Raw genomic sequence first — 56,321 nt, forward strand, 5'->3', positions numbered from 1 at the left:
CTTGAGGCTCGTCGGGTCCGAGCGGAGCGTCTCGAGGGCCTCGGGGTAGCCGGCGAGCGGGAACCGGTGCGTCACGAGCCCCTCGGTCCGCACCCGGCCCGAGCGCAGCAGGGCCAGCGCGCGGTCGAGGCAGTCGACCTGCGCGAACGACCCCTTGACCGTCAGCTGCCGCCGGAAGACGTCGTACGGGCGCAGCGGCACCCGGGCGTCCTCGTCGCACATCCCGTAGACGAACACGGTGCCGTTCGCGGCGGTGAGCGAGGGCAGCATCCCGACGACCGACGCCGCCCCGGTGACGTCGACCGTCACGTCGAACCCGTCGGGCTGCAGCCGGGCCAGCGTCCGCGAGGTCTCGTCGGCGTCCCGGGTCACCCGCACGACCCGGTCGACGCCGTACGCGTCGGCGAGCTCGAGCTTGAACGGCGTCGGCGCGGCGACCGTCACGCGTCCAGCCCCGCCGTGCAGGAGCAGCTGCGAGAGCAGCAGCCCGGTCGTGCCGGCCCCGACGACGAGCACGTCGGCCCCGGGCCGCAGCCCGAGGACGTCCATGCCGTGCACCGCGCAGGCCAGCGGCTCGGCGAGGACGGCGAGCTCGGGGTCGAGGTCGTCGGCCGGGTAGACCTTGTGCGCCGGGCTGAGCAGCGACTCGGCGAACCCGCCGGGCGCGTTGACGCCGAGCGAGTGGAAGTGCTCGCAGAACAGGTGGTTGCCGCGCGAGCACTCCCGGCACCGGCCGCAGGACGACGCGTTGTCGACCGCGACCCGCTGCCCGGGACGCACGTGCGTCACGCCGTCCCCGACCGAGCGCACCGTGCCGGTGGCCTCGTGCCCCGGCGTCAGCGGGAAGCCGGCGAAGAACCCGCCCTCGTGCAGGTGCAGGTCGGTGCCGCACAGCCCGGCGAGGTCGACGTCGACGACGACCTCGCCCGGGCCGGCCACCGGCCGGGGGACCGAGCGCACCTCGAGCTCGCGCGGGGCGTCGTAGACGACGGCCCGCATCATCGAGCCGTCGGAGGAGGGATCGGTGGAGGGGTCGGCGGAGGGGTCGGCGGAGGGGGCGGCGGAGGAGGCGTCGGGGCGCACGGCGTCGGGCACGCCCACCTTCCTACCGGTCCGGCGCGATCGGCGACAGGGCCCGACCACGGCTCGTAGACTCCGCGGGTGCCGACGACGCCGCCCCGACCGCGGGCCGACGGCCGGGCGGGGGGCGCGTGAACGTCGTCCTCACCGGCCTCGGCCGGGTGCTCGGCCTCCAGCTGGTCCTGCGCCTCACCGCCGGGATGCCGAGCGCCGCGGCCCGGGCGCTGCTCGCCGCGACGGTCGTCGTCGTCAACGGCGCACCGATGCTCGCCGTGGCGACCGGCGCCATCGGCTACGGCGACGTCTGGCTCTGGCTGGCGCTCGAGGTCGTGACGATCTACGTCTGGACGCTCGCCCGCGCGCTGCTCTCGCGCGACGCGGACGGCCGCAGCCGCGCCCGCTCCTTCGGCACCCTGTTCCTCGCGGTGCACTATGGCGGCTTCGCCCTCGTGCCCTTCCTCGTCGGGCTCGCCACCGTGCTGCCCGTCGCGCCGCTGCGCAGCGCGTGGCTGACGGTTCTCGTCCTCGGCGGGCTCGGGTTCGTCGCGGCCGGCTGGGCCGGCGCCGGGCGGCTGCGCGAGCGCCGCCCCCTCGGCATCGGGGACTTCGTGCGGGCCTACGCCCGGATGGCCCTCGCCTACGCTGCGCTCTTCGTGCCGCTCGTCGCTCAGGGGGTCGGCAGCAACGACGACGTCACCCGGCTGACCGCCGGCCAGGAGCGCGGCCTCGCCCTGGTCGTCCTCGTTGTCAAGCTCGTCCTCGAGCTCCTCCTCGTCCTCGCCGTCGAGCGCCGCGACGGGCGCCTGTTCCTCCTCGGCCGCCCGGTCGTCGTCACGGTGCGGAGGGCCTCGTGAGCGCCGCCGCCCCGGTGGTGCCGCTGCACCGCGAGCCCGACTTCCGCCGGTTCTGGCTGGCCCGGCAGGTCTCGACCGCGGGCACGCTCGTCACGGCGGTCGCCCTGCCGGTGCTCGTCTACCGGCTGAGCGGCAGCCCCGCGCTCACCGCGCTCGTCACCCTCGTCGAGGGCCTGCCCTACCTCCTCCTCGGCCTCGTCTCCGGGGCCATCTCCGACCGCCTCGACCGCCGCCGCGTCATGGTCGCGGCCGACGTCGCGAGCGCGCTGGCCATCGGGTCGGTGCCGCTCGCCCACGAGCTCGGTCTCCTCACCGTCGGCCACGCGCTGGTCGCCGGGTTCCTCACCCAGGCCTGCTTCGTCTTCTTCGACGGCGCCGCGTTCGGGGCGCTGCCGGCCATCGTCGGCCGCGAGCGCCTCGGCCCGGCGAACGCCGCGATCTGGGGGTTCGGCTCGCTCCTCGACCTCGGGATGCCGATGCTCGCCGGCGTCCTCCTCGCCGCCCTGCACCCGGCGCTGCTCCTCGGTGTCGACGCGCTGAGCTTCCTCGCCTCGGCCGCGGCCGTCGTCGGCATCGCCGCCCGGCTCTCGGGTGCCCGCGACCTGCCGCCGATCAGCCCTCGCGCCGTCGCCGACGAGGTGCGGGTCGGGCTGCGCTTCCTCCTCGACCACCCCGGGGTCCGCTCGCAGACGGTCATCGGCTTCCTCCAGTCGCTGTCGGGGGCCGGCTTCATGGCGCTGTCGGTGCCCTACGCCGACCGGCTGCTCGGCGTGGGCACGAGCGGCTGGCGCTTCGGGGCCGTGTTCGCGGCGTGGGGCATCGGGGGCATCGTCGCCGCGACGCTCACCCCACGGCTGCACCGGCGGTTCTCGATGCCGCGCGCCACGCTGCTCGCCCTGCCGGTGTCGGCGGCGGCCGGGCTCGTCGTCGCGACGACGTCGTCGTTCGTCGTCGCGGTCGTCGCGATGGTCGGCTGGGGCATCGCCTACCAGGCGGTCGTCCTCACCTCGATCACCTACCGCCAGCAGGCGACCCCCGAGCACCTCCTCGGCCGGGTCAACACGACCGGCCGGATGCTCTCGTTCGGTGTCGGCTGGACGAGCGGTGCGCTGGGGGCGAGCGCGGTGGCCGGTGTCCTCGGCACGCGCGGGGCGATGGTCGCCATCGTCTCGGTCGGGGTCCTGGCCGCGGTCTACGGATGGTTGTCGCCGCTGCGCACCCTGCGTGAGACGCCGGTGCCCGCGTGAGCGGCGCTGCGGCGGAGGCCGCCCCGTCGGCCGGGTGGACCCGGTGGGGGCTGCTCGGCGCCTTCGCGCTGCTCGTCGCGACGACCCAGGTGCTGTGGCTGACCTTCGCGCCGGTCACCGTGGAGTCGGCCCGGGCGCTCGGCGTCTCGGAGGGACTGGTCGGCGACCTGGCCGTCGTCAACCCGTTGCTCTTCGTCGTGCTCGCCCTCCCCGCAGGGCGGTTCGTCGACCGCTCGCTCCACCCCACCCTCACCGCGGGGGCGCTCCTCACGGCGGCCGGTGCGCTGGTCCGGCTCGTCGACCCCGGGTCCTACGGGTGGCAGCTGGCCGGGCAGCTGCTCGCGTCGGTGGCCCAGCCGCTCGTCCTCACGGCCACGACGACGCTCGCGGCCCGGGCCTTCGGGGCGCACCAGCGCACGACGGCCATCTCCGTCGGGTCGGCGGCGCAGTTCGTCGGGGTGCTGGTCGGCGCGCTCGGCGGGGCGCCGCTCGTCGCGGCCGGCGGGCTGCCGCTGCTGCTGCGAGCGCACGCCGGCCTCGCCGTCGTCGCGGCGCTCGCCGTCCTCGGGATGCTGCGCGTCGCCACGCTCGCCCCGGTCGGCGCGCGCGACAGCCACGGCCTGGCCTGGCTGCGCCACGAGCCGCTGCTCTGGCGGCTCGCCGGCCTGCTGCTCGTCGGGGTCGGCGTCTTCAACGCGCTCGCGACCTGGCTCGACCCGGTGATGGCGGGTCTCGGGCACCCGGGCAGCGGCGGGCCGCTCATCGCCGTGACGACGGTGGCCGGCGTGCTCGGGGCGGCACTGCTCCCCGGCCCGGTGGCGGCCCGGCGACGTCGCCGGGCGTTCCTCGTCGGCGCGACCGCTTGCACGGCAACGGTGTTCGCGCTGCTCGTCGTGGCCAACGCCCCGGTGGTGGCCGGCGTCCTGCTCGCGGTGCTCGGGTTCGTCCTGCTCGCCGGGCTGCCCGTGGCGCTCGAGTGGTCCGAGGCGCACGTCGGCGTCGCCCGCTCGGGCACCGCCACCGCCGTCCTGCTGCTGGCCGGAAACCTGGGCGGGGTGCTGCTCGTGCTGCTGGTCCAGCCCTTCGTCGGGGTGCCCCGGGTCGCGCTCGCCGTCATCGCGCTGGCGGCGCTCCCCGGGGCGGCGCTGGCGCTCTCGTTGCCACGCCGCGAGGAGGCGGCCTGAGCGAGCGGCCCGGGACGGGCGTCAGAGGTACTGGCCGGTGCCCTCGGCGTGGCCCTCGCCCGGGGCGGACGGCATCCCGGGCATGCCGCCCGGGCCCTGGGGGCCGTGGCCGCGACCGGGCTGCATCCCCGGCGGCAGTGCCCGCATCTGCTGCAGCTGCGCCTGGGCGGCCATCTGCTGGGCGACGAGCGCGGTCTGGATACCGTGGAAGAGGCCCTCGAGCCAGCCGACGAGCTGGGCCTGGGCGATGCGCAGCTCGGCGTCGGAGGGCTGCTCGTCCTTGAACGGCAGGGCGATCCGCTCCAGCTCGGCGACGAGCTCGGGGGCGAGTCCGTCCTTGAGCTCGGCGATCGAGCGGTCGTGGATCTCGGCGAGGCGGGCGCGGCCGCGGTCGTCGAGAGGGCTGCTGCGCACCTCCTCGAGGAGCTGCTTGACCATCGAGCCGATGCGCATCACCTTGGCCGGCTGCTCGACGAGGTCGGCCGGGTTGCGCGGGCCGTCGTCGGGGGTGCGGGCGTCGTCGTCCTGCGGGGTGCGGTCGGCGACACCCATCCCGTCGGGCGTCACGACGACGACGCGGTCGGGGTCGCCGACGACGGTCGCGGGCACCTGGCGGCGGTCGTCGTCGGACTGGTCGCTGCGGGGCTGGTCGGTCATGACCCCATCCTGCCCCGGACGGCTCGCTCCCCGTCCGCGAAGGGTACGGTGACCCGACGGCCGTTGACATCGACTCTCGATATGCATATCGTCTGTCGATAACAGATCGACAGTCGATGTGAAGGAGCCCGCCATGGCCGGTCGTCCCAGCCTCTCCTCGAACCTCTGGCGGTTCGACCGGTCGGACCGGTGGGGCCTGACCGCCCTGCTCGTCCTCGTGACGGCCGCCGCTGCGCTCGCCGGCGTCGTCGGACCGGTGCTCGACTGGGTCGCGGGCGAGCCGCTGGCCGTCGGCACCGTCGGCCCGGTCGTCGTGCCGACCCTCGATGCCGTGGGGACGCGGTACGGCGACGGCGAGTACGACGTGCTGCTCACGGGTGCCGGGGTCGGGCAGCGCCTGCTCGACCTGCTGCCCGGGGTCGCGCTCACCGTGCTCGTCGCGGTCGGCTGCCTCCTCGTCCAACGGCTGATGCGGGGGGTGGCCGCCGGTGACGCCTTCGACCCGAGGAACGTCTCCCGGCTGCGGGGCCTCGCCCTCCTGCTCGCGCTCGGGGTGCCGGTCGTGTGGTTCGCCCGGGTGACCACCGACCTCGCGCTGCTCTCGGGTGCGGACCTCGGCACCGGCGGACCGGGGGCGCTCGTCGAGGTCCCCTGGCTGCCGATGCTCGGCGGCATGGTGCTCGCCCTCGTCGCAGAGGCGTTCCGGGCGGGCACGCAGCTGCGTGACGATGTCGAGGGCCTCGTCTGATGCCGGTCGAGGAACCGCACCGCGTCGTCTGCCACCTCGACCGGCTGCTCGAGGAACGGGGGATGACCCTCGCCGCGCTCGCCGAGGCCGTCGGCGTGACCGTCGTCAACCTCTCGGTCCTCAAGAACGACCGCGCCAAGGCCATCCGGTTCAGCACGCTGACCGCCGTCTGCGACGTCCTGGGCTGCCAGCCCGGTGACGTGCTCTCGGTCGAGCCGGCCTGACGGCGCGCCTCAGCCCACCGGGGCCGCCGTGACCACGACGTTGTCGCGGTGGGCCCGCAGCTCGGGGAGGTACTCGCCGCCGCAGGTGATGAGCACGAGCCGTGGGGCGCCGTCCCGGGCGAAGATCTCGTCGACGGGAAGGGCCTTCTTGCGCACCGACTCCCGGCCGGTGACCTCGTAGGTGTGCTCCACGCCGTCGGCGTCGGTGACCTCGACGCGCATCCCCTCCCGAGCCCCGGCGAGCGGGGCGAGCGCGCCCGGCCCGTCCTCGCGGGTAGCGACGTGGCCGGCGATGACGGTGTGGCCCTCGGGTGTCGCGGGCGCGGCGCCGTAGCGGTACCAGCCGACGCTCGTCGGGGCCGCGGGGATGACCATGGCGCCGTCGTCCTGGACCCCGACCGGCCGGACGTCCGCCGCGACCCCGAGGCCGGGGATGCGCAGCCGGACCGGCGGGGCGGCGCGGTCGCCGGAGCGCGCCGACTCCGGGTCGGCGGCGCGGGCGGTGGCCCGGAGCGACGGGGTGGGGGCGGGGCCGGTGGTGGGGGAGGTCGCGGGCGAGGCCGACGGGCTCGTCGCGGGTCGCAGCGCGGCGAGGCCGTCCCCCTCGACGTCGGCCGGCGCGGTGACGACACGGACGGCGAGGGTGACGACACAGGCGAGCGCGACCAGTGCGGCGAGCACGGCGCCGAGGCGCCAGCCGCGGCCGGAGGGCGAGCCGGACATCGACGACTCCTGGGTCGGGGGTTGTCACGGACGGGCGGGCGGCGCCGGGTGCGGCGCCGCCCGCCGTGGGGTCGACCGTGCGGTCAGACGCGGCTGCGACGGGCGCGCGGACCCATCCCGACCGCGGCGAGGGTGGCGAGACCAGCGGCGCCGAGCAGCAGCGCCGGGGTGCTGTCGGCCGGCAGCTCGGCGGTGCCCGACGGGACGCCGGACGGCGAGGAGTGCAGGCCGCCGATCGTCTGGACCGCGAGGGCGAGGTTGTCGTCCTCGGCCGAGCCCCAGGCGTAGACGATGGTCGAGGTGCCCTCGGCCACGTCGACGTCGGCCGGGCCGATGACCGGGTCGGTCGTGCCCGCGAGGGCGACGGCCGCCGAGACGGTGCCGGCCGGGAGGTCGGCGCTGTCCTCGTTCGGGTTGGTCAGGCCGCTGAACACGGCCTCGCCCCCGGCGAGCACGTCGACGGCCGGGGCGGCGGCGGTGTGCCGCACGACGAGACGGCCCTGGCCCGCGGCGACGGGGTCGACGTCGTTGACGAAGGGGGTCAGGGTCGGGTTGCCGTCGGCGTCGAGGTGGGCGACGACGCTGATGTTGGCGCCGGCGGGGACCTCGACGTCCGTGGCCTCGATGGCCGGGTCGCCGCTCGGGTCGTCGCCGGCGGGGAAGACCGCGAGGTTGTAGGTGCCGGCGGGGAGCTTCACCGGGTCGGTGACCGTGCCCGGCTCGAAGTCCTCGAGGAGGGCCTCGTCGGCGCTGTACGTCGTGTCGGCGCTGCCGTACACGTCGACCGTGAGGTCGGGGACCCCGTGCACGACGACGACGCTGGCGTCGTCCGCGGCGTGGGCCGGGGTCGTGAGGGCGAGGGGGAGCGCGGCGACCGCGACGACGGCGGTGGCGGCGAGGGCTCGACGCATGACGTTCCTTCCGGAGAGGGGTAGTGACACCCCCTCTTCCACCGACACCCCGTCGACGGATGCACCTCGTCGAGAGTTCGTCGAACCCGCCCGGTCACCGAGCCCCCCGGCCGCCACCCGAGTCACGTGCGTATCGGGTCGCCCGACACGACCGCGCTGTACCCGAGAACGGTTGTCGGGTGGAGCGCAGCGGTATCGGGTCACCCGATACGCGTGGGGTCAGGCGGCGGCGGGGGAGGGCGTCGCGGGCGGGGTGGCGGCCGGCGGGGGCGGGGTGGCACGGCGCAGGAGCGGCTGCCCGAACACCGCGAGCAGGGCTGCGAGGACGCCCGCGGTGACCGTGACGGCGAAGGCGCCGGTGTGGCCGTGGACGTCGGCGACCCGCCCCGCGACGGCGGACCCGATCGCGTAGCCGAGCCCGGTCGTCGAGGCGAGCAGGGTCATCGCCGCCCCGATGCGGGCGGGCGGCACGGCGCGCTCGCCGAGCATGAAGACGCTGATCATGTACGGCGCGATGACGAAGCCGAGGACGAGGACGACGAGGAAGAGCCGCGGCACCGAGTCGGTGAGGAGCAGCGGCGCGCTGAGCACCGCGAGGCCGGTCGCCGCGACGAGCACGCGCGAGGGGACGGTGAAGCGCGTCGGGAGGCCGGCGACCGCGAGCCCGGCGATGACCGACCCGACGCCGAGCGTCGCGTGGACCAGGCCGGCGAGCCCCGGCTGGCCGGCGAGCGTCGTCAGCACCGTCGTGCCCGTCTGCACCGACCCGAAGACGACCCCGATGAGCAGCTGCGCGAGCAGGAGCACGACGAACGTCGCGGTGACGAGGCGGCCTGCGAGGCCGGCCGCGGGCCGGTGCGCGTGGGTCAGGGCGGCGGTGGGGTGCACCGCGAACGCCGTGCCGAAGCCGAGGAGCAGCAGCGCCGCGACGACGAGCGCCACCGACGGGCTGGCGAGCACCGCGAGGACGCCGATGAGCGCCGGGCCCATGACGAAGGACGCCTCGCCGGCGGCCCCCTCGTACGAGAAGGCGGTCTCCATGAGCCGCGGCTGCTGCGCGCCCTGGTGCCGGGTGAGGGGGCGCCACCGGACACGGGCCAGCGGTCCGACCTGCGGCATGAGCAGCCCGGCGAGCGCGGCCGACGCGACGACGAGCCCGGGGACGGCGCCGCCGTGGGCGAGGGCCACGAGGAGCAGCAGCCCGGCGCCGCCGGCGAGGGACTGGACGAGCACGACGGGACGCTGGCCGATCCGGTCGGCGAGCGAGCCGGCGACCGGGGCGCCGACGGCGTTGGCCACGGCGAGCCCGCCGGCCGCGGCGCCGCCGAGGCCGTAGGAGCCGGTCGTCCCGGAGACGAGGAGGAGGGTGCCCATCTGGCTCATCGCGAGGGGCAGGCGCCCGACGAACGCGACGAGGACGTAGAGGGGGCCGGCGAGCGAGAACAGGCGCCGGTAGCTGGCGATGGGTGACACGGGGGTTCTGCCTTCGAGGGGTCCTGCGCCCGGACCCGTGCGTGGGTAGGGCGGAGCGGGTGTGCGCCGAACCCGCCTCCAACGGCGCACGAGGACCCTGTGCAACGCACGATTCTACCGCCTCGCGCACGATGCCCCCGCCCGCCGCCGGAGAGGCGCGGGCGGGGGCGTCCCCCTGCCAGGGGTGTGTGGCTCAGGTCGCCCGGCGGGTGACCTGGGGAGCCCGGCGGATGCCGGCCGCGGCGAGCAGGGCCGCGAGGACGGGGACGAGCAGCCCGACCGTCGCGAGGTCCGCCCACGGGATGACGAGGACGCTCTGGCCGTCGCGCGAGGCCTGGGTCAGCGGGTCCCAGCCGACCGCCGTCAGCGGTCGGGCGATGGCGATGCCCGGCACGAGCCCGACCGCGACCCCGAGGGCGCAGCCGACCGCGGCGAGGACGAAGGCCTCGGCCGCCGCCATGACCCGCCGGGTGCCGCGCGTCGCGCCGAGGGCGGCGAGCGTCGCCTGGTCGGTCTGCTGCTCGGCCAGCGTCAGCGCCGTCGACGTGAGGACGACGACGAGGATGAGCAGGCCGAAGACCGCGAGGAGGATGGCGACGACCATCCGGTCCTCGCGCTGGAAGCCGTCCTCGCGCTGGACGCCGACCTCGTCGCCGAGGCGCTCGGCCAGCCGGTCGACGGTCGCGTCGGGCACGGCGCTGCCGTCGGCCTCGCGCACGGTCCACGACGGCGTCGTCATGTCCCAGCCGCGCGTGAGCGGGGTGCCGGCGGCGACGGCCATCGACGCCCCGAGCAGCCGCCCCGCCGACTCCTTGGTCAGCGGCAGGCGCACGGCCGGGACCTGCGCGTCGGAGGTGACCGTGGCCCGCGGCGCCTGCACCGTCTCGGCCTGGGGGTCGACGCGGTAGGTGCCCTGCGCGACCCGGACCGTGCCACCGGACCCGCCGAGGAGGACGACGGCGCCGTCCCGGACCTGGGCGGCCGCGGCGCCGGTCACCCCCGTGCGGCGCACGAGCTCGTCGGCCGGGAGGGTGAGGACGGTGCCCGAGCCGTTGGCCAGCGAGCCGGCCACGGAGCACTGCGGGCCCTTCGCCGAGTCGGTGAGGTAGCCGAGGGTGTCGGTCACCTCGCACCCGGCCGGCACGACGCTGACGAAGCGGGCGTCGTAGGGCTCGGTCGGCGGGACCTCCTGCATCTGCTGGGTGTCGCCGACGTAGACGGGGTTGGCCGCGACCACGGCGCCGGGTGCGGCCGACCGGATCGCGTCTGCCGTCAGGGGGGTCTCGCTGTAGGCGCTGACGACGACCTCGCCGGGGATGGTCGTCGGCAGGTACTCCATCCGCCGCTGCTCGGTGTCGCTCTCGAGTCCGATGAGCCCGAACGTCAGGCCCGCGACGACCGCGAGGACGGCGGCGACGGACGGCGCGCTGCGGGCGCGGTGCCGGGCGAGGTCGCGCGCGGCCATCCGCAGCGACGTCGGCAGGTGCGTGCCGAGCCGGCCGACGCCCGCGAGGACGACGGGCACGAGCAGCAGCGAGCCGACGATGAGGACGAACGCGCCGACGACGACGAGCGTCTCGCCCGACCCGGCGAACAGGTTGCCCGTGATCCCGGAGAGGTCGACGACGCCGGTGCCGCCGAGGGTCAGCACCCCGCCGACGAGCGCGAGGACGACTCCGAGGCCGAGGACGACGAGGCTGGGGCGCGGCGAGACGCTCTGCCCGCGCATCACGCCGACGATGTCGAGCCGGCCGAGCCGGCGGGCCGGCACGAGCGCGGCCACGAAGGTCGAGGCGACCGCGCAGGCCGCGACGCCGGCGAGCATCCCCCAGCGGACGTCGAACGGGCCGCCGAACGGCGGGTAGGCCTGGTCCGCGGTCGCGGCCCGCACGAGCCAGGCCCCGCCGACGCCCAGACCGACCCCGGCCACGGCGCTGACCGCCCCGAGGACGAGGGCCTGCGCGAGGACCGTCCGGCGCAGCACCGGCGTGTGCGCGCCGTTGCTCGCGGCGAGGGCGAGGGTCCGGCGCTGGCGGGTCGCGCTCACCGCGAACGCCGGTCCGACGAGCAGGGTCGTCGAGACGAGCAGCATGACGGCGGCGAGACCGACCAGGAGACCCATCCGCTGGGTCTCGTCGCCGGCCTGCGCCTGCAGCTCGGCGGGGTAGGCGCTCTCGGCCGGCGGGTGGAGCAGCGCGTCGGCGGAGGTGACGCGGAAGCCGTACTCACCGAGGGTGCGCACCTCCGGCCAGGTGACGGGGTCCGTGCCGAGGACGATCCAACCGCCGTTGCCGACGGCGGCCGCCGGCACGAGCGGCGCGGCGGTGACGAGGGCGGGCTGCGAGTAGAGGTCCTGGGCCCGGGCGACGCCGACGACCGTGACCGTCCGCGTCGTGCCCTCGACCGTCACCTCGAACGAGCCCTGCTGCGGCACACCGCGGCTGATGGCCACCGGGGTGACGAGGACCTCGGCCGGGGTGGCCGGGTCGGACGACGGCGCGGCCGGCCAGCGGCCGGACACGAGCTCGAGCTTCTCGCCGAGCCCGACCGCGCCGTCGAGCGAGAGCCCGTCGAGGGAGAGGCGGCGCTCGCCGAGGGTGGTGCGGGCCGACCACCGCTCGAACGGGGTGACGGGGGCGTCGACCAGGCGCGACACGGCGTCGGCGTTCGCGAAGGTCGAGGCCTCCCGGTCGAAGCCGGGGACGGGCCGGGCGTCCTGGTCGACCGACGAGAAGCCGGCGCCGGGGTCGGGCAGCTGGACGGTGCGGCTGACGTCGGGCCACTCGAGGAGGGCCTGCCCGGTGCCGACCGTCTGCGGGATGCGCTCGGCGCCGTTGACGTCGGAGGTGTAGGCCAGCGTGACGACGGCCGAGAGGAGCAGCGTCGGCAGGAGCACCATGACGACGACGAGCGCGCTGCGACCGCGGTGCCGGCGGACGTCGCGGCGGGCCATCCGCAGGGCGACGGCCCACGACGAGCGCCACTGGGCGAGGCGGCCGGGGTCGCCGGGCTCCGGTGCGCCCGAGCCGGACCCGTCGGTGTCCGGGCGCGAGGGGGCGAGCGTGCTCATCGCGCGCTGCCGCCGGTCAGCAGGTCCTCGGCGACGTCGGCGCCGCCCGTGGAGTCGACGACACGGCCGTCCCGGAGGAAGACGACGCGGTCGGCCCAGGCGGCGTGCCGCGCCTCGTGGGTGACGAGCAGCCCGGCGACGCCGTCGTCGCAGCGCTCGCGCAGGACCCGCAGCACGTCCTCGCCGGTGTGGCTGTCGAGGGCGCCGGTCGGCTCGTCGGCGAGCACGAAGCGGCGGCTGCCGACGAGGGCACGGGCGATGGCGACGCGCTGCTGCTGGCCGCCGGACATCTGGTCCGGGTAGCGGTCCGAAAGGGCCATGAGGTCCATGAGGTCGAGGGTCCGGCGGGCCTGCCGGCGCGCCTGGCGGGCACGGACGCCGTCGAGCTCGAGCGGCAGCGCGACGTTCTCGGCGGCCGTGAGGCTCGGGATGAGGTTGTAGTCCTGGAAGACGAAGCCCATCCGGCGCCGGCGCAGCCGCGCGAGGTCGCGGGGGGCGAGGCCCCCGATCTCCTCGCCGCCGATGCTCACGGTGCCCGACGTCGGGCGGTCCAGGCCGCCGGCGACGTTGAGCAGCGTCGACTTGCCCGAGCCGCTCGGGCCCATGACGGCGACGAGCTCGCCGGCGTGGATGTCGAGCGAGACGTGGTCGAGTGCGACGACACGCGTCTCGGCCTCGCCGTGGACGCGGGTGACGTCGGAGATGACGACGTGCGGTGCGGTCATGCGTGGGTCCCCTCCCGGTGGGCCGGCACCTCGCCGGCGGAGTCGTGGCCGGCGCGGCGGGAGCCGGCCGGGGTCCTGCGGGCGTGCCGGGCGAGGGCGGACTCGACGTGGTCGAGCCAGCGCACCTCTGCCTCGGCCGCGAAGACGAGGTGCTCGAGGACGAGCAGCCAGGCGAGCCCGTGCTCGCCGCCGCCGCCGTCCGCGCCGTCCCGGACGCCCTCGCCCGACCCCTCCGCCCGGTCGAGGGCGTCCCGCTTGAGGCGGGTCAGGTCGCGCAGGTGCCGCAGGGTCGCGGTGCGCTGGCCCTGGACGACCGCCGCGACGTCGACCCCGGGGGCGGTGACGGCGAGGGCGAGCTTGATGGTCAGCTCGTCCCGCGGGGTGCTCGTGCGGTCGACCGGGGTGGTCCACCAGGCGTCGAGCTCGGCGCGGCCGGCGGCCGTCAGCCGGTAGCTGATCCGGCCCTCGGCGTCGGCCTCGCCGGCCTGCTCGACGAGGCCGTCGCGCACGAGCCGCTCGATCGTCGTGTAGACCTGCCCGACGTTGAGCGGCCAGGTGCCGCCGGTGCGCTCCTCGAAGTCGCTGCGCAGCCGGGCGCCGTAGGAGTCGCCCTCGGCGAGCAGGGCCATGAGTCCGAGCCGGACCGACATCCGACGCCTCCTTCGTCCTGGTGATACCGGGTATTCCCGGATGATGCGGATAGATATACCGGGTATCACCGGGGGCGTCAAGCGGATGCGGAGAGCCCGCGGTGACCGTCCGGCGCCGGGCCCGACCTCTGGGCGACCACCACCCGACCCGGCAGTGGCGCGCGCGCCGCGCGTCCCCGAGGATGGCCGGGCCGTCCGACCCCCGGGCGGCGGGGGCAACCCGCCGATGACGTCAGGAGACCCGATGCTCGTCCCGATGACCGTGACCGACTTCATCGACCGCGCGAGGACGGTCTACGCCGACCGGGTCGGTGTCGTCGACGAGCCGAGCCAGGTCGCGGACCCGCTGCCGGACCTCACGTACGGGGAGGTCGCGGCGCTCGCCCGCCGCCAGGCGGCGCGGCTCGACCAGCTGGGCATCGCGGTCGGCGAGCGCGTGGCGATCGTGTCGCACAACGCCGCCCGGATGCTCGTCTCGTTCTTCGGGGTGTGCGGCTCGGGGCGCGTCCTCGTGCCCGTCAACTTCCGGCTGCGCCCCGACGAGGTGCGGTACATCGTCGAGCACTCCGGGGCCCGGGTGCTCCTCGTCGACCCCGAGGTCGACGCCTCGCTCGCGTCGGTCACGGCCGAGCACCGCATCGTCCTCGGCGACGACGACGCGCTCTTCGCGCCGGAGGGCGTCGAGCCGCGGCCGTGGGAGCCGGACGAGAACGCGACGGCGACCATCAACTACACCTCGGGGACGACCGCCCGGCCCAAGGGCGTGCAGATCACCCACCGCAACATCTGGACCAACGCGCTGACCTTCGGCCTGCACGCCGGCGTGTCGGACCGCGACGTCTACCTTCACACGCTGCCGATGTTCCACGCCAACGGCTGGGGGATGCCGTTCGTCGCGACCGGCCTCGGGGTGAAGCAGGTCGTCCTGCGCAAGGTCGACGGCGCCGAGATCCTCCGCCGGGTGCGCGACCACGGCGTCACCTACCTGTGCGCAGCCCCGGCCGTCGTCAACGCGGTGCTCGAGGCGGCCCAGTCGTGGGAGGGCGAGGTGCCGGGGCGCGACCGCGTGCGCATCATCGTCGCCGGCGCGCCGCCGCCCACGAAGACCGTCGCGCGGGTCGAGCGCGAGCTCGGGTGGGAGTTCATCCAGATCTATGGGCTGACCGAGACCTCGCCGCTGCTGACCATCAACCGGCGCCGGGCCGAGTGGGACGACCTGTCGGTCGAGGAGCGCGCCGAGCGGCTCGTCCGGGCCGGCGCGCCGGCGCTCGGGGTGACCCTCACGCTCTCGCCGGACCACGAGGTGCTCGCCCGCTCCAACGTCGTCCTCGAGGGCTACTGGGAGCAGCCGGAGGAGTCCGCGCGGGCGCTCGAGGACGGCTGGTTCCACACCGGTGACGGCGGCACCATCGGCGAGGACGGCTACCTGACGATCTCGGACCGCAAGAAGGACGTCATCATCACCGGCGGCGAGAACGTCAGCTCGATCGAGGTCGAGGACGTCATCTTCAGCCACCCCGCCGTCACCGAGGTCGCCGTCATCGGGGTGCCCGACGAGAAGTGGGGCGAGACCATCAAGGCGCTCGTCGTGCTCGCGCCGGGGGAGTCGGTGACCGAGGGCGAGCTCATCGCCTGGTGCAAGGAGAAAGCCGCGGGGTACAAGGCGCCGACGTCGGTCGAGTTCCGCGACGAGCTCGCCCGCACGGCCACCGGCAAGCTGCAGAAGTTCAAGCTGCGCGCGCCCTACTGGGAGGGCCGCGACCGCCAGGTCAACTGACCCCGGGCCCCTCCGCCTCCTCCACGCGACCTGCGCGGATCCGCGTGCGACCGCACCCGGACCCGCGCAGGTCGCCGGGAGAAGAGCGTCGCGGGGGCCGGAGACTGCCCGCCGGGTCAGCCGGCGAGGAGCGTGGCGCCGAGGGCGAGCGCGCCGGGCAGCGCCTGGACGAGCAGGATGCGCCGGCTCGCCGTCGCCGCGCCGTAGAGCCCGGCGACGACGACGCAGGCCAGCCCGAAGACCGCGAACGCGAACCGGTGGTCGGCCGGACCGACGAGCCCGAGCACGAGCGCGGCGACGAGGAAGCCGTTGTAGAGGCCCTGGTTGGCCCCGAGCGTCTTGGTCTGCTCGGCGAACTCGGGGCTCAGGCCGAACGCCGCGCGGCCGCGGGGGTGGGTCCACAGGGCCATCTCGAGGACGACGATGTAGACGTGGATCGCGGCGACGAGCACCGTGAGGAGCGTGGCGGTCAGCTGCATCCGCGATGTCTACCGCACCAGGCCCGCGCCGCGCTCCTCCCGGCGCGCGGGCTCAGCCGACGGTGAGGAGGATCTTGCCGATGTGACCGCTCTCCTCGAGCTCGCGGTGCGCGTCGGCCGCCGACTCCAGCGGGTGGCGGGAGTGGACGATCGGGCGGACCGTGCCGTCCTCGACGAGCGGCCAGACGTGCTCGCGGACCGCGGCGACGATGGCCGCCTTCTCGGCGTGGGGGCGGGCGCGCAGCGACGTCGCGATGACGGCGCCGCGCTTGGCGAGGAGCTGGCCGAGGTCGAGCTCGCCGACCCGGCCGCCCTGGAGGCCGATGACGACGAGCCGGCCGTTGGGGGCGAGGACGTCGACGTTGCGGCCGAGGTACTTCGCGCCCATGTTGTCGAGGACGACGTCCGCCCCGTGCCCGTCCGTGGCCTCGCGGACGCGCTCGACGAAGTCCTCGTCGCGGTAGCTGACGAGCACGTCGGCGCCGAGCTCTCGGCAGGCGTCGAGCTTGGCCACCGAGCCGGCGGTGACGGCGACGCGCGCCCCGACCGCCCTGGCCAGCTGGATGGCCATCGTGCCGATGCCCGAGGAGCCGCCGTGGACGAGGAAGACCTCGCCGGGCTGGAGGTTCGCGGTGAGGAAGACGTTCGACCAGACGGTGCACGCGACCTCGGGCAGCGCCGCGGCGTCCTCGAGGGAGACACCGGCCGGGACGGGCAGCAGCTGACCCGCCGGCACCCGGACGTGCTCGGCGTACCCGCCGCCGGCGAGCAGCGCGCAGACCTCGTCGCCGACCGACCAGCCGTCGACGCCCTCGCCGAGCGCCTCGACGACGCCGCTCACCTCGAGGCCGGGGACCTCGGACTCGCCGGGCGGCGGCGGGTAGTGGCCCTGGCGCTGCATCGAGTCGGCCCGGTTGACACCGGCCGCGACGACGCGGACGAGCACCTCACCCTCGCGCGGCTCGGGGGTCGGCACGTCGGAGACGACGAGGGCCTCGGGCCCTCCGGGGGTGGGGACGGTGATGGCACGCATCCCCCGAGGCTATGCCCGCGGACCGGGCCGGGGGCGTCCCACCCGCGCCGCGAGCGAGGCCGCGGTGCGGCGCACGGCGTCGGCGAGGCGGTCGCGCTCGGCGTCGTCGACGTCGCCCTGCGGGTAGGTGACGGCGACGGCGGCCACCGGGTAGTCGTTGGCGTCGAGGACGGCGACGGCCACCGACCCCAGTCCCGGTGTCACGAGGCCGTCCTCGAGCGCGTAGCCGCGCTGGCGCACCTGCTGCAGCCACGACCGCAGCTGGGTGGTCGACGCCGGTCCGCGGCCGTCGCGCTGCACGAGCGCGGTGCGGTCGGGGTAGAGGGCGCGCACCTGGGCGGCCGGCAGTGCCGCGAGCATGGCGAGGCCGGTGGCGGTCAGCGGGGCCGGCAGCCGGACGCCGACGTCGGTGACGAGCAGCGGCCGGCCGGGGGCGCGCTGCTCGACGACGTAGAGGACGTCGCCGCCGTGGAGCACCGCGAGGTGCGCGTTGTGCCCGCAGGCGTCGACGAGCCGGTCCATCGGCCCGCGGGCCATCCGCTCGAGCGGCGCCTGCCGCTGGTAGGCCGACCCGAGCTCGTAGGCGGCCAGGCCCAGGCCGTAGCGGCGCTCCTCGGGCAGGTGGCGGACGTAGCCGCGCTCGGTGAGCACGGCGAGCAGGTGGTAGACGCTCGAGCGCGGCAGACCGAGGTCGCGCGCGATGGCGGCGGCGGGCACCGGCTCGCCGCGGCGCGCGATGAGGCCGAGGACGTCGAGGGCGTGGCCGGCGGCGGGGGCGTTGGCCATCGCTCAGCCGACCCACCGGTAGCGGCGCTCGGGCCTCCCCGTGCTGCCGTAGCGCAGCGCGACGTCGGCCCGGCCGACCTGCTTGAAGTGCTCGAGGTAGCGCCGGGCGCTGACCCGCGACATCCCGACGGACTCGGCGACCTCGCTCGCCGACAGGGCGTCGGTGGATGCCTTGAGCGCGTCCTCGACGAGGCGGGCGGTCTCGGGGCTCAGGCCCTTGGGCAGGGGCTGGGCGCTGCCGGCGGCGCGGAGGAAGACCCGGTCGACGTCCTCCTGCCCGACGACCTCGGCCCGGGCGAGCAGCGAGCGCTGGCCGGCGTACCGTCGCAGCCGCTCCTCGAGGTCGGCGAACCCGAAGGGCTTGAGCACGTAGTCGGCCACGCCGAGGCGGACGGCCGCCCGGACCGAGTCGCTCTCCTTGGCGGCGGTGATGACGATGGCGTCGCAGGGGTGCGGGCCGCCGCGCAGGTCGGCGAGCAGGTCCAGGCCGTAGCGGTCCGGGAGGTAGAGGTCGAGTAGCAGCAGGTCGGGGCGCAGCCGCGCGACGGCTTCCTCCGCCTCGGCGGCGGAGTGCGCGACCCCGACGACCTCGAAGCCCTCGGTCCGCTCGACGAAGCCCACGTGGATGCGCGCGACCATGAAGTCGTCGTCGACGACGAGCACCCGGATCACGGCCGGATCTCCTGCGGTGCAACGACATCCGGCTGCTCGTCCACCACCGACGGCTCGACGAACGTTGTGACTCCGAGGCGCGCGGTGAAGCGGGTCGTGCCGTCGAGGCGCTCGACGTCGATCTCACCGCCGCGGCGCCGGCAGACCAGCCGGGTCAGGGCCAGCCCGACCCCGTGCTCCATCGGGTCGACGCGCTTGGTCGTCACCCCGTGCTCGAACAGCGTGGCGCGCAGCTCCTTCGGCACGCCCGGACCCGAGTCGTCGACGACGATCTCGACGGTGCTGGCGTCCTGCCGGATGCGTACGCGCACGGACGGCGGTGTGGCAGAACCCTTCGGCGCGTGCTCGAAGGCGTTGTCGACGAGGTTGCCGAGCACCGTCGCGACGTCGGCGGCGTCGTGCGTCTCGAGCCGCTCGAGGCGTGAGTCGTCGGCGATCGTCAGGTCGATGCGCCGCTCGTTGGCGGTCGCCGCCTTGGCCATGAGCAGGGCCGCGATGGTCGGGTCGCCGACGAGCGTCGTGACGACGAGGTCGAGGGCGGTGCGCTGCTCGCTGAGGGCATCCACGTAGCGGACGACCTCGTCGAGCTCGCCGATCTGGATGAGACCGCTGATCGTGTGCAGCTGGTTGGCGAACTCGTGTGCCTGCGAACGCAGCACGTGCGCCGTCGACCGGAACGAGCCGATCTCGCGCTCGAGGTCGGCCATCTCGGTGCGGTCGCGCATCGTCGTCACCGTGCCCAGCACGCGGTCGCCGCTGACCACCCGCATCGTGCTCATGACGAGCACCCTCCCACGCCGGATGACGACCTCGTCGCGCGCCGCGGTGACGTGGTCGTCGGGAGAGGCGTCCGTGACCGCGCGGGGGTTCTCGCCGACGAGGACCTCGCGCAGCCGGCCCTCGATGCGCAGGTCGGCGACTGACGTCCCCACCGCGTGCTCGGGCAGGTCGAGCAGGCGTCGGGCGACCTCGTTGACGAGGGTGATGCGGTGCTGGGGGTCGAGCGCGATGACCCCCTCGGCGATGCCCCGGAGCATCGCCTCGCGGTGCTCGGCCAGGCCGGCGATCTCGCGCGGCTCCATCCCGCGGGTCTGCCGCTTGATCCGGCGCGAGAGGAGCCACGAGCCGCCGAGGCCGACGAGGAGGGCGATGCCGAGGTAGGTCAGCAGGTAGGAGCTGGTGCCCTGCAACCGTTCCCACGTCGTCGGCGCCTCTTCGGCGACCATGACGGTGCCCAGCAGCTCGCCGGCGCGCGTGGGGGTGGTCGGGTCCTTGTCGTCGTCGTCGCCGGCGAGCACCGGCACCTGCGAGGCGAGGTACTCACGGCCGTCGAGGGTGAGCGTCCCCGACCAGCTGCCGCCGCGGGCGACGCGCGGGTCGCCGAGAGGCAGCCGCTCCTCCTCGAGCGAGGGGTCGGTCGACACGCGGACGTCGAGGTCGGGCTCGGCGAAGGTCACCGACGTGACGTTGGCCTGCGCGACGAGGCCGAGCCCGAGCGTCGCGAGGCCGGTGCGGGACTCGGGCTGGTCGAGGTTGGCGCGCACGAGCGGGTTGACGGCCAGCTGCTCGCCGAGGGCGGACACCCGCCGCCCCTCGGTGCGCTCGAAGGTGGCTGCCGACTGCGCCAGCGACACCGCCGCCACCGCCACGAGGACGACGACGATGATCGCGAGCTGGAGCGCGAAGAGCTGCCCGGCGAGGGTCGCCCGGCGTCGTCGGCGCGTGACCACTATGTACTCAACCTCCGTTGCGGACGAAAGCGCGACAGGCTCCACACCGGTCGCCCACGATCATCGCGTTCCACTCCACCACAGGAAAGGGATCTCGACGATGAGACTCCACCGCATCGCGCTCGGCGCGCTCGTCGCGGCCACGCTGGCCCTCACCGGCTGCGGCGCCACGAAGGACCAGGGCAGCGGGGGTGCGGCCTCCTCCGGTGGTGGCGCGCCGGCGACCGGCCTCCAGTACATGGTCCCGAACAGCCCCGGCGGCGGCTACGACACGACCGCCCGCACCGCGGCCCAGGTGATGGAGAAGGAGAAGATCACCGGCAGCGTCCAGGTCTTCAACCTCCCCGGCGCCGGTGGCACGGTCGGCCTCCAGCGGGTCGTCAACGAGAAGGGCAACGGCAAGCTCGCGATGCAGATGGGCCTCGGCGTCGTCGGCGCCGCGTACACCCAGAAGTCGCAGGCCAAGCTGTCGGAGACCACCCCGATCGCCAAGCTCATCGAGGAGGCCGGAGCGATCGTCGTGCCCTCGGACTCCCCGTACCAGGACATCACCTCGCTCGTCGCGGCGTGGAAGAAGGACCCGAAGTCCCTCGCCGTCGGCGGCGGCTCCTCGCCCGGCGGTCCCGACCACCTCCTGCCGATGCGCCTGGCGGACGCCGCGGGCATCGACCCGAAGACGGTCAGCTACGTCAGCTACGACGGCGGTGGCGAGCTCCTCCCGGCCATCCTCGGCAAGAAGATCGCCTTCGGGGCCAGCGGCTTCGGCGAGTTCCTCGACCAGGTCGAGGCCGGTGACGTCAAGATCCTCGCGGTGACCAGCGCCGAGCGCGTGGCGGCCCTGCCCGACGTCCCGACGCTCAAGGAGAGCGGCATCGACCTCGAGTTCACCAACTGGCGTGGCGTCGTCGCCCCGCCCGGCATCTCCGACGCCGACAAGCAGGTCTGGATCGACGCCTTCACGAAGATGCACGACTCGCAGGCCTGGAAGGACGAGCTCGAGAAGCGCGGCTGGGTCGACGCCTTCGCCACCGGCGACGAGTTCGGAGCCTTCATCGCCGACCAGGACAAGCGCGTCGCCGACGTCCTGACCACCCTCGGCCTGGCCTGACATGAGCACCGAGGCCACCACCGCCCCGGAGGGCACCTCGCCCTCCGGGGCGGGTCCCCTCGGCCGGGTCAGGGACCGCGCGCAGCTCGGCCTGTGTGCGGCCCTGGCCGTCGTCGGCGTCGTCGTCCTCGTCGACGCCGCGAGCCTCGGCCGGGTCACGAGCAGCAACGACCCGATCGGCCCGCGCGCGATGCCGTTCGTCGTCGGCGGGCTCCTGCTGCTCGTCTCGGTCCTCTACGCGCTCGACGTCCTGCGCGGCGGGGTCGGCGAGGCCGAGGCCGGCGAGGACGTCGAGCTCGGCCAGCGCGCCGACTGGAAGACCGTCGGCATCCTCGCCGGGGCGTTCGCGCTCAACGCCCTGCTCATCGAGCCGCTCGGCTGGGTCATCAGCGGTGCGCTGCTGTTCTTCCTCTCCGCGTTCGCGCTTGGCAACCGCCACCACGTCCGCGGGCTCGCGATCGGCATCGCGATGTCGCTCGTCACCTTCTACGCCTTCGCCATCGGGCTCGGGGTCAACCTGCCCGCCGGCATCCTCCAGGGGATCCTCTGATGGACAACGTCAACGCCCTGCTCGGCGGTTTCGCCGCCGTCATCACGCCGATGAACCTGCTCATCGCGCTGCTCGGGGTCACCGTCGGCACCGCCGTCGGCGTCCTGCCCGGCATCGGCCCGGCGATGACCGTCGCGCTCCTGCTGCCGGTCACCTACGGGCTGCCGGTCGAGCAGTCGCTCATCCTCTTCGGCGGCATCTTCTACGGCGGCATGTACGGCGGGTCGACGACCTCGATCCTCCTCAACACCCCCGGCGAGTCCGCCTCGGTCGTCACCGCCCTCGAGGGCAACAAGATGGCCAAGGCCGGGCGCGCCGCCCAGGCCCTCGCGACCTCGGCCATCGGCTCGTTCGTCGCCGGCACCATCGCCACCGCGGCCATCGTCTTCGTCATGCCGCAGGTCGTCGACTTCGCGATCACGCTGGGCTCGCCCGAGTTCCTCGCGATCATCCTCGTCGCCTTCGTCGGCACCGCCGCCATCCTCGGCTCCTCGCGGGTGCGTGGGTTCGCGGCGCTGCTCGTCGGGCTCGCGCTCGGGCTCGTCGGCACCGACTTCGTCACCGGCCAGCAGCGGCTGACCTTCGGCAGCCCGTTCCTCGCCGACAACATCGACGTCGTCGTCGTCGCGGTCGGCATCTTCGCCGTCGGCGAGGCCCTCTGGGTCGCGGCGCACCTGCGGCGCAAGGCCGCCACGGTCATCCCCGTCGGCCGCCCGTGGATGTCCAAGGAGGACTGGGGCCGCTCGTGGAAGCCGTGGCTGCGCGGCACCGCGCTGGGCTTCCCCTTCGGGGCGATCCCCGCCGGCGGCGCCGAGATCCCGACGTTCCTCTCGTACCTCACCGAGCGGAAGCTCACCAAGCACCCCGAGGAGTTCGGCAAGGGCGCCATCGAGGGCGTCGCCGGGCCCGAGGCCGCGAACAACGCGTCGGCCGCCGGCACGATGGTGCCGCTGCTCGCGCTCGGCCTGCCGACCAACGCGACCGCGGCGATCATCATCGCGGCGTTCATGTCCTACGGCATCGAGCCCGGGCCGCTGCTGCTCACCAAGGAGCCGGACCTCGTCTGGATGCTCGTCGCGAGCCTCTTCATCGGCAACTTCTTCCTGCTCGTGCTCAACCTGCCGCTGGCACCGACCTGGGCGAAGCTGCTGCGCATCCCGCGGCCCTACCTCTACGCGGGGATCCTCTTCTTCGCGTCGATGGGCGCCTACGCGGTCAACGCGCAGCCGTTCGACCTCTTCCTGCTGCTCGCCCTCGGCGGGCTCGGGTTCGCGATGCGGCGCTTCGGCCTGCCGGTGCTGCCGCTCATCGTCGGCACCATCCTCGGCCCGCTGTTCGAGCGGCACATGCGGCGCTCGCTGCAGACGACCGGTGGCGACATCTCGGGTCTCGTCGGCGGACCGGTCGCGTGGGTCTGCTACGCGTTCGTCCTCGCGGTCCTCCTCTGGCCGCTCGTCGCCCGGCTGATCGGCCGTGGCCGAGGCGGCTCGGACGACGACACCCCCGGCGACGACTCACCGCCCTCCCCGGGCGTCGAGTACGACCGGGTCGCCACGTGGGAAGGAGTCGGGTCGTGACCGTCCTCGTGGGCTACGTCCCCAACGCCCTCGGCGAGGCCACCCTGCGCGCCGGCGTCGAGGAGTCGCGCCGCCGCTCCGAGCCCCTCGTCGTGCTCAACATGTCGCGCGACGACGTCCTCGTCGACGCCCGGCGCGCCCCGGCCGACGACCTCGAGCGGGTCGACCGCGACGTGCGCGAGCTCGGCGTCGACGTCGAGGTCGTCCAGGTCGAGGAGGGCGGTGACGCCGCCGAGGCCCTCGTCGAGGCGGCGACGACGCACCATGCGTCCGTGCTCGTCATCGGGCTGCGGCACCGCAGCGCCGTCGGCAAGCTCATCCTCGGGTCGGTCGCCCAGCGCGTCCTGCTCGGGGCGCCGTGCCCGGTGCTCGCCGTCAAGGCGCAGTCGTGAGCGGCGTGCCGGAGGTGGCGGTCTCGACCGCGGACCTCTACGACGAGCACGGCGACGCGCTGCAGTCCTGCTCCCTGCAGCTGCGGCACGTCGGCGGCCGGCGGCAGTTCACCGGCGTCGTCGCGACGATCCGGTGCCACCGCGACAACGCGCTCGTCAAGGCCACGCTGGCGACACCCGGCGAGGGCCGGGTGCTCGTCGTCGACGGCGGCGGCTCGCTGGAGTCGGCGCTCGTCGGCGACCTCATCGCCGGCTCGGCGGTCTCCAACGGCTGGGCGGGTGTCGTCGTCCACGGCGCCGTCCGCGACTCGGTGGCCATCGGCGGCCTGCCGCTCGGCGTGCTCGCCCTCGGCACGAACCCGCGCAAGTCGGCCAAGGACGGCGTCGGCGAGGTCGACGTGCCGGTCGCGTTCGGCGGGGTCGAGTTCGTCCCCGGCGCGACCCTGTGGGCCGACGAGGACGGCATCCTCGTCACCCGCCCCTGACCTCGACGACCCTTGACCTCGACGCCCCTTGACCCCGACGCAGACCCGGGACCCCCTGCTCCCACCCGTCGAGTGAACAGAACACGCCGTGTGCAGCCCTCTGCGCGCGGCGTGTCCTGTTCACTCGATGGGGTCAGGCACCGGGTCAGGGCGGCGTCGGAGGGTCAAGCTCGGTCGGGGTCGGGGTCGGGGTCGGGGTCGGGGTCGGCGTCGAGGCGCTCGAGGATGCGGCGCAGCGTCGCGCGGTCGGCGGCCGGCAGCCGGGCGAAGGACGCCTCCGCGGCCTCGCGCCGGGCGGCGTCGACCCGGCCGAGCAGCGCCCCACCCTCGTCCGTGACCGTGACGACCTGCGCGCGCCGGTCGTCCGGGTCGGGGGAGCGCCGGGCCAGGCCGCGCTCCTCGAGGGCGTCGACGACGTCGGTGACCGAGCGCGGCGCGACCCGCAGGTGCTGGGCGAGCTCGCCGAGGCGCATCGAGCCGTGGTGGGCGAGCACGCGCAGCGCCCGGGCGTGGTGCGGCGCGAGGTCGTACGGCTCGAAGGCCACCATCCCGCGGCGGCGCAGGTCGCGGGCGACGCGCATCACGAGGTCGCCGAGGTCGAGGTCGGCGGCGGGGCGGTCGTCGCGGGGTCCGTGCACGCCGGGAATGGTAGCGCGGGGTCGTGTGTTGGGCTCATTGTGAGGTAGCCTCAGCAATAGTCCGACCGAGAAGGAGGGGTGCCCGTGACAGCGGCCCCGACCCAGACCCCCGCCCGCCCCGCGGCGCGCCACGACGCGGGAGGCCGCGGCGGACGCGGCGTCCTCTCCGTCGACCCGCGCGACCGCGCCCGCCTCGAGGAGGCGCCGGTCAGCCTGCGCCGCGTCCTCGCCCTCTTCGCGCCGCACCGTGGCCGCATCGCCGTCGTCGTCGGCATCATCGTCGTCACGAGCGTCGTCGGGCTCGCCCAGCCGTTCCTCGTCCGCGAGGTCGTCGACGTCGCCATCCCGCAGCAGGACGTGCGGCTCCTCGTCCTGGCCGTCGCCGCGATGATCACCGTCGCCGCCGTCACGCAGCTGCTCGGCGTCGTGCAGACCTGGCTCTCGACCCAGGTCGGCCAGCGTGTCATGCACGGCCTGCGCACCACCGTCTTCACCCACCTCCAGCGCCAGTCGCTCGGCTTCTTCACCCGTACCCGCGGCGGCGAGGTGCAGTCGCGCCTCGTCAACGACGTCGGCGGGATGCAGGGCGTCGTCACCTCGACCGCGACGTCCATCGCCTCGAACGTCACGACCGCCGTCGCCACCGCGGTCGCGATGGTCGCCCTCTCGTGGCGCCTGTCGCTGCTCTCGCTCCTCGTCGTGCCGCCGGCGATCTGGCTGACCCGCAAGGTCGCGCTGATGCGCCGCGAGGTCACCGCCCGCCAGCAGCGCCGGCTCGCCGACCTCAACGCCCAGATCGAGGAGGGGCTGTCGGTCTCGGGCATCCGCCTCGCGAAGACCCTCGGCACGACCTCGCACTCGGCGCGGCGCTTCGCCGACACCTCCGAGGACCTCGTCGGGCTCGAGCTGCGCTCGCAGCTCGCCGGGCGCTGGCGGATGGCGACGATGCAGATCGTCTTCGCGGTCATCCCCGCGCTCGTCTACCTCGCGGCCGGGCTGCCGGCGACGTCCGGCGGCATGACCATCGGCACGCTCGTCGCCTTCACCGCGCTGCAGGGCGGCATCTTCCGACCGCTCATGGGGCTGCTCAACGTCACCGCGCAGTGGGTGGCATCGATGGCTCTGTTCTCGCGCGTCTTCGAGTACCTCGACCTCGTGCCGGACGTGCCCGCGCCGACGCACCCCGTGCCGATGGACCCCGCGCGGGTCGCCGGCCACGTGCGGGTCGAGGGCGCGACCGTGCGCTACCCCGGGTCGGCGCGCGACGCCGTGTCGGGCGTGACGCTGGACGTGCCCGCCGGGTCGACCCTCGCCCTCGTCGGGCCCACCGGCTCGGGCAAGTCGACCGTCGCCGGGCTCCTCGGGCGGCTGCTCGACCCCGACGCGGGCCGGGTGACGGTCGACGGGGTCGACGTGCGCGACCTCGACCCCGACGTGCTCGCCTCCGTCGTCGGCACGGTCTCGCAGGAGAGCTACCTCGTCCACGCGACCGTCCGCGAGAACCTGCTCCTCGCCCGCCCGGAGGCGACCGAGGCCGAGCTCTGGCGGGCGCTCGGCGCGGCCCAGGTCGCCGACCTCGTCGCGTCGCTGCCCGAGGGACTCGACACGGTCGTCGGGGCGCGCGGCCACCGGTTCAGCGGCGGCGAGCAGCAGCGGCTGGCCGTCGCCCGGACCATCCTGCGCGACCCGCCGGTGCTCGTCCTCGACGAGGCGACCTCCGCCCTCGACACCGCCACCGAGCGCGCGCTGCAGTCGGCGCTCGACGAGCTGGCCCGCGGGCGCACGACGGTGACCATCGCCCACCGGCTCTCGACCGTGCGGCGCGCCCACCGCATCGCCGTGCTCGACGCCGGCCGGGTCGTCGAGTCCGGGACGCACGAGGAGCTGCTCGCCCTCGGTGGCCGGTACGCCGACCTCGTGGCCGCCGCGGAGGGCACCCCCGCCACCGTCCCCGTCCCCGCCTGACGTCAGCCACACGGACCCCACGCGTATCGGGTGACCCGATACGGCCGCGCTCCACCCGAGTTCCGTTCCCGGGTGGAGCGCAGGGTTGTCGGGTCACCCGATACGCGTGTGGTGAGACCCGAGCGGTCTCGGGTGCGAGACAGGATGGTGCCCCGCGTGCTGGCCGACGCGGCGCACCGGCCCTCCAATGGGAGGCATGACCGAGACCCCCGCCGCCTCCGCCGTGCTGCCCGACCGCGTCGTCGTCGGCGCCGGTCCGCTGACCGTCGAGGAGGTCGTCGCGGTCGCCCGCCACGGCGCCCGGGTCGTCCTCGACGACGCCGCGCTGGCCGAGGTCCGCCGCACCCGGGGGATCATCCGGGACCTGGCCGACGACACCGTGCCGCACTACGGCATCTCCACCGGCTTCGGCGCGCTCGCGACCCGGCACATCCCCGTGGACCTGCGGCACCGGTTGCAGCGCAGCCTGATCCGTAGCCACGCGGCGGGGTCGGGGCCCGAGGTCGAGCGCGAGGTCGTCCGCGCGCTCATGCTCCTGCGGGTCGCCACCCTGGCCACCGGGCGCACCGGCGTCCGCGAGGAGACGCTGCGCACCTACGCCGGGATGCTCGACGCCGGCATCACCCCGGTCGTCCACGAGTACGGCTCGCTCGGCTGCTCCGGCGACCTCGCGCCCCTGTCGCACTGCGCCCTCGCGTTGATGGGGGAGGGCGAGGTCCGCGACGCCGCGGGGGAGCGGATGCCCGCCGAGGACGCGCTGGCGGCCGCAGGCCTCGCGCCCGTCGAGCTCGAGGAGAAGGAGGGGCTCGCGCTCGTCAACGGCACCGACGGAATGCTCGGGATGCTCTGCCTCGCCCTGCACGACCTGCGCGGGCTGCTCGTCGTCGCCGACGTCGCCGCGGCCATGTCCGTCGAGGGGCTGCTCGGCACCGACGACGTCTTCGCCGCCGACCTCCACGCGCTGCGCCCCCAGCCGGGACAGGCGGTGTCGGCCGCGAACATCCGCAAGGTGATGGCGCACAGCCCGATCCGCGAGTCGCACCGCACGGAGGCGTGCACCCGCGTCCAGGACGCCTACTCGCTGCGCTGCGCCCCGCAGGTCGCCGGCGGCGCCCGCGACACGGTCGACCACGCCGCCCGCGTCGCCGGGTACGAGCTCGCGTCGGCCGTCGACAACCCGGTGGTCACGCCCGACGGCCGGGTCGAGTCCAACGGCAACTTCCACGGCGCGCCCGTCGCCTACGTCCTCGACTTCCTCGCGATCGTCGCCGCCGACGTCGCCTCGATGTCCGAGCGCCGCACCGACCGGTTCCTCGACGTCGCGCGCAGCCACGGCCTGCCGCCGTTCCTCGCCGACGACCCGGGCGTCGACAGCGGCCACATGATCGCGCAGTACACGCAGGCGGCCATCGTGTCGGAGATGAAGCGCCTCGCCGCGCCGGCGTCGGTCGACTCCATCCCGTCCTCGGCGATGCAGGAGGACCACGTCTCGATGGGCTGGTCCGGGGCGCGCAAGCTGCGTCGCTCGGTCGACGGCCTTGCCCGGGTGCTCGCCGTCGAGGTGCTGACGGCGGCCCGGGGACTGCAGCTGCGGGCGCCGCTCGAGCCGGCGCCGGCCACCGGGGCAGTCGTCGCGGCCCTCACCGCCGCCGGGGCCGGCGAGCCCGGCCCGGACCGCTTCCTCGCGCCCGAGATCGAGGTCGCGCACCGGCTCGTCGTCGACGGCACCGTCCGGCGCGTCGTCGAGGAGCACACCGGCCCTCTCGCCTGACCCACCCGCACTCTTCCCCTCGTTCCCTCTCCTCTCTCACCACGAACGCGTGTGAAATCGCCGGTGGTCCCCGGCGATTTCACACACGTTCGGGGAAGGTAGAGGGGGGCGAGGTGCGGGGGTCGGAAGCGGGGGGTGGGGGTGGAAAGGTCAGGGGCGGCGGGTGGCGCGGACGACGAGGTCGTCGTGGTGGTGGGCTCCGGACCCGCCGCTGATGCTCCGCGGCCGGCGCTCCGGCCCGACGACGTCCCAGCCGTCGCCGAGGCCCGCCGCGACGCCGGCCGGCGCGAGCAGGAGGTCGGGGTCGAAGCCGTGCTCGATGGCGCGCTCGCGGTCGACGTCGGCGTGGTGGACGAACACGAGCGTCCCGCCGGGGGCGACGAGCGCGGCCAGGCGCTCGACCGGCCCGGTCTCGAGGTCGAGCGCGGGGTAGAACACCGACACGAGGTCGAACCCGCCCGCGGGCAGGTCGGCCTCGGTCAGCCCGGCGTGCACCCAGTCGACGAGCACCCCCGACGCCTCGGCGGCCGCCCGAGCACGCGCCAGGGCCACCCCGGACGGGTCGAGCGCGGTCACCGTCCAGCCCCGGGTCGCCAGCCACACGGCGTCGGCGCCCTCGCCGCAGCCGACGTCGAGCGCCCGCGCCGGGGTCAGCGTGGCGGCCTCGACGGTCAGCGCGTGGTTGGGCTCACCGCTCCACACCCGGTCGAGCTCGGCGTACCGCGCGTCCCAGACGGACTCGTCGTCGCGCAGCGTCCGGCCGTGCTCCGGGTCGGGCCCGCCGGGGCCGTGGTCCGCGTGGCCTTGGGTCTCGCCGTGCCGGTGCGCCTCGTGCGTCGTCATGCCCCGAGTCTGCTCCGGGAGGCGCCGCCGCGTGGGCATCCCGTTGCCGTTCCGGCAAAGGACGACGTCCGGGGGAGGGTGGCGCGTCTCGCATCTCAGACGCCACCGGCCGTCGCCCCCTCCCACCGGCGACGGCACGCCGCGACAGTGGGATGACTGCGACGAAGGAGACCCGAGATGGACGGCGCCCGCCCGGTCCGCGCACCCCGCGGCACGACCCTGACCGCCCGCCAGTGGAGCACCGAGGCCCCGCTGCGGATGCTCATGAACAACCTCGACCCCGAGGTCGCCGAGCGGCCCGACGACCTCGTCGTCTACGGCGGCACCGGCCGGGCCGCCCGCGACTGGCGCTCGTTCGACGCGATGGTCCGCACGCTGACCACGCTCAAGGCCGACGAGACGATGCTCGTGCAGAGCGGTCGCCCGGTCGGCGTCATGCAGACCCACGAGTGGGCGCCGCGCGTGCTCATCGCCAACTCCAACCTCGTCGGCGACTGGGCGACCTGGCCCGAGTTCCGCCGCCTCGAGCACCTCGGCCTGACGATGTACGGCCAGATGACGGCTGGCTCGTGGATCTACATCGGCACCCAGGGCATCGTCCAGGGCACCTACGAGACCTTCGCGGCCGTCGCCGAGAAGCGCTTCGGCGGCACGCTGGCCGGCACCCTGACCCTCGCGGCCGGCTGCGGCGGGATGGGCGGCGCGCAGCCGCTCGCGGTGACGATGAACGGCGGCGCCTGCCTCGTCGTCGACGTCGACCCCGCCCGCCTCCACCGCCGGGTCGAGCACCGCTACCTCGACGAGGTCGCCGACTCGCTCGACGACGCCGTCGAGCGGGTGCTGCGCGCCAAGGACGAGCGGCGCGCACTCTCGGTCGGCGTCGAGGGCAACGCGGCCGAGGTCTTCCCCGAGCTGCTGCGCCGCGGAGTGCCGATCGACGTCGTCACCGACCAGACCAGCGCCCACGACCCCCTCTCCTACCTGCCCGAGGGCATCGGCCTCGACGAGTGGGCCGAGTACGCCGAGAAGAAGCCCGAGGAGTTCACCGACCGCGCCCGCGCGTCGATGGCCCGCCACGTCGAGGCGATGGTCGGCTTCCTCGACGCCGGCGCCGAGGTCTTCGACTACGGCAACAGCATCCGCGACGAGGCGCGCCAGGGCGGCTACGACCGCGCGTTCGACTTCCCCGGGTTCGTGCCGGCGTACATCCGGCCGCTGTTCTGCCAGGGCAAGGGCCCGTTCCGCTGGGCCGCGCTCTCGGGCGACCCGAAGGACATCGCGGCCACCGACCGCGCCGTCCTCGACCTCTTCCCCGACGACGACCGCCTGCACCGCTGGATGCGTGGGGCGCAGGAGCGCATCGCGTTCCAGGGCCTGCCGGCGCGCATCTGCTGGCTCGGGCAGGGCGAGCGCGACAAGGCCGGCCTGGCCATCAACGACCTCGTGCGCACCGGCGAGGTCAGCGCCCCCCTGGTCATCGGCCGCGACCACCTCGACACCGGGTCGGTCGCGAGCCCCTACCGCGAGACCGAGTCGATGCTCGACGGCTCCGACGCGATCGCCGACTGGCCGCTGCTCAACGCGCTCGTCAACACCGCGTCCGGCGCGAGCTGGGTCTCGATCCACCACGGCGGCGGCGTCGGCATCGGCCGCTCGCTGCACGCCGGCCAGGTGAGCCTCGCCGACGGCACCGACCTCGCCGCGCAGAAGCTCGAGCGGGTGCTGACCAACGACCCGGCGATGGGCGTCATCCGGCACGTCGACGCCGGCTACGAGGAGGCCGAGCGGACCGCCGAGGCGCAAGGCGTCCGCGTCCCCATGCGCGAGTCCTGACCCCGAGATGTCCACTGATTGCGAGTTCCGCCGCCGACACGCCGCCGGAACGGCGGGTCGAGCGGCGGAACTCGCAAGAAGTCGGGGGGTGGGGTCGGGGTCAGCGGGGGGTGACGGGGTCGGTGACGTCCGCGACGTCGGCGTCGAGGGCGGCGACCAGGGCGTCGGCCCCGACGGTGGCCGCGACGCCGTGCGCGCCGGCGCCGATGGATACCGTGCGCCCGGTCAGCGTCGCGTCGGCGACGACCGGCAGGCGGCGCAGCGCCCCGAACGGGGTGATCGTTCCGCGCTCGTACCCGGTGACGTCGCGGGCCACGTCAGCGGGCGGCATCGAGAGCCGGTTGACGCCGAGGTGCGCCCGCAGCTTGGGCCACGAGATCTCGCGGTCGCCCGGGACGAGGACGAAGAGGTGGTCGCCGTCGCCGCGGCGCACGACGAGCGTCTTGACGATGCCCGACGGCTCGACCCCGCGCAGCCGGGCCGCCTCCTCGAGCGAGCCGACGCGACCGTGGCTCGTGATGTCGTACGCGAGCCCCGACTCGGCGAGGGCGGCACGTGCGCGGTCGGCTCCGTCATCCATCCGCCCAGCGTAGGACCGGTGCCCGGGCGGGCTCGTCTCGCACCCAAGACAATCGGCCTGCACCTCCGCCACCACGCCCCGGGCCGAGTTGGTGCAATGGGGTCCATGTCCAACAGGTCGGCATCTCCGGGGGGAACCCTCGCCTTCCGCCGGATGTGGGCCGATCTCGAGACCGTGGGGCTGGACGCCGACACCGGGGGGTACCGGCGCTTCGCGTGGACGCGCACCGACCACGACCTGCGCGAGTGGTTCGCCGGCGAGGCGCAGGCCCGCGGGCTGGCCCTCACGACCGACCGGATGGGCAACCAGTGGGCCTGGTGGGGCGACCCCGACGCCGCCGTGGCGGCCGGTGACCCCGGGCTCGTCCTCGGCTCGCACCTCGACTCCGTGCCCGACGGCGGCGCCTTCGACGGCCCCCTCGGTGTCGTCAGCGCGCTGGCGGCCATCGACGAGGTGCGGGCGAGCGGCCTGACGCCGTCCCGCCCGGTCGGGGTCGTCAACTTCGCCGACGAGGAGGGCGCCCGCTTCGGGGTGGCCTGCGCCGGCTCCCGCGTCATCACCGGTGTGCTGTCGCCCGACCGCGCCCGGGGCCTCAAGGACGCCGACGGCGTGACGATGGCCGAGGCGCTGCGGGCCTCCGGACGCGACCCCCACGAGCTCGGGCCCGATCCCGAGACGCTCGCCCGGGTCGGCACCTTCGTCGAGCTGCACGTCGAGCAGGGCCGTCTCCTCGACGACCTCGGCCACGCGGTCGGCGTCGGGAGCGACATCTGGCCGCACGGCCGCTGGCGCATCGACGTGCCGGGCGAGGCCAACCACGCCGGCACGACAGCCCTCGACGTGCGCGAGGACGCGATGCTCGGCCTCGCCGCCGCGATCATCTCGGCCCGCCGCTCGGCCGAGGAGCACTCCTGCCTCGCGACGGTCGGGAAGGTCGACGTCGTGCCCGGCGGCGTCAACGCCATCGCCAGCTGCGCCACCGCGTGGCTCGACGCCCGCGGCGCCGACCCCGACGCCGTGCGCCGGGTCGTCGCCGACGTCCGCGACGTCGTGGCGGACTTCGACGCCCTCGTCACCGAGGAGTCGTGGACGCCGGTCACGGACTTCGACCCCGTGCTGACCCGTCGCCTCGCCACGCTCCTCGGCGGCGTCCCCGTCATCGGGACGGGCGCCGGCCACGACGCGGGGATTTTGGCGAATGCCGGTGTGCCGACGACGATGTTGTTCGTGCGCAACCCGACCGGCGTCAGTCACAGCCCCGACGAGTGGGCCTCGGCCGACGACTGCCTCAGCGGCGTGGCGGCCCTCGCCACCGTCGTCACCGACCTCGCCGGGCCGCCTGCTGCATGAGCACGTTCTGGTGCGAGCACGCGGTGCTCCCCGGTGGTGCACGTCGCCACGTCCGGGTCACGACCGAGCGCGGACGCATCCTCGAGGTGCTCGCCGAGCAGCCGATGCAGCCCGGCGACACCGTCCTGCGCGGGCTCGTCCTGCCCGGCCTCGCCAACGCCCACAGCCACGCCTTCCACCGGGCGCTGCGCGGGCGCACGCACGGCGGCGGCGGCAACTTCTGGACCTGGCGCGAGGGCATGTACGCCCTCGCCGGCCGGCTCGACCCCGACTCCTACCGAGCCCTCGCCACGGCGGTCTTCGCCGAGATGGTCCTCGCCGGCTACACGGCCGTCGGGGAGTTCCACTACCTCCACCACGGCCCCGGCGGCGCCCCGTACGACGACCCCAACGCGATGGGCCTCGCGCTCGTCGACGCGGCGCGGGCGGCGGGCATCCGGCTGACCCTCCTCGACACCGTCTACCTCTCCGGCGGCCTGACCGGCTCCGGCCACGTGCCGCTCGACGAGGTGCAGCAGCGCTTCTCGGACGGCTCCGCCGAGGGATGGCTCGAGCGGGTCAGCGCCCTCGACGCCGACGAGGACTGGCGGGTCGGGGCGGCCGTGCACTCGGTGCGCGCGGTGCCGCTCGACGACCTGGCCGTCGTCGGTGACGTCGCGGCGCGGGAGCACTGGCCGCTGCACGCCCACGTGTCCGAGCAGCCCGGCGAGAACCTCGCGTGCGAGTCCTTCTACGGGCGCTCGCCGACCCGCCTCCTCGCCGAGGAGGGCCTGCTGACCGCCGAGACCTCCCTGGTGCACGCGACGCACCTGACCGACGACGACATCCGCATCATCGGGGGCGTGGAGGCCACGGCCGTCTTCTGCCCGACGACCGAGCGCGACCTCGCCGACGGCATCGGCCCGGCCCGCGCGCTGGCCGACGCGGGGGCGCACCTCGCCGTCGGCTCCGACCAGCACGCCGTCGTCGACCCCTTCGAGGAGGTGCGCGGCGTCGAGATGCACGAGCGGCTGACGACCCTCGAGCGCGGCCGCTTCGCACCCCTCGACCTGCTCGCGATGGGCACCCTCGACGGCTACCGCTCGCTCGGCTGGACCGACGGCGGGCTCGTCGCCGGCGGCCACGTGGCCGACCTCGTCGCCATCCGCACCGACAGCCCCCGGACGGCCGGCGCGGCGCTCGACCAGGTCCTCTACGCGGCGACCTCCGCCGACGTCACCGACGTCGTCGTCGGCGGCGAGCACGTCGTCAGCGCAGGCGTGCACCGGCTCGGCGACGTGGGTCGGCTCCTCGCCGAGGCGATCTCGACGGTCCGCCGATGAGCACCGCTGCGACACAGGCCGGCCCGCCGAGTTCGCGCCTCGTCACCGGCATCACGCAGCTCGTCACGTGCGCCGGGCCGGACGGCGACACGCCCGTCGACGACCTCTCCACGCCGGCCGAGCAGCGCCTCGGCATCCTCACCGACGCCGCCCTCGTCGTCGAGGACGGCCGCGTCGCGTGGCTCGGGCCCGCCGCGCACGCCCCGGCGGCCGACCACGTGACCGACCTCGGCGGCCGCGCCGTCGTCCCCGGCTTCGTCGACAGCCACAACCACCTCGTCCACGCCGGTGACCGCTCCGCCGAGTTCGCGGCCCGGATGGCCGGCACCCCCTACGACGGCGGCGGCATCGGCGTCTCGGTCGCGGCGACCCGGGCGGCCTCCGACGACGAGCTGCGGGCGCTGCTCGCCGCCCGCGTGGCCGAGGCCCGCGCGCTCGGTACGACGACCCTCGAGGTCAAGAGCGGCTACGGCCTGACCGTCGAGGACGAGGTGCGCGCGCTGCGCCTCGCCGGCGAGGTCACGCCCGAGACGACCTTCCTCGGCGCGCACGTCGTGCCGCCGGAGGCCCGCGCCGACCGTGCCGGGTACCTCGACCTCGTCACCGGGCCGATGCTCGCCGCGTGCGCCCCGCTCGCCCGCTGGGTCGACGTCTTCTGCGAGCCGAACAGCCCCCACGCGTTCACCGATGAGGAGGCCCGCGCCGTCCTCGTGGCCGGCCGCGAGGCCGGGCTCGGGCTGCGCGTCCACGGCAACCAGCTCGGCCCCGGCCCGGGGGCGCGCCTGGCCGTCGAGCTCGGCGCCGCGAGCGTCGACCACTGCACCTTCCTCGACGACGCCGACGTCGCCGCCCTCGCCGACGCGGCCGCCACGACCGTCGCGACCCTCCTGCCGGGCGTCGAGTTCTCGACCCGGATGCCCTACCCGGACGCGCGCCGCCTGCTGGACGCCGGGGTGGACGTGGCGCTGGCCTCGGACTGCAACCCGGGCACGTGCAACACCGCCTCGATGCCGTTCGTCGTCGCGCTCGCCGTCCGGGAGCTGAGGATGACCGCGGCCGAGGCGCTCGCCGCCGCGACCGTCGGCGGGGCGCGGGCCCTGCGCCGCACCGACGTGGGCCGCATCGCCGTGGGCGGCCCCGCCGACCTCGCGGTCCTCGACGCACCGGGCCACGAGCACCTGGCCTACCGGCCGGGGATGCCCGTGGCCCGCGCGCTGGAGCCCGGGGGCGGCGTCAGCTGATCGGCTGCGTCTTGATCTCGGTGGGCAGGTGGCCGGCCGAGCGTCGGTAGTACTGCGCGGCCTGGCGCTCGGTGAGCGTGCGGGCGGCGCCGACGGCCAGACCCATCGCGGCGGCGTACGCCAGCGCCTTGACGGCCGGTGCGTCGGGGTTCTTCGGGTTGATCTCGTCCTGCCCGGCCTTGGCCCAGACGATGTTGACGAGCTTCGTGGCGACGATCCCGGCGAGGATGGGCCCGCCGGTCCCGAGGATCTTCCAGGCGAGCTTTCCCATGCTGGTCCTCTCGATGGATCCGCAGGTCAGGCGGCTGCCCGACCGGTCCTCGCCACTCTAGTGCGCGCGGGGATATGCTCGGGGGGTCCAACGACAGGGGAGCGCCCAGGCGCTGAGAGTGCGGTCCGACCGCAGACCCTCGAACCTGATCCGGTTAGCACCGGTGGAGGAAGTCGGGAAATCTCAGGTGTGCTCCGTCGTCGCCGGCCCTCCGGGGCCGCGCGCCGGCGGGTCACCCCTCCCCGAGGTCGCACACCGACCACGGGAGAAGCACTGCACATGGCCATCACCACCGACGCGCCCGCGCGTCGATCCGTCACCGCGACCGGGCGCCTGGCGTCCTGGCGCACCGTCGACATCATCACCGTCGCGTTCCTCGGTGCCGCGTTCGGCATCGTCTTCTGGGGCTGGGCCTTCGCCTACGAGCCCCTGAGCAAGCTCGTCACCGTCGCGTACGTCCCGCTGACCGGGCTGTTCGCCGGCACCTGGTTCCTCGCCGGCGTCGTCGGCGGGCTCGTCGTCCGCCGGCCCGGCGCCGCCCTCTTCTGCGAGGTCGTCGCCGCGCTCGTCTCGATGCTCCCCGGCACCCAGTGGGGCGCGAGCACGCTCGTCAGCGGCGTCCTCCAGGGCCTCGGCGCCGAGCTCGCGTTCGCGCTGCTCGGCTACAAGGCGTGGGGTCCCGGCGCGGCGATGCTCGCCGGCGCCCTCTCGGCGCCGCTCGAGTGGGTGTTCGAGGTCGTCAAGTTCCCCGCCTCGTGGGCCGACCTGCCGGTCCTCGGCTCCCTCGCCGGCGGCGGCGGCTGGTACGCCGAGCTCGTCCTGCGCGACAAGATCGCCTACCTCGGCGCGCTCGGGGTCTCGGGCGCGGTCATCGCCGGCGGGGTCGGGTGGCTGCTCACCCGGCAGCTGGCCCGGGCGGGGGCGCTGTCGGCGTTCCCGGCCGGCCAGGAGGTCCGGGAGGCCCGGGCTGTCTGACACCGTGCGCACCGCGCGCCGCGGCCACGTCGAGGTGGCCGGGCTCACCTGGCGACCCGTCGGCCGGCGCGAGCCCGTGCTGCGCGACGTGACGCTCACCCTGCGCCCCGGCGAGCGGGTCCTGCTCGCCGGGGCGTCCGGGGCGGGCAAGTCCACCCTGCTGCGCGCCCTCACGGGGATGCTCGGCTCGCTCGAGCCGGGCGACCTGGAGGGGGACGTCACCCTCGACGGCGTCGCCCCCGGCGACCGCCCCGGCGCCGTCGGGCTCGTCCTCCAGGAGCCCGGCAGCGGCGTCGTCGCCGCGAGCGTCGGGCGCGACGTCGCGTTCGGCCTCGAGAACGTCGGCGCGGACCCGGCCGGGATGCCCGCCGTCGTCGAGCGCTCGCTGACCGCCGTCGGCCTCGGCGACCTGCCCCTCGACACCCCCACGTCGGCGCTGTCGGGCGGGCAGACCCAGCGGCTCGCCCTCGCCGGCACGCTCGCCCTCGACCCCTCCCTCGTCCTCCTCGACGAGCCGACCGCGATGCTCGACCCCGCCTGCGCCGCCGAGGTGCGGGCCGCCGTCGCCGCCCTGTCGGCCGACGACCCCCGCACGCTCGTCGTCGTCGAGCACGTGCTCGGCCCGTGGGTCCCCCTCGTCGACCGCCTCGTCGTGCTCTCCGCCGACGGCCGCGTCGTCGCCGACGGCCCGGTCGAGGAGGTGCTGGACACGCAGCGCGACGTGCTGCTCGCGATGGGCCTCTGGGTCCCCGACGAGCCCGCGCCCGCCCCCCTCGAGGTCGACCCCGGGCTGCTCGCCGCCGTCCCCTCGACCGCCGGCGCCGCCCTCACCGCCGACCCGCTCGCCGTGGACCGCACGGTGCGCCTCGTCGACGGCTCGACCCGCACCCTCCGGGCCGCCACGCTCGACGAGCCGCTGGGGGCGTCCCCCGGCGACCTCACCGTCCTCGTCGGCCCGAGCGGCTCGGGCAAGTCGACGGTCCTCGCCGCGCTCGCCGGCTTCCTCGACCCCGTGCCCGACGGCGCCGTCCGGCTGGGTGCCGGCGAGCACGCCGCCGACCCCCGGCGCCTCGGCGCCCCGGCCCTCGCCGCCCGCCTCGCGTGGGTGCCGCAGTGGGCGAGCTCCACGCTCGTCGCCCGCACCGTCCTCGACGAGGTGCTCACGACCTCCCGCGCCCTCGGCCGTCAGGGGCCCGCCGAGGAGGCCCGCGCCCTCGCCCTCCTCGACGCCCTCGGGCTCGCACCGCTCGCCGCGGCCGACCCGCGCCACCTCTCCGGCGGCGAGCAGCGCCGCCTCGCCGTCGCCGCCGCGCTCCACCACGGCCCGCCCGTGCTCCTCGCCGACGAGCCGACCGTGGGCCAGGACCGGCACACGTGGGCCGCCGTCGTCGGCCTCGTCGCCGCCCACCGCGCCGCCGGGGGAGCGGTCGTCGCGGCCACCCACGACGCCGAGGTCGTCGCCCGGGCCGACCGGGTCCACCACCTCGCCGCGCCGCCGCGCCCGCCGCAGGAGCCGTCGACGCGCGTGCCGCTCGCCGCGCGCTGCGGCCCGCTCGCGCTCCTCGCCGGCGCGATGCTCGGCATCCCGGCGGGCGTGGTCTCCCCGCACTGGAGCACCTCCCTCGCGGTGCTCGCGGTGCAGGTGCTGCTCGCCGTCGTGGCGCTCGCGGCCCCGGGTCCGGGCCGGGCACCGGCCGGCCGGGCCCGCCGGGTCCTCCTGCGCACCGTGCCGGGGGCGCTGGCCGCGCTGTCGACCGGCTGGTCGACGTGGTGGCTGGCCGGGCACGACGTCGACACCGCCCTCACCGTCGCCCTGCGGGTGCTCGTCATCGTCGTGCCGTCGGCCGTGCTCCTGCCGTGGGTCGACCCCGACCGCCTCGGCGACCACCTCGCCCAGCGCCTCCACCTGCCCGACCGCCCGGTCGTCGCCACGGCCGCCGCGCTGCAGCGTGTCCACACCTTCGGGGCCGTCTGGACCGAGATCGGCCGGGCCCGCCGGGTCCGGGGGCTGGGGGTGCGGCCGACCCGCCCGGGCGAGGTCGCGCGCCACCTCGCGGCCTCGACGACCGGACTCCTCGTGCGCACGCTCGGTGCCGCCGTCGAGCTCGCCGTGGCGATGGACGCCCGCGGCTTCGCGACGGCCCGCCGCCGGACGTGGTGGGCGCCGGCGCCCTGGCGGCTGCGCGACACCGTGCTGCTCGCGGCGGCGGCCCTGCCGGTGGCCGCCGCGGTCCTCGCGCGCTGACCGGCCGGGCCGCGGTCGTCGCCGCGGCAAGAACCGGTCAAGATGCCGGGCGGGGTCTGGACGCGCGGCCCGGTGCCCGGGCATGCTCGGGGGCGCGAGGTGCTGTCGAGACCACCTCGCGGGTGCAGGAGCCGCCCGGGTCCACGAGGGCCCCGGCGGCCACGACAGACGGGGCCGCGGTCGCAGCGACCGCGGCCCCGCCACCGTCGGTGGGCGCGGGCATACTGGACCCTCGTGTCCGCCGAGCCCGTGAGCGCCCCCGAGGCGCGTGTCCGCATCCCCCGTGAGATCTGGGTCCTCATCGCGGCGGCCTTCGTCATCGCCCTGGGCTTTGGCCTCATCACCCCGGTCCTGCCGGGGTTCGCGCAGAGCTTCGGCGTCGGCGCGACGGCGAGCAGCGTGGTCGTCAGCGCCTTCGCGTTCTTCCGGCTCGTCTTCGCCCCCGCGGGCGGCCGGCTCATCGGCCGGCTCGGCGAACGCCCCATCTACCTCACCGGACTCCTCGTCGTCGCCGTGTCGACCGGCGCGACGGCGTTCGCCGGCTCGTACTGGCAGCTGCTGCTGTTCCGGGGTCTCGGCGGCATCGGCTCGGTGATGTTCACCGTCTCCGCCGTGGCGCTCATCGTCCGCCTGGCGCCGCCCTCGATCCGCGCGCGGGTGTCGTCGGCGTACGCCTCGGCCTTCCTCATCGGTGGGGTCGGCGGCCCGGTCGTCGGCGGCCTGCTCGGCGGTCTCGGGCTGCGGGTGCCGTTCCTCGTCTACGCGGCGGCCCTGCTGCTCGCGGCGACCATCGTCTTCGTCTTCCTCAAGGACGCCTCGCTCCGCCCGGCGGAGGGGGCGCCGGTCCTGCCGATGATGACCGTGCGCGACGGCTGGCGCGACAGCGCCTACAAGGCCTCGGTCGTCTCGGCGTTCGCCAACGGCTGGGCGAACTTCGGCGTCCGCAACGCGATCCTCCCGCTCTTCGCCGCCGCCGTCATCGTCGACCAGTCCCTCGACCCCGCCACGCGCGAGACGCACCAGTCGCTCGTCGCGGGCACGGCCCTCGCGGTCTTCGCGGCCGGCAACGCCGTCGGGCTGACGGTGGCCGGTCGCACCTCGGACCGCATCGGGCGCAAGCCGTTCATCATCGGCGGCCTGCTCGTCTCCGGCCTCGCGACCCTCGGCACCGGCCTCGCCACCAACCTGCCGCTCCTCGTCGCGTTCTCGGTCGTCGCCGGGCTCGGGGCGGGGGCGCTCAACCCGGCGCAGCAGGCCTCGCTCGCCGACGTGGTCGGCCGCGAGCGCAACGGCGGCCCGGCCCTCGCCGCCTTCCAGATGGCCTCGGACACCGGCGCGATCATCGGCCCGGTGCTCGCCGGCACCCTCGTCGACCACGGCAGCTTCGGTCTGGCCTTCGGCGTCACCGGGGCCATCACGCTGCTCGCGGTCGTGCCGTGGGTCCGGGCGCGCGAGACCCATCCGGTGCGCCGGCTGGGGTCCTCGACGGCCTGACCGCAGGGAACCACGCCGCGGCGGGGCGCGTTGGACGATGGCCGCTCACCGACCCGGGAGGTCCGCCATCGCCGTCCAGACCGCTCCGTCCACCGCGCTCGCCCTCCTCGACCACCAGGTCGAGACCCTGCTCCGCCTCGGCTACCCGGCGCTCGCCGGTGAGAGCGAGGCCGACTTCACCGCCCGCCTCGAGCCCCTGCGCACGGTCGCCGCAGGGCTCGACCCGCTGCCCGACGCCGCCCCGGGGCACGCCCCGCTCGTCCTCGTCGTCACCGCCGCCGTCGTCGACCCCGAGCGCACGGTGCCGCTGCTGCGGCTCGCTCCGCGGGGCACCCGGCCCGGCGTCGTCGACCACAACCACGGACCCGAGGGGCTCACGCCCTACCGGCCGATCGAGCCGGTGGTCCTGCCGGCCCCGGACGCCTACCTGCTGCTCGACGTCGACCGGGGCGAGGAGTTCTGCGGCGTGCGTCCCGAGGAGGCGCTGCCGGTCGTCCTCGGCCGCGGTCGGACGCCGCTGACCGTCGAGGAGGGCGTCGCGGTCGTCACCCACGCACCCGGGCTGCTCGAGAAGAACCGCTGCTTCATGCTGTCCGGCTCGCGCCGTGGGGACCGGCGGGTGCCGGCGATGTGGATCAGCGAGCGGGCGCCGAAGCTCGGCTGGTGCTGGGACGGCAACCCCCACTCGTGGCTGGGGGTCGCCTCCGCCGGGAGCCGGCGGGCCTGACCACACAGGGGCCGGGCGCGGAGCCGGTCCCTACTCCAGCGCCGCGCCCGGTTCCCCTGCACCGCAAACGTACTCCCGCGCGGCTCGTCCGCCGTGGAATGGCCGCGCGCGTCACCGGCGTGGCGTGCGTCTCACCCCTCGGGGCCGGCCTCGTGGACCGTGCGCGGCATGACGAAGGACGCGAGGAGCATCGTCACCGAGACCGCCGCGGCGGCGACGAAGACGGCCCCGAGCGCCGGGGCGAGGACGCCCGACGGCAGCGACTCGAGGTCGCTCGGGGTGCTCCCGAGGCGGTCGCGGACGACCGTGTTGGCCACCGCGCCGAAGGCCGCGACGCCGACCGCGCTGCCGACGGAGCGCGCGAAGATCGACGCGCTCGTGGCGACCCCGCGCTGGTGCCACGGCACGGCCGACTGGGCGGCGACGAGGGACGGGCTCGCGACGTAGCCGAAGCCGAGGCCGAGGACGAGGCAGGCGGCGGCCAGCTGCCACACCGAGCTGTCCGGGCCGACGGTCAGCAGCAGCGCCGACCCGGCGACCGCGAGGACCGAGCCGATGAGCATCGTCGCGCGGAAGCCCAGGCGCAGGTAGAGGCGTCCGGACGTCGACGCGGCAACCGGCCAGCCGAGCGTCATCGCGGCGAGCGCGAACCCGGCGACGATGGCGCCCGCGCCGAGAACGCCCTGCGCGTAGAGGGGGACGTAGGAGGTGAGGCCGAGCAGCATGATGCCGACGACGAGCGAGACGAGCATCGCGCCGCCGACGACCCGGTCGCGGAAGACCCACAGGGGGAGCACCGGCTCGGCCGCGTTGCGCTCGACGACGACGAAGGCGGCGAGGACCACGGCGGCGCCGACGAACAGCCCGATGCTCACCGGCGAGCCCCACGACCAGAGGACGCCGCCCTCGAGCAGCCCGACGAGGAGGGCCACGGTGCCGACGAGGAGCAGCAGGGAGCCCGCCCAGTCGATGCGCGGGCGCGCGGTGACGGGTCGCGGCGACTCGCTGAAGCGGCGCCAGAGCATCCAGCCGGAGGCGGCGCCGAGCGGGAGGTTGACGAAGAAGATCCACCGCCACGAGAGCGCCTCGGAGAAGAACCCGCCGAGGGTCGGGCCGACGAGCGAGCTGACCGCCCACACCGAGGCGACGTACCCCTGGACGGTCGCGCGCTCGGCGACGGAGTAGATGTCGCCGATGATCGTCATCCCGATCGGCTGGATGGCCCCGGCGCCGAGGCCCTGGACGGCCCGGAAGGCGACGAGCGAGCCCATCGACCAGGCGACGCCGCACAGCAGCGAGCCGACGACGAAGAGCACGACCCCGACGAGCATGACGTTCTTGCGCCCGAGGAGGTCGGCGACCTTGCCGTAGACCGGCACCGACACGGCCTGCGCGAGGACGTAGATCGAGAACAGCCACGGGAACTGCGAGAGGCCGCCGAGGTCGCCGACGACGGCGGGCACGGCGGTCGCGAGGATCGTCGAGTCGATGGCCACGAGGCCGGTCGAGAGCATGACGCCGAGGAGGACCGGCCCCCGCTCGGAGCGCAGGCCGACGGCCGAGCGGGGGACGCGGGTGGCGGAGGAGGACGTCACCGCAGGGCCAACCCGTCGCCGGGCGGTGACATTCCGGGGTCCGGACGTGGTCCCACCTGCGGAGACGGCGCGGGCGGGGCTAGCGTGCCGCCGTGAGCACCCCGACCGACGTCGAGCGCCGGGTCCTCGACGCCCTCGACGAGGACGCCCTCGTCACCTCGCTGGTCGACCTCGTGCGCGTGCCGAGCGTCACCGGGAGCGGGGCCGAGTCCGAGGCGCAGCACCTGCTCGCCGGATGGTTCGAGCGCGCCGGGCTCGAGGTCGACCTCTGGTCGGAGGACCTGCCCGCGCTGCTCGCCGCCCCCGGCTTCCCCGGCCTCGAGGCGCCGCGCTCCGAGGCCTGGGGCCTGGTCGGGACGACACCCGGGACCGGCGTGCCGGGGCTCGTGCTCAACGGGCACGTCGACGTCGTGCCGGTCGGCGACCCCGGCGCCTGGCGCGACGACCCGTTCGGGGCGGTCGTGCGCGACGGTCGGCTGCACGGGCGCGGCGCGTGCGACATGAAGGCCGGGCTCGTCGCGAACCTCGCGGTGGCGGCGGCGCTGCACCGCTCCGGGGTTCGCCTGGAGCGCCGGCTCGCGGTGCACTCGGTCGTCGGTGAGGAGGACGGCGGGCTCGGCGCCTTCGCGACGCTGCGGCGCGGGCACACGGGAGATGCGGTCGTCATCACCGAGCCGACCGGCGGCCGGTTGCTCACCGCGAACGCCGGCGCGCTGACCTTCCGGCTCGAGGTCGGCGGGCTCGCGGCCCACGGCAGCACGCGGCTCGAGGGGGTCTCGGCCCTCGACACCTTCGGGGTCGTCCACGACGCCCTGCGCCGCCTCGAGGCCGAGCGCAACCGCGACGCCGACGCGCTCTTCGCGGGGTCGCGCCTGCCGTACGCGTTGTCGGTCGGCACGGTGCGGGCGGGCGACTGGGCGAGCAGCGTGCCCGACCTGCTGGTCGCCGAGGGCCGCTACGGCGTGGCGCTCGGCGAGGACCCGCAGGCCGCCCGCGACACCTTCGAGCGGTGCGTGGCCGAGGCGGCCGCCGGCGACCCGTGGCTGCGGGAGCATGCGCCCGTCGTCACCTGGCCCGGCGGGGCGTTCGCGTCCGGGCGGCTGCCGGCGGGCCATCCGCTGGCCGACGAGGTGGCGGACGCCGCCGAGGCCGTCGGGGCGGTGCGACCCGTGGCCGGTGGTGCCCCCTACGGCTCGGACCTGCGCCTCTACGCGGCGGCCGGGGTGCCGACGCTCCAGTACGGCCCCGGCGACGTCCGGCTCGCGCACTCGCCGCGGGAGTCGGTCGACCTCGGCGAGCTCGTCGAGGTCACCCGCGCGCTCTGCGTCCTCGCCGTCCGCCGGCTCACCACCCCCGCCCCCTGACCCTTTGACCCCCTCCCCCCCCCGGACCCCCCACCTCCCCGCGAACGTGTGTGTCACCGCCGGGGACCCCCGGCGGTTCCACACGCGTTCGCGACAGGACCGGCCGCGTCCGGGGGTTCCGCCCGGGGCGCGTGCCGCCTAGCGTGGGTCCGGTCAGCAACGTCGCGACGAGAGGCCCCGCCATGCCCCTGGAGAACCCGTTCTACACGCCCGAGATGCAGGGGCCGTACGAGCTGCGGTCGATCGGCCGCTTCGAGCTCGAGGAGGGCGGCGTCATCCCCGACCTCCAGCTGGCCGTCGCGACCTTCGGCGAGCTCAACGAGGCGAGGGACAACGCGATCCTCGTGCCGACGTGGTTCTCCGGGACGCACGCGACGTGGTGGCAGGTGTACATCGGCGAGGGCCGCGCCCTCGACCCGACCAAGTGGTTCATCGCGGTCGTCAATCAGATCGGCAACGGCCTCTCGACCTCGCCGCACACGACCGACGACCCGTCCATCGCGATGTCGCGCTTCCCGCAGGTCCGCATCGGCGACGACGTCCGCGCGCAGGAGCAGCTGATGCGCGAGCACTACGGCGTCGAGCGGTTCGCGCTCGTCGTCGGTGGCTCGATGGGCGCCCAGCAGACGTGGGAGTGGGCCGTTCGCTACCCCGACAAGGTGCTGCGGGCCGCGCCGATCGCCGGAACGGCGCAGAACACGCCGCACGACGCGCTCTTCACCCAGACGCTCATGGACGCCATCACCTCCGACCCCGGCTGGAACGGCGGCGAGTACGCCTCGCACGAGGAGGTGCGCGACGGCCTGACCCGGCACGCCGACATCTGGGCGACGATGGGGCTGACGACCGACTTCTGGAAGACGGAGTTCTGGAAGGGCATCCCGCCGATCGCCGAGGGCCTGGAGTTCTCGACCTACGAGGAGTTCCAGCAGAACTTCACGCGGACCCTCTTCACGATGATGGACCCGAACGCGCTGCTGTCGATGGGCTGGAAGTGGCAGCGCGGCGACGTCGCCCGCAACGCCGACGGCGACCTCGCGGCGGCGCTCGCGCGCGTCACGGCCAAGGTCTTCGTCATGCCGATCGAGCAGGACATGTTCTTCCCGCCGCGCGACTGCGAGCCCGAGGCCGCGATGACGCCGGGCGCGGAGGTGCGGATGCTGCACAGCATCGCCGGCCACTTCGGGCTGTTCGGCTTCGAGCAGTCCTATCTGGACGAGGTCGACGCCCACCTGCGCGAGCTCCTCGACACCCCCGTCTGACCCGCCCTCTCTCACCGCGAACGCGTGTGAAACCGCCGGTGATCCCCGGCGGTTTCACACACGTTCGCGGTGAGGTGGGGGTCAGCGGTCGTCGGTGCCTTCGCGGTCGTCGGTGTGGTCGTCGTCGCCGTCGGGCGGGGGGTTGCGCGGGGTGTCGCCGAGCCGGGCCGCGAGGAACGGCAGGGTGAACCAGAGGACGACGAGGACGGCCAGCACCGACCCGCCGCCGACCAGGGCCGGCCGGGTGCCGAGCGTGATGTCGACGACGAGCAGCACGACCCCGCTCACCGTGAGCCCGAGCATCGCGAGCCCGGCGATGGCGAACCGGTTGGCCGACTCGACGAGGAGCTCGCGCCGCCGCTGCCGGAAGAGCATCCGGTGGAAGGCGACCGGGGCGACGACCAGCCCGGTCGTCAGCACCGACCCCGCGAGGACGGCGAGGTACGTCGTGCGCTGGAAACCCGTCAGCTGGTCGAAGCGCGCCGAGAACGGCACGGTGAGCAGGAACCCGGTGAGGATCTGGACGCCGGTCTGCGTGACCCGGATCTCCTGGAGCAGCTCGTCCCAGTTGCGCGCCAGGGTGCGCCGCGACGGCGTCGCGTCGCGTCCGCCACGACCGTGTCCGCTCCCCATCGACCACTCCCTCGCTCGGCGGCCCCTCAGCCTAGGACCGGGGGATGGGAGAGTGGGGGGATGAGCCACGCCGAGGTGACGATCGACGGACTGCCCGAGCACTACCTCACCCGACGGCCGGAGGCGGACGACGCGCCCGCCGTCACGGCCCTCCTCGCCGCGCACCAGCAGGCGGCCAAGGGCTCCGCCGGCGCCGACCCGGAGGCGGTCGTCGTCCAGCTGGCCGGCACCGGCTCGTGGACGCGTCGCCAGGTGCTCGTCGAGGACGGCGACGGCCGGCTGCTCGCCTGGCTGTCGGTGCACGACCGCGCCGCGGGGCGCACGCTCGTCGAGGTCACCGTCGCGCCCGACCACGACGCGGCCGACGAGCTGGCCGGCCACCTGTTCGCCGCCGGCGAGCGCTACGCCCGCGACATCGGCCGGATGCGCGGGCTGCGCACGACGCTGCTCGACTCCGGCGCCTACGCCGACGACCCCCGCCAGCAGCGCTGGCTCGCCGCGGCCGGCTACCGGCACACGCGGACCTGGCTGCAGATGACCCGCCCCGTGTCCTCCGAGGAGGCGAGCAGCCTGCCCGGGCCGCGCGAGGGCGTCACCGTGCGTCCGGTCGACCGCCACGACGACGGCCTGCCGCTCGCCCAGGACCTGCAGGCCGTGCACCGGGTGCTCGAGGAGTCCTTCCAGGACCACTTCAGCTCCTACCGCGAGAGCTTCCCCGAGTTCGTCATGCGGCTGCGCGAGGACCCGGGGCACCGCTGGGACCACTGGTGGCTCGCCACGGTCGAGGGTCCGGACGGGCCGGTGCCGGCCGGTGCCGTCGTCTCGTCGGTGCTGCGCCCGGACGCCGACGGCATCCCCGGCAGCTACGTCGACTACATCGGGGTGCACCGCGACGCGCGCGGCCGCGGCGTGGCCAAGGCACTCCTGCACCAGGTCATCGGCGACGCGGCGCGCCGGGGCCGCAACCGGGTCGGGCTCGAGGTCGACGCCGACAGCCCGACGGGCGCCGACGGCCTCTACTCCTCGATGGGCTGGGTCACCGACTACCGGACGCAGTCCTGGCACCAGGACCTCGACCTCTGACGCGTCGGGGTGGCGCGCCGCGACGCGCCACCGTGACCCGCCCCCTCAGCGGGCGACGTCGACGACGAGCCGCGTCGGGTTCGACAGCACCGAGACCTTGAACGGTCGCTGGCCGCCGGTCAGGCCGATGAACGACTGCCCGACACCCTCGAAGCCGCCCCAGATGGCCGGTGCGGCCGCGATCCCGGTGCCCTCCAGCGTCTCCGGCAGGGGGTCGTCGGCGGTCGGGGCCGACTCGCCGGGCATGTCGACCGTCGAGACGAGCACCTCGAGCCAGACGTCCCCGGCCACGTCCTTGCGCTCGCCGCTGCCGTCCTGGATCGGCTCGTCGACGTAGTGGACGCGGTAGCTCGGCGCCCCGTCGCGGGCGAACTGGTAGACGACGCGGTCGTAGGAGCCGTGGCCGCCGACGCGCGACTCGATGCCGATGCCGACCCGTCCGCCGAGGGCGGGCCAGTCGGCGGTCGACTGCTCGTCGAGCGAGAACCCGGCGGGAAGCGAGGCGGATGCGCTCGGCGAGGAGCTCTCGGACGGCGAGCTGCTCGCCGAGGCGGAGTCCGTGGGGGAGGACGAGGTGCTCGCCGTCGGGGCGGCCGAGGACGACGCGGGAGACGGGTCGTCCGGGCCGGAGGAGCAGCCCGCGACGGCGGCCAGCGCGAGCACGCTCACCCCCACGCCGAGGGTCCGGACGGTCGGTGTGCGGCGTCGTGTCGTCATGGCGCCTCCCTTCACGCTCCCATCGTCCTCGACGGCAGGGTCCCCGCGTGGGACCTTCGCACCTTTGGCCCGGGTCGGGGCTCAGCGCACCGTGATCCGTGCGCCGTGTCGCGGGACGCTCGTGATGTTCCGCACCCACGGACCCTCCGGGGCCACCGACTCGACGTCGTACGCGACGAGCACCTCGCGCAGCACCGCGACGGCCTCCATCAGCGAGAACGACGCCCCGATGCACCGGCGGGCGCCGCCGCCGAAGGGGATCCACGTGTGCGGTGCGGGCTGGCCGCCGACGAACCGGTCGGGCCGGAACGCCGCCGGGTCGGGATGGCTCGCCGCGCGCCGGTGCGCGAGGATCACCGACGCGCCGACGGTCGCGCCGGCCGGCAGGTCGGCATCACCGATGCGCGCCGGCTCGCGCAGCACGCGCACGACCATCGGGATGACCGGGTGCAGCCGCATCGCCTCCTTGACGAAGGCCTCGAGCAGGTCGTCGTCCCCGGTGCGGGCCGCCTCGCGGGCGCGCGCCCGCAGCCCCGGGTGCAGGCCGATCTCGTGGAGGGTCCAGGCCAGCGCGGTGGCCGTCGTCTCGTGGCCGGCGAGGAGCAGGGTGACGAGCTGGTCGCGCAGCTCGGCGTCGGTCAGGCGCTCGCCGTCGACCTCGACGCGCAGCAGCGTCGAGAGCACGTCGGTGCGCAGGGCGAGGTCGGGGCTCGCGCGCCGCTCGGCGATCTCCTCGTGGAGCAGGGCGTCGAGGGCGCGGGTGCGCTCGACCGCCCTCCGCCACATCCCGACCCGGCGCAACCGGGGGATCGCCCAGCCGAGGAACACGAGCGGGCTGACGTCGACGAGCTCGCGGACCAGCGGCCGCAGCCGCGCGAGCCGGCTCTCGTCGGTGACCCCGAAGACCACCCGGAGGATGACCTCGAGCGTCACGGCGTTCATCCGGTCGAGGACGGCGAACGGGACGCCGGGGGCCCACGCGCCGACCTCGGTCTTGGCCAGGCCCGTCACGAGGTCGGCGTACCCGCGCAGCGCCCGCCCGGAGAAGGCCGGCGTGAGGAGGCGGCGGACGCGCCGGTGCTCCTCGCCGTCGACGAGCAGGACCGAGTGCTCGCCCATGACCGGCCCGAGGATGGCGTTGGCCTCGCCGGCCCGGAAGGTGGCGGGGTCGCCGGCGAAGACGTCGCGGACGGCGTCGGGCTCGCTGACGAGGACGATGTTGCGGCCGCGCGGGAAGAGCCGGACGGTCACGACCTCCCCGTACCGGCGGTGCAGCCAGGGCACCCAGCGGTGGCGGAAGCGCATCATCCCGACGCTCTGGACCAGCCGGGGCAGCCGCGGGCCGGGGGGCAGGAGGGCGGGGTCGGCCGGTGGGGTGCGTCGGGCCGCGCGGGCGTCGTCCATGGGGGTCCTCCTCCCGCTGCCGAGGCTAGCGCCGACGACCGCGGCGCGGGGGGAGGTCGACGTACCCTGACGCCATGGGTCGACGGGTCGCCCTGGCGCTCGGCGCCGGCGGAGCACGCGGGTACGCGCACATCGGCGCGCTGCAGGTCATCGAGGAGCGCGGGTTCGAGGTGGTCGCCGTCGCGGGCACCTCGATGGGCGCGCTCGTCGGGGGCCTCGCCGCGGCCGGGCGCCTGGACGCCTACACGGAGTGGGTCACCGGCCTCACGCAGTACGACGTGTGGCGGCTGCTCGACATGAACCTCGGTGGGGGAGGGGCGATCCGGGCCGAGCGGATCTTCGCCAAGGTCGGCGAGATCCTCGACGGCACGCTCATCGAGGACTGCGCCATCCCCTTCACCGCCGTCGCGACCGACCTCAACCACCGCCGCGAGGTGTGGTTCCAGCGCGGGCCGATGGCCACGGCGATCCGCGCGTCGGTGGCCATCCCGAGCCTCGTGACGCCGATCGTCGTCGACGGCCGGCTGCTCGTCGACGGCGGCCTGATGAACCCGGTGCCCATCGAGCCGACCGCCGCCGTGATGTCCGACCTCACCGTCGCGGTCAGCCTGCAGGCCGGGCACAGCACCGGGATGCCGGTCGCGCCGGTGCGCTCGCCGGGCGTCACGAGCACGGTGGCCGGGTCGGTCCGGTCGCTGACCCACCGCGTGTCGGCGCTCATCGGGGGCGGGTCGCACGACACGACGACCGACGCCCCGGCCCGTGAGGCCGTCGCCGAGGACGTCGCGCCGGTCACCGAGGGCGGCTCCCCCGCGATGCCCTCGGCGCCCGGTTACACCTCGGCGCCCAAGGACCTCGCGTCGATGGAGATCTTCAACCGCTCGTTCGACACGATGGCGGCGCTCATCACCCGCTACCGGATGGCCAGCAACCCGCCGGACGTGCTCGTCTCGGTGCCCTCGGACGCCTGCCGGACGATGGACTTCCACCGGGCGTCCGAGATGATCGCGCTCGGCCGCGAGCTGACCGAGCGGGCCCTCGACGAGGCCGGGTACTGACGGACCCGGTGCGCACCGCGCGGCGTCAGCCGGCGGCGACGATCGCGTCGACCCGCTCGGGGGCGTAGAGGCGGTCGGCCACGGCCGCGGCGAGCCCGTGCAGCCCGGCGAGGTCGCCCTGGCTCGAGGGCAGGATCGTCAGGCGGCGGGTGGCCAGCGGGAGGGAACGCGCGTAGACGGACTCGCGGATCCCGGCGAAGAGGTGGTCGGCGGCGGCCGCGAGGTCGCCCCCGATGACGACGACCTCGGGGTTGAGGAGGCTGACAGCGTCGGACAGGGCGATCCCGATGAAGCGGCCCGCCCGCCGCGACAGCGCGGTGGCGCTCGGGTCCCCGGCCTTGACGAGCGCGACGACCTCGGGCACGGACGAGACGTCGTGGCCGGCCGCGCGCAGGTCGCGGATGAGCGCCCAGCCGCCGGCGTAGGCCTCGATGCACCCGGTGTTGCCGCAGCGGCAGGCGGGCGCCGGACCCTCGTCCGGCGCGGTGACCTGGATGTGGCCGATGTCGCCCGCGGCGCCGTCGAAGCCGCGGTACACCGAGCCGCCGATGACCAGGCCCGCGCCGACACCGGTCGCCAGCTTGAGCAGGAGCATCGACGAGCGGTCGGCATGGGCGGAGCGGTGCTCGCCGACGGCCATCGCGTTGGCGTCGTTCTCGACGACGACCGGGCAGGGCAGGTGCTCGGCGAACCAGTCGCGGATGGGGAAGCGGTCCCAGCCGGTCATGATCGGCGGGCTGACGACCGTGCCGGCGTCCCCGTCGACCGGCCCGGGCAGGGCCAGGCCCACGCCGTGCACCTCGGCCCGGGTGACGCCCACGCGGCGCAGGGCGTCGTCGAGGTGGCCGAGGACCTCGGTGAGCCAGGGCTCGGGCCCGATCCCGACGGGGAGGTCGTGCCGCTGCTGGTCGAGGATGCGCCCGCCGAGGTCGGTGACGGCGACGCGGACCCCGGTGGCCCCCGCGTCGGCGAGCGCGAGGACGCCGCCCTCCTCGCGGAAGCGGAAGCGGGTCGGGGGGCGTCCCCTGGTCGTCGCGACGGGGGTCACCTCGGCGAGCAGGCCGGCGTCGACGAGGGCGTCGAGGCGCGCGGCGACGGTGGAGCGGGAGGTGCCGGTCAGCTCGACGAGCTCGGCCCGGGTCAGCTCGCCGTGCGCCCGGACGAGGGCGAGGACCTGGCCGGGGGAGCCGGGGGCGGCCGCGGGGCGCACCGGGCGACCGAGGAGGGCCACGGGGCCCGCGGGCTCGGTCGTCGTGGACATCGCTGCTCCTGCCGTCGCTCACGGGCCCGGTCCGGGGGGCCGGCGACGAGGGGCCTCGTCGCGCCGTGGTCATTTCTACCAGAGTGCAGGATCTTTTTGCTTGACACAAGTCATAAATAGGTGATCAACTGTCAAAAGTCGCCGGACGCCCCCACGCCGGCCCGCTCAACGAAGAGAGGCTCCCCCATGGCCCGTGCACGCACCGCCGCCCGCCAGCTCGTCCTCGTCGCCACGGTCGGAGGCCTCGGTCTCGCGCTCACCGCGTGCGGCGGCTCCTCCACCGCCTCGGGCTCCGGCTCCGACGGCTCGTCCGCCGCCACCACCGGCAAGGTGGCCGCGGTCATCAAGGGCCTGGACAACCCGTTCTTCCAGACGATGGAGAAGGGCATCCAGGACCAGGCGAGCGCCGACGGCACCGACGTGACGATCCAGGCCGCCGCCGCCATCACCGACACCAGCGGCCAGGCCGACAAGCTGACCGGGCTCGCCGGCCAGGACTACAAGTGCTTCGTCGTCAACCCGATCTCCGGCACCAACCTCGTCCAGGGCATCGCGCAGATCGCGGCCAAGGACGTCCCGATCGTCAACATCGACAGCCCGGTCGAGGCGGACGCCGCCAAGGCCGCGGGCGCGAAGATCGCGACCTACATCGGCACCGACAACAACGCCGCCGGGCAGCTCGCCGGGAAGCAGATGGGCACCCTCCTGCCGGACGGCGGCGCGGTCGCCCTCGTCGGCGGGATCTCCGGTGACGTCACGAGCGGCGCGCGGCTCGACGGCTTCACCGCCGGCAAGCCGGCCAACGTCAGCATCGTCCAGACCGTCGCCGCCGACTGGGACCGCCAGACCGCGCTGACCAAGGCGACCGACATCATGCGCGCCAACCCCGACCTCAAGGGCTTCTTCGCCGCCAACGACGACATGGGCCTGGGCATCGCCCGCGCGATCGCCAACGCCGGCAAGACCGGGCAGATCAAGGTCATCAGCGTCGACGGCAACAAGGACGCGTTCGAGGCGATCAAGAGCGGCGGCATCGACGCCGTCGTCGCCCAGTTCCCCTACGTCGTCGGCAAGATGGGCCTCGAGGCCTGCGAGGCCGCGATGAAGGGCAAGACGCTGCCCGAGAAGGTCGACGCGCCGGTCCAGGTCGTCACCAAGGACACCGTCGACGCCGCGCTCTCGGCCGCCCCCAAGCCGGGCGAGGCGTACGACGACCCGTTCGCGGAGCTCCTCAAGTGACGGCCCCGACCGTGACCCCCGCCCCGTCGTCCACCGCCCCCTCGTCCGCCCCGCCGGCGGACGAGGCGGGCCCCCGCCCCCGCACCGGCTGGCGCGACGTCGCGAACTGGGCCGACTGGGCCGCGCTCGTCGGGCTCGTCGTCCTCGTCGTCGTCTTCCAGGCGCTCAACCCGACCTTCCTCAGCGCGGGCAACATCCAGTCGATGCTCGTCGCGGCCGCGATCCTCGTCGTCCTCGCCGTGGGCCAGACCTTCGTCGTCGCGACGAGCGGCATCGACCTCTCGATCGCGTCGACGATGACCCTCGCGGCCGTCGTCCTCGGGATCGTCTTCACCTCCGGCGCCGGCCTGCTGCCCGCGGTCGTCGCGGCCGTCGTCGCCGGCGGCCTCGTCGGGCTCGCGAACGGCCTGCTCGTCGCCCGCGGAAAGATCACCGACTTCATCGTCACCCTCGGGTCGCTCTCCGCGGCCTCCGGGCTGGCCCTGGTCCTCTCCGACGGCAAGCCGGCGACGATCATCAGCGCGCCGCTGCTGCGCCTGTCGACCGGGTCGGTCGGGATCATCGGCTACTCGGTGGTCGTCGCGGCGGCGATCGCCGTCGGCGCGCACGTGGTCCTCTTCCACACGCGGTTCGGCACCCACGTGCTCGCGACCGGGGGCAACGCCGAGGCGGCCAACGCCACCGGCGTGCGCACCGCCCGGGTCAAGACGGCGGTCTACGTCATCGCCGGCCTGCTCGCCGGGGTCGGGGCCGTGCTCCTCGTGGCCCGCGTCGGCGCCGCCGAGCCCGCGGCCAACACCGCCTTCCTGCTCAACAGCGTCGCCGCGGTCGTCCTCGGCGGGGTCAGCCTCTTCGGCGGACGGGCCACGGTGCTCGGGCCGGTCATCGGCGCGCTCCTGCTCACGGCGCTCGTCAATGGCCTGACCCTGCTCGGGGTCTCGCAGTTCTACCAGCCCCTGTCCGTCGGCGTCGTCGTCGTCGCGGCGGCCTTCCTCACGAGGTTCCAGAAGTGACCAGCACCCAGACCGCGGGGACGCCCCTCGCCCACGACGTCCCCGCCGACGCACTCCTCGACGTCCGCGACGTCAGCCTCTCGTTCGGGCAGGTCCGCGCGCTGCGCGACGTGACGATGCACGCCCGCCGCGGCGAGGTCACCGCGATCGTCGGCGACAACGGCGCCGGCAAGAGCACGCTCATCCGCTGCATCAGCGGGATCCACCGGCCCGACGCCGGCACCATCCGGTTCGACGGCGCGGACACCGGCTTCCGCTCGCCCGAGGACGCCCGCGAGGCGGGCATCGAGACCGTCCACCAGAACCTCGCGCTCGTCGAGGACCTCACGGTGTGGCAGAACCTCTACCTCAACCGCGAGCTGACCCGCGGCGTCGGGCCGTTCCGCGTCCTCGACCGGAAGGCGATGCGCGCCGGCGCGGCCGAGAAGGTCTCGGGCCTCGCGGTCAACGTCCCCGCGGTCGGCTCGCGGGTGCGGCGCCTCAGCGGTGGGCAGCGGCAGGCGGTGGCCATCTGCCGGGCCGCCGGGTTCGCCTCGAAGCTCATCATCATGGACGAGCCGACGGCCGCCCTCGGCGTCCAGGAGACCGCCAAGGTCGAGCGGCTCGTCGAGGACCTGCGCGGGCAGGGCCACGCGATCGTCCTCATCAGCCACAACTTCGCCCAGGTGCTGCGGCTCAGCGACGCCGTCTGGGTCATGCGGGCCGGGCGCTGCGTCGCCGGCCGCCGCACAGCGCAGACCGACGGCGACGAGATCGTCGGCCTCATCACCGGCGCCCGCCCGGGCGACCACGAGGCCGTGCCCGCCGGCGCGGCCTCCCCGACGGAAGGACCCACCCCGTGACCGCGAACCCCCTCGGCATCCACGCCCTCGTCTGGGTCGGTGACACCTCCCCGGAGTCCGTCGCCGCCGCCGTCGAGCGCACCGCCGCGACCGGCTTCGACCTCCTCGAGTTCTCGCTGCACGACTCGGTCAACCTCGACCGCGCCGCCACCCGGGCGGCCCTCGAGGCCCACGGGCTGCAGGCCGCCTGCTCGCGGGGGCTCGCGCCGGATGCCGACGTCTCGAGCGAGGACCCGGCCGTCGTCTCCCGCGGCGCCGAGCTGCTCCAGGAGTCGCTCGCGGTGACGGCCGACATCGGCGGCACCGTCCTGACCGGTGCGCTGTACAGCGCCTTCGGCAAGGCGGCCGCGCCGCTCACCGCGAAGGGCCGGGCCAACGTCGTCGCCGTCCTCAAGGACCTCGCCGTCGACGCGGCCGCCCGGGGCGTCACGCTCGGGCTCGAGGTGTGCAACCGCTACGAGACCAACGTCGTCAACACCGCACGCGACGCGGTACGCCTCGCCGACGACATCGGCGCGGACAACGTCGTGGTGCACCTGGACACGTACCACATGAACATCGAGGAGGACTCGATGAGCGACCCCGTGCGCGAGGTCGGCGACCGCCTCGGCTACGTCCACGTCGGCGAGAACCACCGCGGCTACCTCGGCTCCGGCCACCTCGACTTCGAGGGCTTCTTCGGGGCCCTCGCCGACATCGGGTACCGCGGCCCGGTGACCTTCGAGTCGTTCTCGTCGGCCGTGCTCGCCCCGGGGCTGAGCAACGACCTGGCCATCTGGCGCAACCTCTGGTCCGACGGCACCGACCTCGCGCGGGAGGCGCACGGCTTCCTCACGGCGGGCCTGGACCGGGCCCACGCCGCCGTCGCGCGATGATGGGCCGATGAGCGCCGGCCCCCGACCGTCCGACACCGCCCCCGAGGGTCTCGGCGAGCTCGCCGACCTCGCCGAGACCCTGGTCGGGTCGGCCGGTGACGGACGCGCGCTGCTCGGCGTCGCCGGCGTGCCGGGGGCGGGCAAGTCGACGCTCGCGGAGGCGCTCGTCGCCGAGCTCGCCCGACGGCACGGGGACGGCTGGGTGGCCCAGGTGCCGATGGACGGCTACCACCTCGCGGACGTGCAGCTCGAGCGGCTCGGCCTGCGCGACCGCAAGGGCGCCCCGGCCACGTTCGACGCGCTCGGGTACGCGGCGCTGCTGCGCCGCCTGCGGGAGGACCCCGAGCGCGACGTCTACGCGCCGGGGTTCGAGCGGGTGCTGGAGCAGCCGATCGCCGGCGCCGTGGTCGTGCGCGGCGGGACGCGGCTCGTCGTCACCGAGGGCAACTACCTGCTGCTGGAGGGGGACTGGCGCGAGGCGCGCGAGGCCCTCGACGCCGTCTGGCTCGTCGACGGGGACGACGCCGTCCGGCGCCGCCGGCTGCTGGCCCGGCACGTCGAGTTCGGCAAGACGCCGGAGGAGGC

General features: G+C 75.2%; 52 protein-coding genes and 1 riboswitch (2 of these 53 running past the window's edge). Of the genes, 30 read left to right on the plus strand and 22 right to left on the minus strand.

The genetic code is table 11. The features are described 5' to 3' along the window. Positions 1 to 1,095: the 5' portion of a zinc-dependent alcohol dehydrogenase family protein gene (locus IG69_RS0101045; protein WP_211250944.1), read on the minus strand. It extends 24 nt beyond the left edge of the window; 1,095 of the gene's 1,119 nt are visible here — the first part of the coding sequence; the start codon lies at positions 1,093 to 1,095; its stop codon lies off the left edge, out of view. Between the two features lie 116 nt (positions 1,096 to 1,211). Here IG69_RS0101045 and IG69_RS22410 point away from each other — a divergent pair, with 116 nt between their 5' ends. The 3 genes from IG69_RS22410 to IG69_RS0101060 are packed head-to-tail and all read left to right on the plus strand — an operon-like array spanning position 1,212 to position 4,365. After that, a complete protein-coding gene (locus IG69_RS22410; RefSeq protein ID WP_030526332.1) occupies positions 1,212 to 1,934 on the plus strand; it encodes a DUF6498-containing protein in 723 nt (240 codons plus the stop codon). Beyond that, positions 1,931 to 3,181, plus strand: a complete 1,251-nt coding sequence (locus IG69_RS22415; protein WP_051749980.1) for an MFS transporter — start codon at positions 1,931 to 1,933, stop codon at positions 3,179 to 3,181. Before IG69_RS22410 ends, IG69_RS22415 begins: the two co-directional genes overlap by 4 nt. After that, positions 3,178 to 4,365, plus strand: a complete 1,188-nt coding sequence (locus IG69_RS0101060; RefSeq protein WP_051749981.1) for an MFS transporter — start codon at positions 3,178 to 3,180, stop codon at positions 4,363 to 4,365. Before IG69_RS22415 ends, IG69_RS0101060 begins: the two co-directional genes overlap by 4 nt. Positions 4,366 to 4,386: 21 nt before the next feature. Here IG69_RS0101060 and IG69_RS0101065 read toward each other — a convergent pair whose 3' ends face one another. After that, entirely contained in the window at positions 4,387 to 5,022 is a 636-nt protein-coding gene (locus IG69_RS0101065) for a bacterial proteasome activator family protein (RefSeq protein WP_030526335.1), read from the minus strand. A gap of 133 nt (positions 5,023 to 5,155) precedes the next feature. On the opposite strand from IG69_RS0101065, the gene IG69_RS20720 reads away from it, so the two are divergent. After that, the gene (locus IG69_RS20720; protein WP_051749982.1) at positions 5,156 to 5,770 is read left to right on the plus strand and encodes a DUF2975 domain-containing protein; all 615 of its coding nucleotides are present in this window, start codon (positions 5,156 to 5,158) and stop codon (positions 5,768 to 5,770) included. Next, entirely contained in the window at positions 5,770 to 5,994 is a 225-nt protein-coding gene (locus IG69_RS0101075; protein WP_030526337.1) for a helix-turn-helix domain-containing protein, read from the plus strand. Before IG69_RS20720 ends, IG69_RS0101075 begins: the two co-directional genes overlap by 1 nt. A gap of 9 nt (positions 5,995 to 6,003) precedes the next feature. Here IG69_RS0101075 and IG69_RS0101080 read toward each other — a convergent pair whose 3' ends face one another. From IG69_RS0101080 to IG69_RS0101105, 6 genes are all read right to left on the minus strand, one after another. Continuing rightward, positions 6,004 to 6,717: a class F sortase gene (locus IG69_RS0101080; RefSeq protein ID WP_051749983.1), complete on the minus strand. Its 714-nt coding sequence runs from the start codon at positions 6,715 to 6,717 to the stop codon at positions 6,004 to 6,006. Between the two features lie 83 nt (positions 6,718 to 6,800). Beyond that, entirely contained in the window at positions 6,801 to 7,628 is an 828-nt protein-coding gene (locus tag IG69_RS0101085; protein ID WP_030526339.1) for a DUF4397 domain-containing protein, read from the minus strand. A 219-nt stretch (positions 7,629 to 7,847) separates the two neighbouring features. Further along, positions 7,848 to 9,101, minus strand: coding sequence for an MFS transporter (locus tag IG69_RS0101090; protein ID WP_030526340.1), 1,254 nt, complete (start codon positions 9,099 to 9,101; stop codon positions 7,848 to 7,850). Between the two features lie 193 nt (positions 9,102 to 9,294). Further along, positions 9,295 to 12,171, minus strand: a complete 2,877-nt coding sequence (locus IG69_RS0101095) for an ABC transporter permease (protein WP_030526341.1) — start codon at positions 12,169 to 12,171, stop codon at positions 9,295 to 9,297. Continuing rightward, positions 12,168 to 12,896, minus strand: a complete 729-nt coding sequence (locus tag IG69_RS0101100) for an ABC transporter ATP-binding protein (protein ID WP_030526342.1) — start codon at positions 12,894 to 12,896, stop codon at positions 12,168 to 12,170. Before IG69_RS0101100 ends, IG69_RS0101095 begins: the two co-directional genes overlap by 4 nt. Beyond that, a complete protein-coding gene (locus tag IG69_RS0101105) occupies positions 12,893 to 13,546 on the minus strand; it encodes a PadR family transcriptional regulator (protein WP_030526343.1) in 654 nt (217 codons plus the stop codon). Before IG69_RS0101105 ends, IG69_RS0101100 begins: the two co-directional genes overlap by 4 nt. Positions 13,547 to 13,802: 256 nt before the next feature. Here IG69_RS0101105 and IG69_RS0101110 point away from each other — a divergent pair, with 256 nt between their 5' ends. Beyond that, a complete protein-coding gene (locus IG69_RS0101110; protein WP_245616046.1) occupies positions 13,803 to 15,323 on the plus strand; it encodes an AMP-binding protein in 1,521 nt (506 codons plus the stop codon). 116 nt (positions 15,324 to 15,439) lie between these two features. On the opposite strand, the gene IG69_RS0101115 is transcribed toward IG69_RS0101110, so the two are convergent. Genes IG69_RS0101115 through IG69_RS0101135 form a run of 5 tightly spaced genes read right to left on the minus strand, consistent with a single transcriptional unit; the run spans position 15,440 to position 20,023 of the window. Next, positions 15,440 to 15,802, minus strand: coding sequence for a DUF1304 domain-containing protein (locus IG69_RS0101115; RefSeq protein ID WP_030526345.1), 363 nt, complete (start codon positions 15,800 to 15,802; stop codon positions 15,440 to 15,442). A 52-nt stretch (positions 15,803 to 15,854) separates the two neighbouring features. After that, positions 15,855 to 16,835: an NAD(P)H-quinone oxidoreductase gene (locus IG69_RS0101120; protein ID WP_030526346.1), complete on the minus strand. Its 981-nt coding sequence runs from the start codon at positions 16,833 to 16,835 to the stop codon at positions 15,855 to 15,857. A 9-nt stretch (positions 16,836 to 16,844) separates the two neighbouring features. Continuing rightward, positions 16,845 to 17,621, minus strand: coding sequence for an IclR family transcriptional regulator (locus IG69_RS0101125; protein WP_030526347.1), 777 nt, complete (start codon positions 17,619 to 17,621; stop codon positions 16,845 to 16,847). Between the two features lie 3 nt (positions 17,622 to 17,624). Continuing rightward, positions 17,625 to 18,293: a response regulator gene (locus IG69_RS0101130; protein WP_030526348.1), complete on the minus strand. Its 669-nt coding sequence runs from the start codon at positions 18,291 to 18,293 to the stop codon at positions 17,625 to 17,627. Then, positions 18,290 to 20,023 carry a sensor histidine kinase gene (locus IG69_RS0101135; protein WP_245616047.1) on the minus strand — a complete coding sequence of 578 codons (1,734 nt, stop codon included), beginning with the start codon at positions 20,021 to 20,023 and terminating at the stop codon, positions 18,290 to 18,292. Before IG69_RS0101135 ends, IG69_RS0101130 begins: the two co-directional genes overlap by 4 nt. Before the next feature lie 100 nt (positions 20,024 to 20,123). On the opposite strand from IG69_RS0101135, the gene IG69_RS0101140 reads away from it, so the two are divergent. From IG69_RS0101140 to rraA, 5 genes are read left to right on the plus strand one after another with little or no spacing between them, the layout of a single operon-like run. After that, the gene (locus IG69_RS0101140) at positions 20,124 to 21,131 is read left to right on the plus strand and encodes a Bug family tripartite tricarboxylate transporter substrate binding protein (RefSeq protein ID WP_030526350.1); all 1,008 of its coding nucleotides are present in this window, start codon (positions 20,124 to 20,126) and stop codon (positions 21,129 to 21,131) included. A 1-nt stretch (position 21,132) separates the two neighbouring features. Then, the gene (locus IG69_RS0101145) at positions 21,133 to 21,681 is read left to right on the plus strand and encodes a tripartite tricarboxylate transporter TctB family protein (protein WP_084696513.1); all 549 of its coding nucleotides are present in this window, start codon (positions 21,133 to 21,135) and stop codon (positions 21,679 to 21,681) included. Then, positions 21,681 to 23,258, plus strand: a complete 1,578-nt coding sequence (locus IG69_RS0101150) for a tripartite tricarboxylate transporter permease (protein ID WP_051749984.1) — start codon at positions 21,681 to 21,683, stop codon at positions 23,256 to 23,258. Before IG69_RS0101145 ends, IG69_RS0101150 begins: the two co-directional genes overlap by 1 nt. Beyond that, entirely contained in the window at positions 23,255 to 23,650 is a 396-nt protein-coding gene (locus tag IG69_RS0101155; RefSeq protein WP_030526353.1) for a universal stress protein, read from the plus strand. The genes IG69_RS0101150 and IG69_RS0101155 overlap by 4 nt, the downstream gene beginning before the upstream one ends. Positions 23,651 to 23,664: 14 nt before the next feature. After that, complete coding sequence (gene rraA, locus IG69_RS0101160) at positions 23,665 to 24,135, plus strand: ribonuclease E activity regulator RraA (protein ID WP_030526354.1); 471 nt, start codon at positions 23,665 to 23,667, stop codon at positions 24,133 to 24,135. A 164-nt stretch (positions 24,136 to 24,299) separates the two neighbouring features. On the opposite strand, the gene IG69_RS0101165 is transcribed toward rraA, so the two are convergent. Further along, the gene (locus IG69_RS0101165; protein WP_245616048.1) at positions 24,300 to 24,773 is read right to left on the minus strand and encodes a MarR family winged helix-turn-helix transcriptional regulator; all 474 of its coding nucleotides are present in this window, start codon (positions 24,771 to 24,773) and stop codon (positions 24,300 to 24,302) included. Positions 24,774 to 24,857: 84 nt separating this feature from the next. On the opposite strand from IG69_RS0101165, the gene IG69_RS0101170 reads away from it, so the two are divergent. Both IG69_RS0101170 and hutH read left to right on the plus strand, forming a co-directional pair. After that, a complete protein-coding gene (locus IG69_RS0101170) occupies positions 24,858 to 26,738 on the plus strand; it encodes an ABC transporter ATP-binding protein (RefSeq protein WP_030526356.1) in 1,881 nt (626 codons plus the stop codon). A gap of 196 nt (positions 26,739 to 26,934) precedes the next feature. Then, positions 26,935 to 28,509 (plus strand): histidine ammonia-lyase, encoded by a 1,575-nt coding sequence (gene hutH / locus IG69_RS0101175; protein WP_245616049.1) that lies wholly within the window; start codon positions 26,935 to 26,937, stop codon positions 28,507 to 28,509. 150 nt (positions 28,510 to 28,659) lie between these two features. Here hutH and IG69_RS0101180 read toward each other — a convergent pair whose 3' ends face one another. Beyond that, positions 28,660 to 29,352 carry a class I SAM-dependent methyltransferase gene (locus IG69_RS0101180; protein ID WP_030526358.1) on the minus strand — a complete coding sequence of 231 codons (693 nt, stop codon included), beginning with the start codon at positions 29,350 to 29,352 and terminating at the stop codon, positions 28,660 to 28,662. Between the two features lie 177 nt (positions 29,353 to 29,529). Here IG69_RS0101180 and hutU point away from each other — a divergent pair, with 177 nt between their 5' ends. Then, on the plus strand, positions 29,530 to 31,185 hold the full coding sequence (gene hutU / locus IG69_RS0101185; protein ID WP_030526359.1) for a urocanate hydratase: 1,656 nt from the start codon (positions 29,530 to 29,532) through the stop codon (positions 31,183 to 31,185). A 100-nt stretch (positions 31,186 to 31,285) separates the two neighbouring features. Here hutU and IG69_RS0101190 read toward each other — a convergent pair whose 3' ends face one another. After that, on the minus strand, positions 31,286 to 31,765 hold the full coding sequence (locus IG69_RS0101190; protein ID WP_030526360.1) for an aminoacyl-tRNA deacylase: 480 nt from the start codon (positions 31,763 to 31,765) through the stop codon (positions 31,286 to 31,288). Positions 31,766 to 31,870: 105 nt separating this feature from the next. Here IG69_RS0101190 and IG69_RS0101195 point away from each other — a divergent pair, with 105 nt between their 5' ends. From IG69_RS0101195 to hutI, 3 genes are read left to right on the plus strand one after another with little or no spacing between them, the layout of a single operon-like run. Next, positions 31,871 to 33,115 (plus strand): allantoate amidohydrolase, encoded by a 1,245-nt coding sequence (locus tag IG69_RS0101195; protein WP_030526361.1) that lies wholly within the window; start codon positions 31,871 to 31,873, stop codon positions 33,113 to 33,115. Then, a complete protein-coding gene (locus IG69_RS0101200; protein WP_030526362.1) occupies positions 33,112 to 34,437 on the plus strand; it encodes a formimidoylglutamate deiminase in 1,326 nt (441 codons plus the stop codon). The genes IG69_RS0101195 and IG69_RS0101200 overlap by 4 nt, the downstream gene beginning before the upstream one ends. Then, complete coding sequence (gene hutI, locus IG69_RS0101205; RefSeq protein ID WP_030526363.1) at positions 34,434 to 35,678, plus strand: imidazolonepropionase; 1,245 nt, start codon at positions 34,434 to 34,436, stop codon at positions 35,676 to 35,678. Before IG69_RS0101200 ends, hutI begins: the two co-directional genes overlap by 4 nt. On the opposite strand, the gene IG69_RS0101210 is transcribed toward hutI, so the two are convergent. Next, positions 35,671 to 35,949 carry a DUF4235 domain-containing protein gene (locus IG69_RS0101210; RefSeq protein ID WP_030526364.1) on the minus strand — a complete coding sequence of 93 codons (279 nt, stop codon included), beginning with the start codon at positions 35,947 to 35,949 and terminating at the stop codon, positions 35,671 to 35,673. The two genes, hutI and IG69_RS0101210, sit on opposite strands and share 8 nt — an antisense overlap. A gap of 85 nt (positions 35,950 to 36,034) precedes the next feature. Next, positions 36,035 to 36,138: riboswitch (TPP riboswitch) on the plus strand. Between the two features lie 90 nt (positions 36,139 to 36,228). Here IG69_RS0101210 and IG69_RS0101215 point away from each other — a divergent pair. The 4 genes from IG69_RS0101215 (at position 36,229) to IG69_RS0101230 (ending at position 41,390) form a co-directional block, all read left to right on the plus strand. Continuing rightward, complete coding sequence (locus IG69_RS0101215) at positions 36,229 to 36,924, plus strand: ECF transporter S component (protein ID WP_030526365.1); 696 nt, start codon at positions 36,229 to 36,231, stop codon at positions 36,922 to 36,924. Positions 36,925 to 36,928: 4 nt separating this feature from the next. Then, positions 36,929 to 39,169: an ATP-binding cassette domain-containing protein gene (locus IG69_RS0101220; RefSeq protein ID WP_051749985.1), complete on the plus strand. Its 2,241-nt coding sequence runs from the start codon at positions 36,929 to 36,931 to the stop codon at positions 39,167 to 39,169. Positions 39,170 to 39,403: 234 nt separating this feature from the next. Then, positions 39,404 to 40,663 (plus strand): MFS transporter, encoded by a 1,260-nt coding sequence (locus tag IG69_RS0101225; protein ID WP_030526367.1) that lies wholly within the window; start codon positions 39,404 to 39,406, stop codon positions 40,661 to 40,663. A gap of 37 nt (positions 40,664 to 40,700) precedes the next feature. Further along, a complete protein-coding gene (locus IG69_RS0101230; protein WP_051749986.1) occupies positions 40,701 to 41,390 on the plus strand; it encodes a DUF5701 family protein in 690 nt (229 codons plus the stop codon). Positions 41,391 to 41,521: 131 nt separating this feature from the next. Here IG69_RS0101230 and IG69_RS0101235 read toward each other — a convergent pair whose 3' ends face one another. After that, positions 41,522 to 42,985 (minus strand): MDR family MFS transporter, encoded by a 1,464-nt coding sequence (locus IG69_RS0101235; protein WP_051749987.1) that lies wholly within the window; start codon positions 42,983 to 42,985, stop codon positions 41,522 to 41,524. Positions 42,986 to 43,077: 92 nt separating this feature from the next. Between IG69_RS0101235 and IG69_RS0101240 the strand changes: the two genes are divergently transcribed. Continuing rightward, positions 43,078 to 44,349, plus strand: coding sequence for an ArgE/DapE family deacylase (locus IG69_RS0101240; protein WP_030526370.1), 1,272 nt, complete (start codon positions 43,078 to 43,080; stop codon positions 44,347 to 44,349). Positions 44,350 to 44,531: 182 nt separating this feature from the next. Beyond that, positions 44,532 to 45,611, plus strand: coding sequence for an alpha/beta fold hydrolase (locus IG69_RS0101245; RefSeq protein ID WP_030526371.1), 1,080 nt, complete (start codon positions 44,532 to 44,534; stop codon positions 45,609 to 45,611). A gap of 81 nt (positions 45,612 to 45,692) precedes the next feature. Here the strand turns inward: IG69_RS0101245 and IG69_RS0101250 are convergent, their stop codons facing one another. Further along, positions 45,693 to 46,244, minus strand: coding sequence for a DUF6328 family protein (locus IG69_RS0101250; RefSeq protein WP_211250946.1), 552 nt, complete (start codon positions 46,242 to 46,244; stop codon positions 45,693 to 45,695). Positions 46,245 to 46,304: 60 nt separating this feature from the next. On the opposite strand from IG69_RS0101250, the gene IG69_RS0101255 reads away from it, so the two are divergent. Continuing rightward, on the plus strand, positions 46,305 to 47,327 hold the full coding sequence (locus IG69_RS0101255) for a GNAT family N-acetyltransferase (protein WP_030526373.1): 1,023 nt from the start codon (positions 46,305 to 46,307) through the stop codon (positions 47,325 to 47,327). Between the two features lie 45 nt (positions 47,328 to 47,372). Here the strand turns inward: IG69_RS0101255 and IG69_RS0101260 are convergent, their stop codons facing one another. Together IG69_RS0101260 and IG69_RS0101265 are read right to left on the minus strand one after the other, a co-directional pair. Beyond that, positions 47,373 to 48,044, minus strand: a complete 672-nt coding sequence (locus tag IG69_RS0101260) for an AMIN-like domain-containing (lipo)protein (RefSeq protein WP_157577263.1) — start codon at positions 48,042 to 48,044, stop codon at positions 47,373 to 47,375. Positions 48,045 to 48,125: 81 nt separating this feature from the next. Then, on the minus strand, positions 48,126 to 49,448 hold the full coding sequence (locus IG69_RS0101265) for a cytochrome P450 (RefSeq protein WP_030526375.1): 1,323 nt from the start codon (positions 49,446 to 49,448) through the stop codon (positions 48,126 to 48,128). 74 nt (positions 49,449 to 49,522) lie between these two features. Here IG69_RS0101265 and IG69_RS0101270 point away from each other — a divergent pair, with 74 nt between their 5' ends. Continuing rightward, a complete protein-coding gene (locus tag IG69_RS0101270; RefSeq protein WP_030526376.1) occupies positions 49,523 to 50,506 on the plus strand; it encodes a patatin-like phospholipase family protein in 984 nt (327 codons plus the stop codon). A gap of 25 nt (positions 50,507 to 50,531) precedes the next feature. Here IG69_RS0101270 and IG69_RS0101275 read toward each other — a convergent pair whose 3' ends face one another. Beyond that, positions 50,532 to 51,767 (minus strand): ROK family transcriptional regulator, encoded by a 1,236-nt coding sequence (locus tag IG69_RS0101275; protein WP_051749990.1) that lies wholly within the window; start codon positions 51,765 to 51,767, stop codon positions 50,532 to 50,534. Between the two features lie 186 nt (positions 51,768 to 51,953). Here IG69_RS0101275 and IG69_RS0101280 point away from each other — a divergent pair, with 186 nt between their 5' ends. The 5 genes in view from IG69_RS0101280 to IG69_RS0101300 are tightly spaced (at most 11 nt apart) and all read left to right on the plus strand, a layout consistent with a single transcriptional unit that may run on beyond the window. After that, positions 51,954 to 53,006 carry a substrate-binding domain-containing protein gene (locus IG69_RS0101280; protein ID WP_051749992.1) on the plus strand — a complete coding sequence of 351 codons (1,053 nt, stop codon included), beginning with the start codon at positions 51,954 to 51,956 and terminating at the stop codon, positions 53,004 to 53,006. 11 nt (positions 53,007 to 53,017) lie between these two features. Then, on the plus strand, positions 53,018 to 54,019 hold the full coding sequence (locus IG69_RS0101285) for an ABC transporter permease (RefSeq protein WP_030526379.1): 1,002 nt from the start codon (positions 53,018 to 53,020) through the stop codon (positions 54,017 to 54,019). Continuing rightward, positions 54,016 to 54,861: an ATP-binding cassette domain-containing protein gene (locus IG69_RS0101290; RefSeq protein ID WP_051749993.1), complete on the plus strand. Its 846-nt coding sequence runs from the start codon at positions 54,016 to 54,018 to the stop codon at positions 54,859 to 54,861. The genes IG69_RS0101285 and IG69_RS0101290 overlap by 4 nt, the downstream gene beginning before the upstream one ends. Further along, entirely contained in the window at positions 54,858 to 55,736 is an 879-nt protein-coding gene (locus IG69_RS0101295) for a sugar phosphate isomerase/epimerase family protein (RefSeq protein WP_030526381.1), read from the plus strand. The genes IG69_RS0101290 and IG69_RS0101295 overlap by 4 nt, the downstream gene beginning before the upstream one ends. A 7-nt stretch (positions 55,737 to 55,743) precedes the next feature. Next, positions 55,744 to 56,321 carry the 5' portion of a nucleoside/nucleotide kinase family protein gene (locus tag IG69_RS0101300; RefSeq protein WP_030526382.1) on the plus strand. Its footprint extends 118 nt past the window's final position, so 578 of the gene's 696 nt are visible here — the first part of the coding sequence; its start codon is at positions 55,744 to 55,746; the stop codon falls past the right edge of the window.

Source organism: Phycicoccus jejuensis (assembly GCF_000720925.1).
GTDB lineage: Bacteria > Actinomycetota > Actinomycetes > Actinomycetales > Dermatophilaceae > Phycicoccus > Phycicoccus jejuensis.

Coding starts and splice junctions, on each gene's coding strand:
- IG69_RS0101270 (WP_030526376.1), top strand. CDS start 49,523: ATGGGTCGACGGGTCGCCCTGGCGCTCGGCGCCGGCGGAGCACGCGGG.
- hutU (WP_030526359.1), top strand. CDS start 29,530: ATGGACGGCGCCCGCCCGGTCCGCGCACCCCGCGGCACGACCCTGACC.
- IG69_RS20720 (WP_051749982.1), top strand. CDS start 5,156: ATGGCCGGTCGTCCCAGCCTCTCCTCGAACCTCTGGCGGTTCGACCGG.
- IG69_RS0101195 (WP_030526361.1), top strand. CDS start 31,871: ATGTCCAACAGGTCGGCATCTCCGGGGGGAACCCTCGCCTTCCGCCGG.
- hutI (WP_030526363.1), top strand. CDS start 34,434: ATGAGCACCGCTGCGACACAGGCCGGCCCGCCGAGTTCGCGCCTCGTC.
- IG69_RS0101210 (WP_030526364.1), bottom strand. CDS start 35,949: ATGGGAAAGCTCGCCTGGAAGATCCTCGGGACCGGCGGGCCCATCCTC.
- IG69_RS0101215 (WP_030526365.1), top strand. CDS start 36,229: ATGGCCATCACCACCGACGCGCCCGCGCGTCGATCCGTCACCGCGACC.
- IG69_RS0101065 (WP_030526335.1), bottom strand. CDS start 5,022: ATGACCGACCAGCCCCGCAGCGACCAGTCCGACGACGACCGCCGCCAG.
- IG69_RS0101085 (WP_030526339.1), bottom strand. CDS start 7,628: ATGCGTCGAGCCCTCGCCGCCACCGCCGTCGTCGCGGTCGCCGCGCTC.
- IG69_RS0101115 (WP_030526345.1), bottom strand. CDS start 15,802: ATGCAGCTGACCGCCACGCTCCTCACGGTGCTCGTCGCCGCGATCCAC.
- IG69_RS0101230 (WP_051749986.1), top strand. CDS start 40,701: ATGGCCGCTCACCGACCCGGGAGGTCCGCCATCGCCGTCCAGACCGCT.
- IG69_RS0101095 (WP_030526341.1), bottom strand. CDS start 12,171: ATGAGCACGCTCGCCCCCTCGCGCCCGGACACCGACGGGTCCGGCTCG.
- IG69_RS0101100 (WP_030526342.1), bottom strand. CDS start 12,896: ATGACCGCACCGCACGTCGTCATCTCCGACGTCACCCGCGTCCACGGC.
- hutH (WP_245616049.1), top strand. CDS start 26,935: ATGACCGAGACCCCCGCCGCCTCCGCCGTGCTGCCCGACCGCGTCGTC.
- IG69_RS0101260 (WP_157577263.1), bottom strand. CDS start 48,044: ATGACGACACGACGCCGCACACCGACCGTCCGGACCCTCGGCGTGGGG.
- IG69_RS0101280 (WP_051749992.1), top strand. CDS start 51,954: ATGGCCCGTGCACGCACCGCCGCCCGCCAGCTCGTCCTCGTCGCCACG.
- IG69_RS0101105 (WP_030526343.1), bottom strand. CDS start 13,546: ATGTCGGTCCGGCTCGGACTCATGGCCCTGCTCGCCGAGGGCGACTCC.
- IG69_RS0101110 (WP_245616046.1), top strand. CDS start 13,803: ATGACCGTGACCGACTTCATCGACCGCGCGAGGACGGTCTACGCCGAC.
- IG69_RS0101275 (WP_051749990.1), bottom strand. CDS start 51,767: ATGTCCACGACGACCGAGCCCGCGGGCCCCGTGGCCCTCCTCGGTCGC.
- IG69_RS0101265 (WP_030526375.1), bottom strand. CDS start 49,448: ATGGACGACGCCCGCGCGGCCCGACGCACCCCACCGGCCGACCCCGCC.
- IG69_RS0101250 (WP_211250946.1), bottom strand. CDS start 46,244: ATGGGGAGCGGACACGGTCGTGGCGGACGCGACGCGACGCCGTCGCGG.
- IG69_RS0101255 (WP_030526373.1), top strand. CDS start 46,305: ATGAGCCACGCCGAGGTGACGATCGACGGACTGCCCGAGCACTACCTC.
- IG69_RS0101120 (WP_030526346.1), bottom strand. CDS start 16,835: ATGCGTGCCATCACCGTCCCCACCCCCGGAGGGCCCGAGGCCCTCGTC.
- IG69_RS0101190 (WP_030526360.1), bottom strand. CDS start 31,765: ATGGATGACGGAGCCGACCGCGCACGTGCCGCCCTCGCCGAGTCGGGG.
- IG69_RS0101180 (WP_030526358.1), bottom strand. CDS start 29,352: ATGACGACGCACGAGGCGCACCGGCACGGCGAGACCCAAGGCCACGCG.
- IG69_RS0101125 (WP_030526347.1), bottom strand. CDS start 17,621: ATGGCCAACGCCCCCGCCGCCGGCCACGCCCTCGACGTCCTCGGCCTC.
- IG69_RS0101245 (WP_030526371.1), top strand. CDS start 44,532: ATGCCCCTGGAGAACCCGTTCTACACGCCCGAGATGCAGGGGCCGTAC.
- IG69_RS0101150 (WP_051749984.1), top strand. CDS start 21,681: ATGGACAACGTCAACGCCCTGCTCGGCGGTTTCGCCGCCGTCATCACG.
- IG69_RS0101145 (WP_084696513.1), top strand. CDS start 21,133: ATGAGCACCGAGGCCACCACCGCCCCGGAGGGCACCTCGCCCTCCGGG.
- IG69_RS0101200 (WP_030526362.1), top strand. CDS start 33,112: ATGAGCACGTTCTGGTGCGAGCACGCGGTGCTCCCCGGTGGTGCACGT.
- IG69_RS0101080 (WP_051749983.1), bottom strand. CDS start 6,717: ATGTCCGGCTCGCCCTCCGGCCGCGGCTGGCGCCTCGGCGCCGTGCTC.
- IG69_RS0101075 (WP_030526337.1), top strand. CDS start 5,770: ATGCCGGTCGAGGAACCGCACCGCGTCGTCTGCCACCTCGACCGGCTG.
- IG69_RS0101140 (WP_030526350.1), top strand. CDS start 20,124: ATGAGACTCCACCGCATCGCGCTCGGCGCGCTCGTCGCGGCCACGCTG.